The sequence below is a fragment of the Chryseobacterium jejuense genome (assembly GCF_017877355.1).
Classification (GTDB): domain Bacteria; phylum Bacteroidota; class Bacteroidia; order Flavobacteriales; family Weeksellaceae; genus Chryseobacterium; species Chryseobacterium jejuense_A.
In genome coordinates this window covers 1-57,671 of record NZ_JAGIPR010000011.1, presented here as the reverse complement: position 1 = coordinate 57,671, position 57,671 = coordinate 1, and the positions used below count along the sequence as shown (strand labels likewise).

Annotated in this window: 45 protein-coding genes and 2 tRNA genes (1 of these 47 running past the window's edge); 24 read left to right on the top strand and 23 right to left on the bottom strand. The window is 32.7% G+C overall.

Features of this window, described 5'->3' with window-relative positions:
• From J2772_RS19180 to J2772_RS19160, 5 genes are all read left to right on the top strand, one after another.
• Positions 1–1,514, top strand: partial view of a T9SS type A sorting domain-containing protein gene (locus J2772_RS19180; protein WP_209919549.1) — the 3' portion only. It extends 451 nt beyond the left edge of the window; the window shows 1,514 of its 1,965 coding nt (coding positions 452–1,965); its start codon lies beyond the left edge, outside the window; the stop codon is at positions 1,512–1,514.
• 5 nt (positions 1,515–1,519) lie between these two features.
• A complete protein-coding gene (locus J2772_RS19175) occupies positions 1,520–1,756 on the top strand; it encodes a signal peptidase (RefSeq protein ID WP_209919548.1) in 237 nt (78 codons plus the stop codon).
• Positions 1,757–1,817: 61 nt separating this feature from the next.
• Entirely contained in the window at positions 1,818–3,110 is a 1,293-nt protein-coding gene (locus J2772_RS19170; RefSeq protein ID WP_209919546.1) for a peroxiredoxin family protein, read from the top strand.
• Between the two features lie 44 nt (positions 3,111–3,154).
• Positions 3,155–3,228, top strand: a tRNA-Met gene (locus J2772_RS19165).
• A 243-nt stretch (positions 3,229–3,471) separates the two neighbouring features.
• Positions 3,472–3,545, top strand: a tRNA-Met gene (locus J2772_RS19160).
• A 93-nt stretch (positions 3,546–3,638) separates the two neighbouring features.
• Here J2772_RS19160 and J2772_RS19155 read toward each other — a convergent pair.
• From J2772_RS19155 to J2772_RS19095, 14 genes are all read right to left on the bottom strand, one after another.
• Positions 3,639–3,992, bottom strand: coding sequence for a DUF4280 domain-containing protein (locus J2772_RS19155; RefSeq protein WP_209919544.1), 354 nt, complete (start codon positions 3,990–3,992; stop codon positions 3,639–3,641).
• 5 nt (positions 3,993–3,997) lie between these two features.
• Positions 3,998–4,693: a hypothetical protein gene (locus tag J2772_RS19150; RefSeq protein ID WP_209919541.1), complete on the bottom strand. Its 696-nt coding sequence runs from the start codon at positions 4,691–4,693 to the stop codon at positions 3,998–4,000.
• A gap of 65 nt (positions 4,694–4,758) precedes the next feature.
• Entirely contained in the window at positions 4,759–8,010 is a 3,252-nt protein-coding gene (locus J2772_RS19145; RefSeq protein ID WP_209919539.1) for a phage baseplate assembly protein V, read from the bottom strand.
• Between the two features lie 114 nt (positions 8,011–8,124).
• Entirely contained in the window at positions 8,125–8,394 is a 270-nt protein-coding gene (locus J2772_RS19140) for a hypothetical protein (protein ID WP_209919537.1), read from the bottom strand.
• A gap of 231 nt (positions 8,395–8,625) precedes the next feature.
• A complete protein-coding gene (locus tag J2772_RS19135; RefSeq protein WP_209919535.1) occupies positions 8,626–9,924 on the bottom strand; it encodes an HlyD family secretion protein in 1,299 nt (432 codons plus the stop codon).
• A gap of 48 nt (positions 9,925–9,972) precedes the next feature.
• Complete coding sequence (locus tag J2772_RS19130; protein WP_209919533.1) at positions 9,973–10,167, bottom strand: bacteriocin-like protein; 195 nt, start codon at positions 10,165–10,167, stop codon at positions 9,973–9,975.
• Between the two features lie 70 nt (positions 10,168–10,237).
• On the bottom strand, positions 10,238–12,430 hold the full coding sequence (locus J2772_RS19125) for a peptidase domain-containing ABC transporter (RefSeq protein WP_209919531.1): 2,193 nt from the start codon (positions 12,428–12,430) through the stop codon (positions 10,238–10,240).
• An 82-nt stretch (positions 12,431–12,512) separates the two neighbouring features.
• The gene (locus J2772_RS24435) at positions 12,513–12,677 is read right to left on the bottom strand and encodes a bacteriocin-like protein (protein ID WP_164466599.1); all 165 of its coding nucleotides are present in this window, start codon (positions 12,675–12,677) and stop codon (positions 12,513–12,515) included.
• Between the two features lie 94 nt (positions 12,678–12,771).
• Positions 12,772–14,280 (bottom strand): vitamin K epoxide reductase family protein, encoded by a 1,509-nt coding sequence (locus J2772_RS19120; RefSeq protein ID WP_209919529.1) that lies wholly within the window; start codon positions 14,278–14,280, stop codon positions 12,772–12,774.
• Between the two features lie 312 nt (positions 14,281–14,592).
• Entirely contained in the window at positions 14,593–15,741 is a 1,149-nt protein-coding gene (gene gwsS / locus J2772_RS19115) for a grasp-with-spasm system SPASM domain peptide maturase (protein ID WP_317194519.1), read from the bottom strand.
• A 112-nt stretch (positions 15,742–15,853) separates the two neighbouring features.
• Positions 15,854–16,756: a grasp-with-spasm system ATP-grasp peptide maturase gene (gene gwsG / locus J2772_RS19110; RefSeq protein ID WP_209919527.1), complete on the bottom strand. Its 903-nt coding sequence runs from the start codon at positions 16,754–16,756 to the stop codon at positions 15,854–15,856.
• Positions 16,734–17,606, bottom strand: a complete 873-nt coding sequence (locus tag J2772_RS19105) for a hypothetical protein (protein WP_245365275.1) — start codon at positions 17,604–17,606, stop codon at positions 16,734–16,736. Before J2772_RS19105 ends, gwsG begins: the two co-directional genes overlap by 23 nt.
• A 70-nt stretch (positions 17,607–17,676) precedes the next feature.
• On the bottom strand, positions 17,677–17,880 hold the full coding sequence (locus J2772_RS19100; RefSeq protein ID WP_084220925.1) for a TIGR04139 family peptide modification target: 204 nt from the start codon (positions 17,878–17,880) through the stop codon (positions 17,677–17,679).
• 237 nt (positions 17,881–18,117) lie between these two features.
• The gene (locus J2772_RS19095) at positions 18,118–19,872 is read right to left on the bottom strand and encodes a helix-turn-helix domain-containing protein (protein WP_209919524.1); all 1,755 of its coding nucleotides are present in this window, start codon (positions 19,870–19,872) and stop codon (positions 18,118–18,120) included.
• 386 nt (positions 19,873–20,258) lie between these two features.
• Here J2772_RS19095 and J2772_RS19090 point away from each other — a divergent pair, with 386 nt between their 5' ends.
• The 3 genes from J2772_RS19090 (at position 20,259) to J2772_RS24310 (ending at position 22,837) form a co-directional block, all read left to right on the top strand.
• The gene (locus tag J2772_RS19090; protein ID WP_209919522.1) at positions 20,259–20,432 is read left to right on the top strand and encodes a hypothetical protein; all 174 of its coding nucleotides are present in this window, start codon (positions 20,259–20,261) and stop codon (positions 20,430–20,432) included.
• Entirely contained in the window at positions 20,429–22,600 is a 2,172-nt protein-coding gene (locus tag J2772_RS19085) for a prolyl oligopeptidase family serine peptidase (protein ID WP_209919520.1), read from the top strand. Before J2772_RS19090 ends, J2772_RS19085 begins: the two co-directional genes overlap by 4 nt.
• Positions 22,601–22,714: 114 nt before the next feature.
• Positions 22,715–22,837, top strand: a complete 123-nt coding sequence (locus J2772_RS24310; RefSeq protein WP_262899069.1) for a hypothetical protein — start codon at positions 22,715–22,717, stop codon at positions 22,835–22,837.
• A gap of 312 nt (positions 22,838–23,149) precedes the next feature.
• On the opposite strand, the gene J2772_RS19080 is transcribed toward J2772_RS24310, so the two are convergent.
• From J2772_RS19080 to J2772_RS19060, 5 genes are all read right to left on the bottom strand, one after another.
• Entirely contained in the window at positions 23,150–25,258 is a 2,109-nt protein-coding gene (locus J2772_RS19080) for a peptidase domain-containing ABC transporter (RefSeq protein WP_209919518.1), read from the bottom strand.
• Positions 25,245–25,775: a TlpA family protein disulfide reductase gene (locus J2772_RS19075; RefSeq protein WP_209919515.1), complete on the bottom strand. Its 531-nt coding sequence runs from the start codon at positions 25,773–25,775 to the stop codon at positions 25,245–25,247. The genes J2772_RS19080 and J2772_RS19075 overlap by 14 nt, the downstream gene beginning before the upstream one ends.
• Before the next feature lies 1 nt (position 25,776).
• Complete coding sequence (locus J2772_RS19070; RefSeq protein ID WP_209919512.1) at positions 25,777–26,421, bottom strand: hypothetical protein; 645 nt, start codon at positions 26,419–26,421, stop codon at positions 25,777–25,779.
• 588 nt (positions 26,422–27,009) lie between these two features.
• Entirely contained in the window at positions 27,010–27,153 is a 144-nt protein-coding gene (locus tag J2772_RS19065) for a hypothetical protein (RefSeq protein WP_209919510.1), read from the bottom strand.
• A 10-nt stretch (positions 27,154–27,163) separates the two neighbouring features.
• On the bottom strand, positions 27,164–27,325 hold the full coding sequence (locus J2772_RS19060) for a hypothetical protein (protein ID WP_209919509.1): 162 nt from the start codon (positions 27,323–27,325) through the stop codon (positions 27,164–27,166).
• A 335-nt stretch (positions 27,326–27,660) separates the two neighbouring features.
• Between J2772_RS19060 and J2772_RS19055 the strand changes: the two genes are divergently transcribed.
• The 6 genes from J2772_RS19055 (at position 27,661) to J2772_RS19030 (ending at position 37,456) form a co-directional block, all read left to right on the top strand.
• Complete coding sequence (locus tag J2772_RS19055; RefSeq protein WP_209919507.1) at positions 27,661–29,394, top strand: helix-turn-helix domain-containing protein; 1,734 nt, start codon at positions 27,661–27,663, stop codon at positions 29,392–29,394.
• 115 nt (positions 29,395–29,509) lie between these two features.
• Complete coding sequence (locus J2772_RS19050; RefSeq protein WP_209919504.1) at positions 29,510–29,671, top strand: hypothetical protein; 162 nt, start codon at positions 29,510–29,512, stop codon at positions 29,669–29,671.
• 9 nt (positions 29,672–29,680) lie between these two features.
• Positions 29,681–31,924: a CocE/NonD family hydrolase gene (locus J2772_RS19045; protein ID WP_209919502.1), complete on the top strand. Its 2,244-nt coding sequence runs from the start codon at positions 29,681–29,683 to the stop codon at positions 31,922–31,924.
• A gap of 303 nt (positions 31,925–32,227) precedes the next feature.
• Positions 32,228–34,405: a prolyl oligopeptidase family serine peptidase gene (locus J2772_RS19040; RefSeq protein WP_209919500.1), complete on the top strand. Its 2,178-nt coding sequence runs from the start codon at positions 32,228–32,230 to the stop codon at positions 34,403–34,405.
• On the top strand, positions 34,406–36,613 hold the full coding sequence (locus J2772_RS19035; protein ID WP_209919498.1) for a lantibiotic dehydratase family protein: 2,208 nt from the start codon (positions 34,406–34,408) through the stop codon (positions 36,611–36,613). It begins immediately after the preceding gene.
• A gap of 6 nt (positions 36,614–36,619) precedes the next feature.
• Entirely contained in the window at positions 36,620–37,456 is an 837-nt protein-coding gene (locus J2772_RS19030; protein WP_245365274.1) for a thiopeptide-type bacteriocin biosynthesis protein, read from the top strand.
• 507 nt (positions 37,457–37,963) lie between these two features.
• Here the strand turns inward: J2772_RS19030 and J2772_RS19025 are convergent.
• From J2772_RS19025 to J2772_RS19010, 4 genes are all read right to left on the bottom strand, one after another.
• Positions 37,964–38,920, bottom strand: coding sequence for a DUF3810 domain-containing protein (locus tag J2772_RS19025; protein ID WP_317194518.1), 957 nt, complete (start codon positions 38,918–38,920; stop codon positions 37,964–37,966).
• A 94-nt stretch (positions 38,921–39,014) separates the two neighbouring features.
• Positions 39,015–40,460, bottom strand: coding sequence for an MFS transporter (locus J2772_RS19020; protein ID WP_209919494.1), 1,446 nt, complete (start codon positions 40,458–40,460; stop codon positions 39,015–39,017).
• Between the two features lie 39 nt (positions 40,461–40,499).
• Entirely contained in the window at positions 40,500–41,228 is a 729-nt protein-coding gene (locus J2772_RS19015) for a lysophospholipid acyltransferase family protein (protein WP_209919492.1), read from the bottom strand.
• Between the two features lie 3 nt (positions 41,229–41,231).
• Positions 41,232–41,690, bottom strand: coding sequence for a GtrA family protein (locus tag J2772_RS19010; RefSeq protein ID WP_209919490.1), 459 nt, complete (start codon positions 41,688–41,690; stop codon positions 41,232–41,234).
• A gap of 365 nt (positions 41,691–42,055) precedes the next feature.
• On the opposite strand from J2772_RS19010, the gene J2772_RS19005 reads away from it, so the two are divergent.
• From J2772_RS19005 to J2772_RS18960, 10 genes are all read left to right on the top strand, one after another.
• Positions 42,056–42,319 (top strand): hypothetical protein, encoded by a 264-nt coding sequence (locus J2772_RS19005; protein ID WP_045492657.1) that lies wholly within the window; start codon positions 42,056–42,058, stop codon positions 42,317–42,319.
• A gap of 84 nt (positions 42,320–42,403) precedes the next feature.
• Positions 42,404–43,255, top strand: coding sequence for a BadF/BadG/BcrA/BcrD ATPase family protein (locus tag J2772_RS19000; RefSeq protein WP_209919488.1), 852 nt, complete (start codon positions 42,404–42,406; stop codon positions 43,253–43,255).
• Positions 43,256–43,270: 15 nt separating this feature from the next.
• The gene (locus tag J2772_RS18995; RefSeq protein ID WP_209919486.1) at positions 43,271–45,559 is read left to right on the top strand and encodes an NADP-dependent malic enzyme; all 2,289 of its coding nucleotides are present in this window, start codon (positions 43,271–43,273) and stop codon (positions 45,557–45,559) included.
• 568 nt (positions 45,560–46,127) lie between these two features.
• A complete protein-coding gene (locus J2772_RS18990) occupies positions 46,128–47,426 on the top strand; it encodes a carbohydrate porin (protein WP_209919484.1) in 1,299 nt (432 codons plus the stop codon).
• A 276-nt stretch (positions 47,427–47,702) separates the two neighbouring features.
• Positions 47,703–48,287 carry a Holliday junction branch migration protein RuvA gene (ruvA, locus tag J2772_RS18985; RefSeq protein ID WP_209919482.1) on the top strand — a complete coding sequence of 195 codons (585 nt, stop codon included), beginning with the start codon at positions 47,703–47,705 and terminating at the stop codon, positions 48,285–48,287.
• Positions 48,288–48,344: 57 nt separating this feature from the next.
• Positions 48,345–55,421 (top strand): cell surface protein SprA, encoded by a 7,077-nt coding sequence (sprA, locus tag J2772_RS18980; RefSeq protein WP_209919719.1) that lies wholly within the window; start codon positions 48,345–48,347, stop codon positions 55,419–55,421.
• 119 nt (positions 55,422–55,540) lie between these two features.
• A complete protein-coding gene (locus tag J2772_RS24215; RefSeq protein ID WP_245365272.1) occupies positions 55,541–56,377 on the top strand; it encodes a hypothetical protein in 837 nt (278 codons plus the stop codon).
• Between the two features lie 43 nt (positions 56,378–56,420).
• A complete protein-coding gene (locus J2772_RS24430; RefSeq protein ID WP_209919480.1) occupies positions 56,421–56,618 on the top strand; it encodes a T9SS type A sorting domain-containing protein in 198 nt (65 codons plus the stop codon).
• Between the two features lie 128 nt (positions 56,619–56,746).
• A complete protein-coding gene (gene gcvH / locus J2772_RS18965; RefSeq protein WP_045492676.1) occupies positions 56,747–57,124 on the top strand; it encodes a glycine cleavage system protein GcvH in 378 nt (125 codons plus the stop codon).
• A gap of 25 nt (positions 57,125–57,149) precedes the next feature.
• Positions 57,150–57,476, top strand: coding sequence for a VanZ family protein (locus J2772_RS18960; RefSeq protein WP_245365271.1), 327 nt, complete (start codon positions 57,150–57,152; stop codon positions 57,474–57,476).
• Positions 57,477–57,671 lie beyond the last annotated feature (195 nt).

The window sequence follows — 57,671 nt, the reverse complement described above, 5'->3', positions numbered from 1 at the left end:
TTAATAAATCTTTCAGCTCAACCAGATATTCCAAGAATGAAATCTTAAAATGGAACAACGCTACTGTTGTAAGTGACACACAAGCGCCTTGGAGCATGGCTACACAGCCTTTCGGGTACTATATGTTAGGGTCTAATAACAATAACCTTGACCTTAGTAATCCGCCTGCTGCTAATAATGGCGTTTATAACCTTTCAGGTAAAGCATTCACCAATCAGCCCATCGTTAATTTAGTTGATGCTGGTAATGGTGTGGCTTTCGGAGTAAATGGTACTAACATGAATTCTTATGGTGAGAAATATGAGTCTTATTTATTTGACCAATATGAATCTACAACAAGTTCTTGGACAGGTACATATGGTAAGAATATCTATGAATTTGGTAACCCCTTCTTAACAAATCTGGATTTGTCAAAAATCGGATATGTTGAGGGAGGTACAGTTACGGATGGAAATAACATCACCAATATCTGGGGTGTTCAATATTCGCCAGGTGCTGTACAATATGTTAACGGGGTAGGAAGTACATTTACTAATCCTTTGATTATGACTTATGATAGTAATGGTAGGCCAATGGGAGACATCAATAATGTTATGGTGAAACCTATGGGTGTTTTCATTATTAAATTAAGAGATAATACTCCACAGACATTAAACTTCAATACTCTTAGAAGATTTAGCAATACAGCCAGATTAGATGGTACAGATTATAATGTTACTGCTAAAAAATCATTCGGTAGTAATACTGGAACCTTGAAGCAATTGGGTGTAATTGGTTTAGATGCTAATGGTAAAGAAATGGGTAGAACTTACTATGTTGTTTCTGCAAATGCTACAACAGGACATCAAACATCTGTTGCTACTACAGGACAGGCTGCTGCTGGTGATAACATGTTTGTTACCTATGAAGAAAAATTAACAGGAGGTATTGATCCTAATTATAATGCACAGTATTCATTATATATTAATGAAGCTAATGAGAAAGACTACTTAGGAAAAGAGATCGTATTAAATAGTTTTGACTATAACGAGCCTAATCATGTTCAGCAAATTGTTTCATACAAATTTGAAGTAAGAGAAAATACTAACATGATTCCTGCAGGATCTCATCAGTTATCTTCAGGAACAGGATTCTATTATAAATCAGCTAACGGTAATGTAGAGGAGATAAAGCAGGGTGCAATTATTCCTGTAAACTCTAAAACTTATGGTTTATATTACGGAGCTCCTGATAAAGGTTCATTAGCAACTAAGGAAGATAAAACGATAACACTTTCCAGAACAATGGTTGTATATAACCCAGCAATTAGCAACTATATTGTTAGATTTGATAAAAACTGGAAAAAAGCAGATATTGAAGTTTATGATATGAGTGGTAAACTTATCATCTCTAAGAAAGCAGTAGATGCATCTAAAGATTTCGTAATTGAACTTGATGGTTCAGTGAGAAGCTCTTATGTTGTAAAAGTGGTTTCTGATAAAGGAGTAGTAGTTAACACCAAAATCTTAAAATAAATAATATGAAAACTATAAATAAACTAGTATCCGCTCTTTTGCTTTTTGTGGTATCATTTGCTTATGCAGAAGAAAATAATACAATCCCCCCGGCTCCAGATGCAGTAGCAAAGGCAGGTAGTGGAGGAGGTGGTCCAGGTGCACCAACATCGCCCATTGATATGTATCTATATTTGCTTGCTGTAGTAGCTATTGTATTCATTGCATTCTACACAAAAAAGTATAAAAGTATAAAAGCATAAAATTTTATTAAAATAATAAGAAACTCTCTGATTAGTCAGAGAGTTTTTTTATTTTTACTCTATGAAAAAGATTTATACACTATCTGCGGTTTTAGCTGCATTTGCACTGCAGGCTCAGTTTACTGTTACAGTTCAGACACCGTCAGATTTTAAAGATCAGGATGCCATTCTATATACACTAAACGGTTCAAAAGATATTATTGTTACCAAAGAACAAAGTAAGAATAATATATGGACGTTTAAATATCCAAATAATTATATGGGAATGATGAAGATTTACTTCCCTACCACTAATAACACTGTAAGCTTTATTTCTGAAAATAAGAACGTAAATATCAAACTTGATATTCAGAATAATAAAGTGAAGGATGTTACTTATCTGGATGAAGCCAATGAGCTAATGAGCAAACAACAGGAAGGTTCTCAAAAGAAAGAACTTATTCTTCCTGCATTAAGCCAGATTAAAGAATACTATAAAGATAACACAGACTTTGGAAAAGCTTTGAAAACAGAGATTGACAGGCTTTCCGGTACAACCACTTCCTTTGATGCTGCTAAACATCCGTTTATTAGTTATTATAATACCAATTACAGTAAGTTCCTGGGAAATCCGACAGATAGTACTAAAAAACCGGATCAGGAGGGAATTATTAATTTCCTTGACAAGTCTAATGATATGCTTGAAAGTTCATCCTTGCTGAGACCTGTATTAGTTGCTTATCTGAATTCTGGGGGGAATACGAATGTTACAGCTTCAGTAGATAAGCTTTTAGATCGTTTAAAGGTAGAAACTCCAAGAGGGCAGACCGTATTATCTGAGCTAATCGACATTTTTGATGTTTATCAGATGGATGATTTTAAAACTAAATACCTTGGATTGGCTAAAAATCTTAAATGTACCATTAATGATAGATTGGCTTCCACATTGAAATCCAATGCAAATATTGAAATGGGAGCAATATTCCCTAATAATAAGTTCCAATCGGCAACAAATACCACTGCGAAATCAATCCATGATGTGAAGGCTGATAAGAAGGTTATTGTCTTCTGGTCATCTACATGCTCACACTGCGAGACTGAACTTCCGAAGTTATTGGAAAAATACAACGATTTAAAAGCAAAAAATATTCAGGTTATTGCCCTGTCTTTAGATGTGGATAAAGATGCTTATTCTAAAAAAATTGCTGCATTTCCATGGATTAATGACTCGGAATTGAGAGGATGGAACAGTAGTTATGTAGATACATACAATGTTCATGCAACCCCGACGTATTTTATTTTAGATGCTAATAACAAGATAATCAATAAACCAGATCATGTTGGGAATGTTTTAGAATATTTTAAGTTAAAATAATTTTGGAGGTAAAAAATATTTTTCTATATTTGCACCACCAAAACGGCGAGGTAGCTCAGTTGGTTAGAGCGCAGGATTCATAACCCTGAGGTCACGGGTTCAATTCCCGTCTTCGCTACAAAAACCGCAATCATTAGTAAATGGTTGCGGTTTTCATTTTTATAAAATAGCTTTCATTTTTCAGAATAGCTTTCCCTTATAGTTGTTCGCTCCCCTTAGAAAATGTCATCTGAAGACTTCAGTTTTATTTTAATTACCGGCATATTTTATTCTGTATGTTTCATGTAAAAGATATTTTGAACTTTATTTTCGGCATAGGAATACAGATAAAAATATTTTTCTATATTTGCACCACCAAAACGGCGAGGTAGCTCAGTTGGTTAGAGCGCAGGATTCATAACCCTGAGGTCACGGGTTCAATTCCCGTCTTCGCTACAATAATAAACCGCAACTATTTGATTATCAATAGTTGCGGTTTTTAATTTGTACGGTAGATTATTTTTAACTTAAATTCAAAAGTAAAACATCTTAAGAAATGCCATGTTTTTCAGTATGTCCTTTGTTAGTAACTTCAATTTTTCCACCTGTTCCGCACATACAAAATGAATCCTCTGTAAGAATTTTGTAATTGTTAATAGTATCTTTCTCTGTAGTCTTTTGCCAAACTGTTGGAGCAGGAATACATGGTAAATATCCACCTGAAGTAGGTTTTAACTTGCATTGCCCAAAAGGTTTGATATTTACATTTACCTGTTTATCCTGTTCTGTAGCAATATGTTTTCCTTCAGCCGTAGAGAAGTTCTGACTGGTAACACTTAGGTTACTTGGTGTTGTTCCCTGGTTACAGGATATTTGGGCAGTATCAGTGATTTTTTGTGACATTAAAGTTATTTTTTCTCATATAACACTTCAGCAGAATCATTATGTTTTCCGTTTATACACGTAACTTTCAATACCTCTCCATTATTACCATCTATAATGATGATTATTCTTGCTCCAAATTTACCTTCATATTTTCCCCTATAATTAATAATATATAGTTTTTGAGAACCTCCGTCGTAATTTTTATCTATATGGGTATAATCAGAGAATAAATCAATTTCGTTCTTTTTACAGTAATCAATAATGTCATCTGCTGTTATGGTGTATCCTTTGTCCATATCTGTTTTTTTGATAAGTTTTCCAGAGTCATCATATTCATATTTAATTCCTATAGGGCCACCGCCGTTTCTAAAATTCACCCATTTATGTTGAATGATACCTTTAGTTGAAAATTCTTTATGGATAGTAAATAAAGAGTTTTTTGGCGTTGAGTCGCTAAAATAACCGCTTTCATTATCTCCGAAAATACTTACATCATTTCCGAATTTATCCGTATAAATCAAATTTTCTGATTCATCTTTATTTTTATTAAAGTATTTAATGTCAAAATGTTCAGTTTTATCATCGATTAATTTCTTGTAGTCGTATTGAGTATTCATTGTATTGTGCTTTATTGAGATTGGGGCTTTAGCTGTTTTTTTATCCTGCGAATTACAGGATGAAATAAATAATGTAAAGCAGATATAAAGTAGTTTTTTCATTGTTTAATAAATTTTTAGATTCCAGCATCTTCATTATCTAATTTATAAAAATATGAGATAGTATTCTATTCTTTTTCCGATCTACTTTGTAAGATTGCCCATTGCCAGTGATAGGTACTGATAACAGGTAGCCCTTGTAAATCGGAATAATCCATTATATTATCTGTAATGTACTGTTCAAAAGTAAATTTCGAGTCATTATCAAAGCTATGATATAGTCCCATTGAATGGAATACTTCATGTGCAATAGTACTATCATTAAACCCAGCTTTGAAAACGAGTATTGTTTTTGCCGCAGGATCATTCATAGTTCGACCAATTCCTGCAATATGTGGGTTCTCTTCATTTATGAAATATACTTTGTAGGTATTCTGATATTTTTTCTTTCCATACTGTTTATAAAGCTCTTCATTTAAGTAGTCGGATAAATTATCTCCTATGGAGTTTTCAATCCATTTATCACTTCCTCCTTGTGGGTTATTAATTATATTGGCAATTCTATTAAAATTCCTTTTTCTATTATGGACTTTTTTAGTAACTGGATCAATATCCACATGAAACTTTAAAGTGAGAGGGTTTTCAAAGAAAGGATTAATTAGGGCTTGATTCATATATTTTTTTAACTCAGCTTCCCTTCCCCTTGGTATACCTTTTCTTACGCCATTTCCAATATTAGTCCAAACTTGAATGAATACTACCTTTGCTTTAAATCTTTTCTTGTTTTGAGCAATGCGAAGTTTTCCTGCTAAAGATTTTTCTTCTGTTCCTTTAGAATCCTTATAAGTGGCAATAACTTTAATCGGCTGTTCGCTTTTAAGTTCTTTTAAGCAGGTTATTGTTATTTCTATTTCATGTTTTCCTACAGTAAGAGGAAGAGGTTTATTAGCTATGGTTAGTAATTTATCATTATATTCAAACTCTAACTTTTCAGGCTTTTTTTGAATATTTATAATAGTTCGTAGCGTGGCAGTGGTATTGCTGTAAGTTGATGTTAGTGTTGTTGGGATAACCTTTCCATTAGGTTGTTTGATGTTTTTTACAATGGTTTTAGGATATAAAGTTATCCACGGTACACAATAGTTTACCATCACTTTTTTTCCCTTTTTATTTTTAACACTATACGCATGAGGGTTAAAGTTTGACATTAAAGAGATAAAGTCATTTTTGTCATTGATAAAAAAACTTACGGGTGGTTTACCGTCTTCATTTTCATAAACCTGAAATAAAGCACCACTCGAATCCCTATATTTCCCAACTTCTTTTCCATAGTAAACATCGCCAGGGATTTTGGTATCTCCAACCCTGACCCAGTCAAAGCCATACCCTTTTCCTCCCCAATCATTTTTAGGTCTAAAGCTTACCAAGCATCTTTCATCTACATAAACAGGAACATATTTGTAATTCTGTGGTTTATTTGTTTGGTTATTTCCTTGTTTACCATGCATATCTACAATGCCCTTACTATTTACAACTGTACTTTGATCTGAATGCATAAACAACTTTTGAGTTCCTGCCACATTGGTTTCCTTTGCTTCAATTTTTATCTCATTTTCAGAATTAAATACAGCTTTACCTGCTTGTGTATGAAAAAACTCTGTAATATTTTGCAATAAGGTTGGAGTGTTGACAAGCATTTTTTGTAAAATAGTGAGTAATGCTGTATTTACGACACTCATTGTCAGGTTGTTTCCTACATTCATTTCCAAATTATTACCGGCTTCAAATATGATATTGTTAGGCGCATTTATCCTGATATTTCCCTCTCCATCCAAATGTATAAAATTGGTACTTCCATCTTCTGTACGAATGCTTCCCTGTCCTTCGGTGTCGTTTAAAATGAATTTATTTCCACTTCTTGTCTGAAAAGATTTTATGTGGTTATCCGTTCCACCGCCTAAACCTATCTTTCCATGAAACATACCACCCATTGCGAATGGAAAATCAGGATTGTGATATTCAAAACCTATCATCACCTGATCTCCAATTTCGGGAATGGCAACAAAACCTCTATTCTGACTTATCGTACCTGTACCTCCAGCGTCAGGACTCATCATTCTAATAAAATGAGTGTTATCATTTAACTGCCAATCGAATCTAACTTGTATTCTTCCTTGATTCAATGGATCAACATTGGATATAACAGTTGCAACCTGTGGCTCGGCTTTAGGCATCACAAAAACAGGTTTCGGCATAAAACCTGTTCCCTCTGCAATAGCTTCAAAACTTCCCGTATAATAGCCTCTTGTATCTACCTCGTGATTTACTTCTGTAATCATTAAAGTTGTAAAATGTGAAGTTTGATTACTGTCTGGCTTTCTCATTGCCAAATCTGCTACACAACCTATATAAAGGAAAGGAACTGTTGTTTTACCTGAAACAGTGAAAACTTCTACTGCCTTACTTCCTCTTGCACTTCTTTGAGAATCATCTACATCAAGGAACATATTAGGATTTAAAGGAGCAGGAGTCAATGAACGGGTTTTAAATATATTATTATTGAGTTCATAGGTTTCTGATGACAGCTCACCTAAATGCCTGATGTTTTTATCAATACCTAGCATTTTTGCATTACTACTGCTACTATACCCAAAGTATTCAGTTTTGGTATGTACAGCATTCAGTTCTATCTGTATATCACTAACATTACTATTATTAATAAGTTTGATAGATTTTTCATGAAATGGCAACTTACCAAAATGAAGTATCTCACCATCATAGTAAAACTGTTCCCCGTAAGCTTCTGCAATTCGGGCAAGATAGTTATAATGTGTTTCGCAATACTGTGCACTGTAATTGATATAACTATTGTTCTGGGTGTCTATTCTAAAATCAAAATCATTTGTACCCAATGCTTCTTTAATCACTCTGTCACCAATAATGGAAGTATTTACAGGTTGATTACCTCCAAAGCTTTGAGTATGTGGAGCAGAATCCATCAGAATTGTTGGGCTATTTCCTTTTAGCACAATATTTCCCAGACTCATTTCTTCCTGACTAAATGCAACTTTCATAATAACACCAATAAATGTTCGTTCTGGACTTTCATTTTCAGGATCTTTATATTTAAATGTTACGGTTAATCTTTTCCCGAAAAACTGTTTTGCCTGTTCAAGATTATGGTTTTGTGCTTCACCCAAAGAATCGTGTGATAGGGTGAGTTCAAAGTTATGATGTGTTTTTGCACTTTGTTGTAGACGGAAGTGTTTAAAGTGGCTGATAGGTTTTCCATCAATCACAATATCAAGCTTCACCACACGGTTAATACCTGCTATATGATTTTCTGATATTTTATCTGAATTTGAAGTGTTTTTTTTCATGAGGATTTGTGTGTTTTTTAATATATCACCAAATGTAGATAAAAATAGTGCCAAAATTGAGTTTTTTTGACACTGTTTTAAAAATTGTAGTAGAACTACGATTATCTAAAAAAACTATAGTTTCTCAGCAGTTGTAAAAAATTTATTTTCGCTATTGTAAAATTCAAGAATATTGTTATTTAATACAAAATATTCTCCTTGGCTTACATCTTCTTTATAATTATACCTCACTCCATTTTTAGAACTTATTTTTTCAACTTCATTATCCATAGATTCTCCATTCTTAAAAGTAGTTCTAATAAATGTTTTTCCGTTATTTCCGTAAATAATATATAAGGAAAATGTATAATTTTTTCCCGTCTTCGCTACAAAAACTGCAATCATTAGTAAATGGTTGCAGTTTTCATTTTTATAGAATAGCTTTCATTTTTCGAAATTGCTTTCGCTCATTGTTACTCATTCTCCTTAGAAAATTTCATCTGAAAATTTCAGTTACTCCTATTTACTGTTTTGTATTCCTAATGTAAAGATGTTTCAATAGGAAAAATATGGGCATAAAAAAGCCGTTTCCTTGAATTGAGAAACGGCCACATTTTATTTGTTGTAAAGCTTCTATTAAGCCTGATAGCCTAATAGCTTTCTGATCTGATAGAAGAATCTTTCAATAAGTCTTAGATCCTCAGTTACAATTTCTGCACTTCCTCTAAGCTCTTTATCAAATTTCAGATTTTTATTATAGCTTGTTTTTAATCCTTTTGGTAACACTACATCTACATAGTAATTTCCTTTATCATCAGGAATAAGTGATATGTTCTGAACTTTTCCTTCTACAATTCCATATTCCTGGAAACGGTAGTTATCCAGTTTGATTAATACTTTTTCCCCAGGAAGAATCTTTCCGGAGTTTACCGTAGGAACAGACATTCTGCCTACTAATTTCTCCTTATTCTTAGGAAGGATAGATATAATAGCTTCTCCTGCTTTTACGAACTGATTTTCGCCGAAAAACTGCTGGAAGCTGGCAACACCATCCGTAGATGAAATAACAAGGTAATTTTGCTCCCAAAGTTTTAGAGCCTTTCTTAGTTGTTCAAAAAGCTGTAAGGTTTGTGAAGAATAATTAATTTTGTCTTTCTCGGTATTAATTACTGTTCCGCTTTTGGTTTTGTTAAGATTGGAAATTCCTTCTTCAGCCTGCGAAATAGAAATATTGATATTTTCAAGATTCTGTTGAGCCTGAAGATATTTGATCTTTTCACTTTCAAGTTCCATGGCAGAGATCACTCCCTGATTGAATAGTTCCTGAGACCGTTGGAAATTTTTTCTTGTAAGATCATATTTGGCGGATTCCAGGTTTTTTTGCTGTTTTAAAGTGGAAATTCTTGCTTTGGACTCAGATAAACTGAGGTTCGTCGCCAGATTTTCAGGAGCATAAGGCTGTAATCTTGTAAAAAGCTCCTCATCCTGAAATGCTTTTGCAAAGCTGTTGTATTCTCCTTGCAATTCTCCTAATTTGAATCTGGAGGTTTGAGCAATAGGAAAAGAGCTAAGCTGATTAGGAGATATTGAGTCTACCAGTTTTTTTAGTGCTATAACATCTTTGTAATTGGCAGCAGACAACATCACCATCAATACATCATTCTTCTTTACTTCCTGATGATCTTTAATGAATATTTTTTCAATCTTGGAATTGATTCTTGCTTCTAATTTTTCCGGTGGATTCTGAGAGGTTACTATAATAGGAGCTGGTACAAATTCCGGATATTTTATAATGTAACTCATTGCAAAAATGAGCAGGATAATTACAAATATAACCGTGTTTCCCCAGCGAATCATCCAATTAGGTGGCTGGGTAAGGATATCTTGTACACTTTCTGAGCGGAGTTCAATATTGTCTAAAACGTCTTCTTTCATTGTTTTCTGAGGTAAAATTTTCTCCCAATATTTCAGGGGGAATATAATTTAAATACGTGGGCAAGTCCCGTCATACCATGATGGTGGTGAAGTGTCTGCGTCTGGTGGACATTCAAAATGATGCATACGACATGGCATCCAGCTACCAAGACACCATGATCCGCAACAGTTGTCATCCGGAATTATTACACCTCCACTGATAAAAACTAAATCTTTTCTGGAAAGTTTTTTTAGATTTTTCATAATTAATAGATGTTTTTAATTTCCTACTCTATAAGCTTTTCGGATTCCGCTATATGTTGATTCTCTTTGGTTAATTTCCTAATTCAAGCTGGTTTCTCACCAATCGGTAATATTCACCACGAAGATCTACCAATTCGGCATGGCTGCCTTCTTCTACCACTTTTCCTTTATCCAGTACAATAATCTTATCAGCATGTTTTACAGTAGAAAGCCTGTGAGCAATAACTACTGCTGTTTTACCTCTAAAGAATTGTTCAAGGTTTTCCATGATGATCTTTTCATTATTGGCATCCAATGCAGAGGTAGCTTCATCAAATAAAATATATTCGGGAGATTTATAAACAGCTCTCGCAATGAAAAGTCTTTGCTTTTGTCCGCCACTTACTCCAACTCCTTCATTTCCGATTTTTGTATTATAACTTAACGGGAGGCCTTCCACAAATTCTTTAATATTGGCTATTTCTACTGCACGTCTTAATTTCTTTTTATCAATATGATCTTCACCAACGGCAATATTATTAGCAATTGTATCATTGAATACATATCCTTCCTGCATTACAACTCCACAATGGTCTCTCCAGAAGCGAGGAGAAATGTTCTTCAGTGCAGTATTCCCGATTTTGATATCTCCATGGTCTGGCTCATAAAACTTCATCAGAAGTTTCAGTAAGGTTGTTTTTCCACTTCCACTGGCTCCAACAATTGCGGTAGTTTTCTGATACGGAATAGTAAGGTTCAGGTTTTCAAAAACCGGGACATCGGATCCGATGTATCTGAATGACATATCAGTAATCTCAATATCCTTTTGTGGAATTTCCATTGCATATTGTTCATCCTTATTTTCTTCATCTTCTTTGTCGTGAATTTCACCCAGTCTTTCAAGAGAAATTTTGGCATCCTGAGTTTGTTTAATGAAATCAATAAGCTGAAGAAGCGGGCTGTTAAGCTGTCCAATGATATATTGAACAGAAAGCATCATCCCTAAGGTTAAGTTGCCGCTTAATACCAACTTTGCAGACAGGAAACTTACCAGAATATCTTTCATCTGATTAATGAAGTTCCCTCCTACAGATTGCCATTGCTCTAAAGACAATGATTTTATTCTGATTTTAAATAATTTTACCTGCAGAAATTCCCAATCCCATCTTTTTTGCTTTTCAGCATTATGCATTTTGATTTCCTGCATTCCATTGATAAGCTCAATTACTTTACTCTGTTCCTGAGAAACCTGGGAAAATCTTTTGTAATCAAGTTCTTTTCTCTTTTTCAGGAAGAAACTGATCCACCCGATATAGGCTATTGCCCCTACAAGATAAACGATGAAAAGTCTGTAATCATAAAACAGAAGGACAATACTGAAGATAATCAGATTGACTAATGAAAACAGAGTGTTTAATGAAGAACTTGTAAGGAGCTGCTCTATTCTATGGTGGTCATTAATCCTTTGCATAATATCTCCGGTCATTCTGGTATCAAAGAAGCTGATAGGAAGCTTCATCAGTTTGATAAAGAAATCGGAAATAATCGAAATATTGATTCTGGCAGAAAGATGGAGAAGAATCCAGCTTCGGATGGTCTCAATACCCATTCTGCCGAAGAATAGCATAATCTGTGCAAGCAGGACAAGGTAAATAAAGTTAATATCCTGATTCTGTATTCCGACGTCTACAATACTCTGAGTAAGAAACGGGAAAACCAGGGATAGTAAACTTCCTGCAAGAAGTCCTACTGCAAGTTGAATAACAAGTGATTTGTATTTAAGAAGATATTTGGAAAGAAAAGAAAAGCTGGCTTTACTTTCTTCATTGTCAAATTCGGTTTGAAAGAAGGCCGGTGTTGTTTCCAGTATAAGGGCTATCCCTTCCTCAGTGTTTTCGCTGGCATTTTCCCCAATCCAGGCTTTGATGAATTCCTCCTGATTATAGGTAATCAGTCCGTAGCTGGGATCAGAGATGTATACCTTGTTATTTTTATCGACCTTATAAACAACCACAAAGTGATTTTTATTCCAGTGTACGATACATGGAAGTGGAACTTCTTCTACAAGGGTTTTAAAGTCGACCTGAACTCCCAATGAACGGAAACCCAAATTCTCTGCAGCATCACTTAAGCCAAGAAGGCTGCTTCCTTCACGGGTAGTTTCAGAAAGGGCACGGATTTGTTGCAGGGATATACTTTTACCGTAATATTTACTTACAATTCTAAGACATGTAGGTCCACAGTCTTTAGTGTCTGGTTGTTTATAAAAAGGAAATTTTCTCAAAACTAATAATCATTATAAAATGCCGTCATATTCTGACGACATTTTTGCTTTATTCAATATTATAATTCAATGAAATGGCAGGCTAGTAGTAGCACCATTTGTTACATGCATTTATAGCTCCCTCCTTAGGTGGATTAATCTTGGATTCGCAATAGCTCGCTTCGCTTTGAATTCTTGCACATTCCTGAGTAATGCCGCCTTTCAATATTCTTAGGCCTTCTCTTGAAAGTTTTTTTAGATTTTTCATAATAAATAGTTTTTGGTTTTCCTACTCTTTTATAGCTTTTCGGATACCGCTTTTATTTTTCCTAAGATAGTGAATTTTGAATCACTGGTTATGATTAAATTTCGTCGTCTTCTATTAACTCATCAACAAAAAATACGATATCTTCTCTGTCATATTTTTCCGGGAACTGATAGCCGTTAATTACAAGGATTGGCGTGAAGTTAAGTCCTGCATTATTGTTTTCCAGGGTCATTTGAGTCAATGAACTGAGGTTTTCTGATGTAGGAACTCCTCCGGACAGCATATTGATTTTGCTTTCATCCCTTGTTTCGAACCATTCTTCTACTGCATTCAGGAATTCATTTTCCGGTTTATTGTTGTAGATATAAGTTAGATCTGAAATTAATGCATTGTATTTTTCATTAGATCTTTCAGGAGTATAATTGAATCTCATTTGTAAGGAAACATCTTCAGGGTATTTCTTTAAAAGACTTTCTGCCAGTTTATGACCATCTTTACAGAAACCACAGTAAGGATTTGAAATAATGGAGATACGAAGCCTTGCATCCTTTTTTCCTACTGAAAATGTCTCAGTATCCTGAAATTCTATTTTATCTCTTTCTAATAACTGACTCTTGAATAGTTCATAATTCCTTTTGAACCTAAGATTTTTAGCATTGGTTTTTTGAAGTTCTTCTTTTTGCTCAAGCAGAGTATTGAAATACATTACTGCAGAAAAAATAATTGCCCATAAGATAACCGTAAGTAAAAGGGCAGCAACTCCAAAAGTAAGATTCTGGAAAAAGAAAGCGCTGATAACTAATTGCCCAACCAGGATAGAGATAATTAACAGACAAACTCTACAAAATGTTTTTTCAACAAAAGCCTGAATATAGAGAGAATAACCAATGGCAAGTATTGAAACGAAAGTAAATCCTTTTACAATATAAGCTGTAGCCGGTAAAAATAATCCTAATATGGCTAACCCTGTAAAGTAGATGAGTGAAAAGTCTGAAAACTTTAATCCTAAAATACTGGTTTTATCTTGTTTGATAATCCTGTCACATGAATTTGCTGTTTGAGTTGCAGGAGCAGCTCCACAAATACTTCCTATAACAGTAGATGTATTTCCAAATTTCTGGTTGAATAACTCCAATGAAATATAAACTCCGGCTAATGAAAGAAGGTTAAAGATCGCTTCAAGTAGTCCCTGATATATAAATGAGTAAATAAGAATAACTGCAAAAACAGCATATAAAATAGGCTTGAAATTAAAAGCAGTTTTATTTTCTATATTTTCTGTCTTTTCAAACAGCAGTACAAAGTCTGTAGAGTTTTTATAAAGTTCCTCTTTGCCTAATGTTTTTGCTTTTTCAGAATAGACCGAATAACTGCTTCCCGATTTTTTTACTAATGAGAATGCATTATCAACAATAGCAATAAATTCTTCAGGAAGTTCGTCCCAGTATTCTTTATCAAGTTGATAAGCATCATTTTTTACTCCCAAAAAGTTTAAGGTATCACTGAAAGCCAATGCTGACGGATAATTGGGATGAGAATTGAACTGGAAAATAAATTCCTGTTTATCAAGTTTTAGGTAGTTAATTAGTTTATCAAAAATCATATTAATATTTTCATCTAAAATACACAGATGTTTTAAATTAACAAAAATATTTTTCTTTTATTAGTGAGATATAAGGTGCTGTTGGTAGATTTGATTTGAATATCAATATTTTATTTTACAGGATTTGGCTTGAAAAGCATTTTTTATTTGGTATAAATATAAATCTGAAGTAAAAATATCAAATAGAAGTTTTCTTGTTGGTTTGGATTCCATTTTCCCACAGATGGATATATAAGGGTTTTCATGGTTAATGTTTACATTCATAATTAGCGCATCTGTGGGATTGGAATAACATATTCGTGTTCTACCTTTTTAATTGGGAATATTTTCCATGGTGTAATGTTTCATAGCCTTTTGCTTCAAAGGATTTTTACTCCAGTCTTCCCATATTCCTGTATAGGGGTCATATCCACATTTTAAAGGTTTTGAAATATCAAGGCCTTCTTTATTCTTGTGGGTTCTTGCTGTATAAGCGCGGCAATCGGTACATACATAGCGAAACTCGCAATCTTTACAAATTTCTATTTTGTCCTTAGTGAGGTTCCAATATTTTTTGAAATCACTTTCTATCAGAACTTCTTCAAGACTGGATTGATGAATATTTCCAAATTTTTCGGGCATTAAAGGGCAGTTTTTTATATTTCCATCTCTATCAATTCCAATTTTTTTGTGTAAACAAGAATTGTGATTGATTGCTTCAAGAACTTTGGGAAGATTGGTGTTGAAATATTTTAGATCTATTTTTCCGCAAGCGGATATTTTGATGTTTTCATGGTTAAAGTTGATACTAAATCTAAATATTTCTTTGGTCTTAAAAGGGACCTCGTTGCAATTGTAAAAAATGAAATTATAAATTCTTGTAGTTGATTGATTGAGGATTTGAAAAAACTCTTTATTTAAAGCATTATGAAATGGAGCGTATATTTCTATACCTTCTAAAACAGAGCCTTTAAACTTATTGTCGATATCCTGACATTCTTCAAGAGAAAGCTCCTTAGTAGAATAAATTACCAAATGTTTTACTCCTAAATTGTTTATAGAGTTCTTTATTTTATCGAGAATAATGACATTGTCAATTTCAATGAAAACATTTGAGACCTTGCTTACTTCTTGAAACTCATAGGACAATGGAAGAAAATTTCTATCCCAATCCTCATTCGTTATAAAACCGTATTCTTTTTCAAGCAAAAAGTCTATATATTCATGAATGATCTGTTTAGATTCATCATCATAATTTTTTAAGGTGTTTTCAATAGAATCATTTTTCAGCTCCTCAATAATATCATACAATTCCAAAGGATAAAGATCAGAGATCTTCCTCTGAAGATCAGAGATCAGGATTCTTCCGGCTCCTTTGGTGATTAAAATATTACTGAATAGGTTAAAATATCTCATAATAGTCTTGTCAATGCTTTTATTGGTCTTTCCCTCATAAGGTAATCGGTTTGATAGGTTTCGCACTCTACATAGTTTATGTTAATACTGTTTTTATCATTAGATTTTTTAGTGCCAAGCTTTTCAATAAATTTAAAGGTAAGAGGTAATTTATTTTTTTCTTCTTTAAATAGTTTTTTCATAAATATTGTGCTATTTCTTTGTCTAACGAGTAGTTGCAGATTTCTGATAGCCCTATGAACTGGCCCGTAGGATTAACTTCCAAAAAGTAGAACGTGTCTCCACTTTTTATAAAATCTATCGAACCACAGCTTAAGTCCAGCGACTGCATGAGCTGATGTGTTTTTTCTTCAATATTTTCAGGAAGCTGATATCGTACCTTTCTATTTGGTTTTTTATAATTATATTTTCTGAAATCGGTTTTAGTTTGCTCATCATTTTGAGAAAAAATAGCTGTAGACCACATTTTACCATCCAGATAAAAGCTTCTTATTTCAAAATCTTTTTCAATTTTTTCCTGAAAAAATGTGATGAAAAAATCGTCTTTTTCTTTTTCTTGTACTACCGAAGTGTAAATGATGCCATTTAAACTTTTATCAACAGAATCTAATATTACATTTTCTGTAATAGGCTTTGTAATGGTTTCGTTGATAATGACTTCATCAGTGTTTTCTGCTAAAAAATATTCCGGAACGTTTAATCCTGCTTTTTTTGCCTGTTCCAGGACCAGAAGTTTATTGACGTGATTGTTGCTTTGTTTATTAATGCTTTTTTTTAATTCTAAAGTTTTTATCACGTAGTCTTCCAGCCAATGTTGATGTTCATCCATATGGAGGTTGGCAGCATTATTATCATAGGATGAGCGCTTGAATTTTAATCCTCCTCTTCTGTACCAAGTACTTACAATCTCATCCAGAAAAAATCTGTTTCTGTTACTTACCAGATAAATTCTCTTTTTATCTGTTTTAATTTCAAAGAACTCATCTTCATGTGCACGAATAAATTTCTTTCCTATTGCTGAAAGATATTTGATGACTTTTGTAGTCGTGGAGTCTCCGTTATTCGATATGATGAGTATCATCCTGTTTCAGTTTTTTAAAAAAATCTCTTCTTATTTTAGCGCTGTGTTTCATGCTTGGGATTCCCAGACTTTTCCGGTTACGATTGATCTGTGCACTGTCTTTTACAGGAATCATATTAAAGCCATAGAGTGTGATTTTTTTATGGGATCCTAAATAGGTATCATCCATCCTTGCATAATCACGAGGAGAAAAGTCTCCTGATTTTACATATTCCAGTAATTTTTCTTTAATAAAAGGATAGTCTTTTTTAGACTCAACCATATGAGTGATAAAGGTTGGCATAGGAAACCATCCTATTTTTTGAGGTGTTGGAAATCCATGATTTTTAAAGGTCCATATAAGAAGTTTTGCGTTTTTCTCCACATTCTTTCTTGTCAATGCTGTATCAAGAGGGCGTCCTGCCTGATCTCGTATCAAAGCAATCCTGAAAGAATCAACCAGCTTTTTATCTAGTCCTTGTTTCCATTCTGTTATTTTTTGTTCTACAGATGTATTGTCTATCCCATATTTATTAAAAAGAGGCATATACTTTTTATATTCGTCACCATAAGGAGCTATCAGAGATATTAATTGATAAAGACTTTTTTTTCCACCAAAGTCTTCATGATACTGATCGGCTAGGGTAATATAAGTTGCATATTCTTCAATCCGATCCTGATTTTTAGGATCATATTCTTTGAAAATTTCCCTATACTCTTTTACAGCTAGTTTAGGATTATTGGCTAATCTGTATATGCTGTCGATCTCGTTTACTTTATTATAATAAGTAATATAGTTCTTTTTACAAGATGTAAGGAATAATAAAATGACAAGAGATAGGCTGTATTTTATTGATAGTGAATTTTTCATGAATATTCAATTTAATAATATGGATAAAAAAGGAGGGAAATATCCCCTCCCTTTTTCTTTGTTCATATACTTAGCAAACTTCTAGTCTCCCAATATAATCACCTCCATTAGATGTATAATGATCGGCTTCGTAGCATCCTGGTGTTGTAACTGCTGCACTAGATTCGATAGCATAAGATTTTAAACTACCATTAACTGATTTTAAATCGTCTCTTTTAAGTTTTTTGTTTTCTAAAGAAGAAAAACCTTTCTTCATTCCTGTTAACTTTTTCATTGTTAAAATTTTTTTTGAATTAATATTTGCTTGTCATATATCCCTGACATGGGAAGGTGCTGATCAGCATTTATATTTATGTTTTGTACTGTACACATACAAAAAAATAAATTTTGTGTTTTTACCTGTAGCAAACATACAGAACTGCAAATCGTAAAAAAAGTCTTGAGGTTTTAGATTTATAAATTTACATATATGAATTTATAAAAATATAAAAATTAATTTCTTGTAAATTAATTAGTTATGGTTATTTTGAGAATCGTTTAAATTATCAATTTCTTTAATGTACATAGAGAGTGTAGTACCTGTTTTTTTCTTAAAAGCTAAAGAAAATGCCTGTTCATTATTGTATCCTAACTCCTCAGCAATGACAGATAATTTGTAGGAACGGAATTTTTTATCTTTCACTAATCTATTTAAAGCAAAGTCAATTCTAAGATCATTAAGGTAACTCGCAAAGTTTTTTCCTTTATGAGTATTGATTATTTCTGATAAATAGGCAGTGTTTGTTTTTATATTTTTTGCTAAGCTGGCTAAGGTAACACCCTTGTTTAAGAAAAGCTCCCTGGATTCAAATATTCTCAATTCTTGTAATATAAATTGAGTAACTTCTTCGGATATGACTTTAGAGGTTTTATCATTTTGTTCACTTTGTTCAGGAATCGCTAAATGAATTATTTCAATATCATTAGCTTCTTTTTTTTCATCAGTATTGCCCTCTTCAATATTTCTTTTTTCAACCAGACTGATTAAATCCTGAGCAATTTTTCTCTGCTCTTTTTCTGTTTTCTTGGATTTATAGTATAGATATATAATAAATAGGAGTATTAATAAAAGTACACCCACAGAAATATAAAGTACTTTTTTTCTGATTTCTAATTTCTCGATGATATCTTCTTTTTCCTGCAAAAGATTGGGGGTGTCATACTTCTTAGGTAATTCGGTAGATAAATATTGAATCTGTTCATCGAGTTTTTTGTCAACTATAAGAAAACGGTCAATATAATAAAGTTGCTTTTGTTGATTATTATTTGCCTTGTAATAGTCTATAAGATAAGTATAGACTTCACGAAGATCAGGAAAGGTGATATTGTATTTTTGTACATTGGAATCAAGCTTAATATAGCTTTCTATAACCTTTTCCTCGTTCTTTATTCCCTGATAAGCTTTACCCAAATTATAAAGGGCATAATTAGCATTGATATTTTCATTATTGTTGGCGAAATAAGTATAGGCGTTCGATAACTTTATTATGGCAGTATCATATGCTTTCAATTTAAGATCATAAGTTCCGGCTAAATAAGAATATAGATCAGGATCATATTTATTCTTACCAGTGAAAATAGCCTTTTGTCCTTCTTTAATTAAAATATTGGCAGAATCTAATTTGTTAATCTCAAGATAACAGCTTATCAGAGCTATACGCATTTGATTGTGTTGATAATCATCTGTGATTTTATTTCCATTATATAGATAATATCTGAATGTTTTAGCTGCTTCTGTGTTCTTGCCTATGTAGCTATTGATGTAAGCAATATTCATATTAGCATAGGCCGTTTGCTTTTCGTCGTGTTGCTCTTTTGCGTATTTAAGTCCGAGAATATAATTATCCAATGCAGCTTTTAAATTATCCTGCTTATAATATAGATTTCCCTTGGTCAAATAGGTTCTGGCAGGGTATAGATTTCCTTTTATATTTTTTGTGATGATCGTTAAACTATCAAGATATTTTAGAGCAGTCGGATACTCTTCATAAAAATGTACCAGGATATAGCCTTCTGCTATTTCGAGTGTGTTTTTTTCTTTTTTAGCCTTTTGTAGATAATATGTGGCTATCTGCTTGGCATCTGAAGTTTTATTATAATCATAATAATCATAAAACTTATTCTTTAGTTCCGAATAAGTAAATTCATATAAATTATCAAATTTATTATTTTGAGCATCTGCTAAATTGCTGGATAATAATAGTATAATCAGGACTATATATTTCATTTTTTTGTAAATACAAAACAAATTTACATTTTTATTTAAGAATGTCCGTTTTCTGAAATAATGATCATATTGAGCCGTGTTTTTGTGAAATAATAACGCGTAATTATTATTAAATCAGTTGGTTGTGTTTTGTTGGAATCTCTTGGGTATAGAAGTTCGTATGATATGATATTAAATCGGTAATCAGATTATTATTTAAATATTTTTGAAATGGAAGTCTTCATCGTTTATCAATAATAAATCTCATGTTGGTGTTTGTAAGTGGTTGGTATTTATTGTTTTGGGTGTATTTTTCATGATGTGAATTTATAAATTTATAGTATGTTTTTATTGTAAATTTGAAAAATATTCTTTTATTTGTGTTTATAATTTTACACATAATTTTAATGAAAAAAATAATCAAACAAGAAAAAAAATTATCGTTAAAAAAATTACAGATAATGAAAATTAGCGATATGAAAACAATTAATGGTGGCTATGGCAATCAGATAGCAAATTTTAACACCGGAGAGGAACCACCAACACAGATTCCACCAAATACAATCATTGTGAGACCATGAAGCAAATAATTTTTATCATTATTTGTGTTTTTTATATCTCTTTGAATGCTCAAAAAAACAATCCAGCTCCATCCGTTCCTGTAACGGATGAATATTTTGGAACCCAGATCGTAGATGAATATAGGAATTTAGAGGATTTAGATAATCCTTTAACAAAAGAATGGATGAAAACTCAAACAGAGTATACCAATTCTATTCTTAATCAGATTCCTAAAAGACGCTATTATTTAGAAAAAAGGTTAGAGTTTGATGAAAAACAGGGGTATTCTACATCTGATTTAAAAATTACAAATAATGATAAGTATTTTTATTTGAAGAGAAGAGGAGATGAAAAAGTAGCTAAACTTTATTATCGGAAAGGATTTTTAGGAAAAGAAGAACTCCTTTATGATCCTGCTAATTTCAAAAGCTCTGATGCAAACCATGAGTTTGTTATTAATTATATTAGCCCTAATTCCATTGGGGATAAAGTGGCTATTGCAATGGCTGAAAAAGGGAAAGAATTGGCAGAGGTTATTATTATGGATGTAAAGACCAAATACATTCACCCTGAAATTATTACCAGTACAACTCCTGCTAATATAGGAGGAATAAAGTGGCTGGACGATAGTTCTGGATTTTTTTATACATACTTCCCTGTTAATGATTCCAAATCTCCCAATTTTTATAAAAACACACAAGCCATTTTATATAAAATTGGAACAAACCCAAAGGAGTTAACCCATGTTTTTTCTGCTAATCATAACCATGAACTAAAAATAGATGAAAAAAAATCTCCTATTATACTAGATTCTAATGATAAGTATTATGTAGGGATGTTGGTTGATAATAATTACTACAGACAAACGTTTATAATTTCCAAACAAGATTTACTGCAGGGTAAAAAAACATGGAAACCTCTTTATAATAAAGAAGATAAAGTTAGGTCTCTACAACTTGTGGGTAATGATGTATTTTTTTTATCTCAATATAATTCTCAAAATTACACCTTTTGTAAAACCAATGTTGAAAAACCTAATTTTAGAAACCCTGAAATTTTAATTCCGGAAAAGAAAGATGAAGTTATTGGGCAATATAAGCCCACTAAAGATGGTATTTATTACACAACAATCAAAAACGGAGTAGAGGCGAAGCTATACCTATATAAAGATGGTAAAGATATTGCAATTAAGCTCCCTTACCCATCAGGAGCTATCAACCTACAAGGAAAAGGAGAGGGGTTTTCAGATATTTGGATAAGTTGCTCCGGATGGGCAAATCAGGAACAGCGTTTTAGATATGACCTAAAAACAAATTCTTTTTTTGCTGAAAACATCGCTCCTATTGTAGAATATCCCGATTTTAAAGATATTGAAGTTAAAGAAATCACTGTGAAATCAAGAGATGGTGAAGAAATTCCATTATCCCTCATATACAATAAAAATGTAAAGCGAAATGGTGATAATCCTGTATTGATAGATTCCTATGGTTCTTTTGGAGTATCTTACAATCCATACTTTGCCCGTATTTACCTATTATGGGTAAATCAAGGAGGTGTTATGGCTATTGCTCATGTAAGAGGTGGTGGAGAAAAAGGAGAACGTTGGCGTTTGGGAGGGTATAAAGAAACAAAACCCAATACATGGAGGGATTTGATAGACTGCACAGAATATTTAATAAAAGAAAAATATACATCAAAAGATAAAGTGGCGATTTGGGGAGCGAGTGCAGGCGGAATCACAGTAGGAAGAGCAATAACAGAAAGACCAGATCTATTTAAAGCTGCCATTTTAGAATTGCCAATAACCAATACATTAAGAGATATACTTACCATTAGTAGTAATGTGGATGAATATGGAACATTAAAAGACCCTAAAGAATTTAAAGGTCTATTAGAAATGGATGCTTATCATCATATTAAAAAAGGGGTACAATATCCTGCAACATTTATAACAGGAGGAATTAATGATCCAAGAGTACTTGCTTGGGAACCTGTAAAATTTGCGGCTAAATTAATGGCAAATACTGCATCAAAAAATCCGGTTTTACTTAAAATAGATTATGAGGGTGGGCATGGAAATAATACAACAGTTGCTCATGGGCATTCAAACCTCTCAGATATATTTGCTTTTGCCTTCTGGCAACTAGGGCATCCTGACTATCAGCCAAAAGGAAATGAAAAAAAATAAAAATCTTGTTGAAAATACCATTGAAGGATAAAATGAAATCAATTATCAGATTTAATCATCCAATCAATATAATACAGCTTAAGCAGTTATCAATCTCTGTGAGAAAATAAGAAAATGAAGAAGTTAATATTTATTATTGTTGGTATTTTCTGTATTTCAAATATAAACGTTCAAAAAACAAATCTAGCTCCACCTGTTCCCGTAACAGATGGGGAATTTGGAAGAGAATTGAACTAGAAAATAAACTCCTGTTTATCAAGTTTTAGGTAGTTAATTAGTGTATCAAAATCATATTAATATTTCATCTAAAATACACAGATGTTTTAAATTAATAAAAATATTTTTCTTTTATTAGTGAGATATAATCGATAGTTGGTAGATATAGTTTGAATATCAATATTTTATTTTACAGGATTTGAGTTGAAAAATATTTTCCTATTATATTTTTTTGTGCTAGCTTTAGTACCTTGGTAAAAAAAATCAGGCCCCTATATTAAATAGGTAGGCCTGATAAAACATTCAGATTTAGAGAATGTGTAATTGATATATTTAATTAGTTATTAGTTCAGAGATCTTTGTATGATTAATAATCAAAATTTCATCAGATATTTCTTTTAAGTTTTCCAAGTGGTGGCTGATTATAAGAATTGTTTTGTCAGATTTTAGTTTTTGTATTAACTCATAAATGAATTTTCTATTTTCTTTATCCAAAGAGGAAGTAGGTTCATCTAAAATTAAAAATTGAGGGTTGTGATATAAGGCTCGCATCCAGCCAAGTAATTGTTTTTGACCTCCAGATAAATTAATTCCTTCTTCGCCGACCAGTGTTAAAAAACCATGAGGTAAGGAATTTATAAATTTATCAAACCCTAACAACATTATCTGATGTAATTGAGATTCATTTATCTGCTCACTAAGAGTAATGTTTTCCAATAGGTTTCCATTAAATAATTGAATATTTTGTGGTACAATACTTACTAAATTTCGCCAGTTAATTATTGAGATATCTTTTAAATTTATATCTTTATTTATTATTACCTCTCCATTTTCTGGGAGATAGTTTTTTTGTAAAATTTCAGTTAATGTGGTTTTTCCACAGCCACTTTTTCCTAATAAACATGTTATATGTCCTTTTTTAAGAGTAAACGATATTTGATTAAAAAGCCTACTTCTACCATTGAATCTAAAATCAATATTGTTCAAGTCAATAGATTTAATTGATTCAATTTCAATTCCTTCTGTTTTTTCTTGTTCCAATGAAGAATATTCAAACATCCTGTCAAAAGCTACTTTTGCCTCCTGTATCGGGATCGTAACCAAAGCCAAGTTAGTGGTTGAAGCTAGTAATGAACTTGAAATTCCGATAATGGCCATTAGTTCTCCAATTTTGAGGGTGTTGTTTAAAACATTGTATGATGAGAACCCTAAAATAATGAGAAGAAAAATAACCATAACTAATCCAGAATAGAATGAGATCGTTAGGTTAAGTTTTCCAAGTTCAAAGATTTTTGTTTGAAAGAAACCAAAAATAACATCATTTTTCTTTCCAAATAAATGTTGCTTTGAAAAGCTTTTGATCACATCTATTCCTTTTATATTGTCAATATAGTTTGATTCATTAATACTATAAGATTGCATTACATTTCTTTGGGCCTCGACAATTTTTTTATTGAAACTAAAGATAATATAGAAGACAACTGGGGTAATCATAATACAAACCAATGCAAGTTTCCACGAATAAAAAAATAAGAAGCCAAGTGATACTAGAATACCTAAAATATCAACAACACTATTTGTAATTAATTGCTTTATGACAGTTTGAATTCTTTGGGTATCATTGAGCCTTGCTACAAAATCACCAATTTTTCGAGTGTCAAAAAATATTTTTGGAAGGTGAAGGAGTGTGTGATAAAATCTTTTATTAATTCTCTCATTAAATGATTTATTTTGTTTAATAATATATAATTCTCTTAAAGCTTGAAGACCAACTCTTGCAAAAAGCAAAAAACCAAGAAAAGATATGCTTAATAATAGGAGTCCATTTTTTTTCTTTGGTAAAATATCATCTATCAATTTTTGCGAAAAAATAGACATAGACATTCCTAATAGTGTAAAAACCAATCCAAGGAAAATAATGATGTAAATAGTCTCCTGATCTTCTTTAATAAGATTTTTTATCCATTTTTTTTTCTTTTCCTGAGTTTCTGCTATTCTCTTAAATTGTGTATTAGGTTTAAGGGTCAAACAAGTTTTAGATAGCCATACTTCTTCTAAATATTCTTTTGTCCAGTATTCTAATCCTTTTGCAGGGTCTCCGATATAAAATTGATTATTTCCAGAGTCATTGTAAGAATAGCAAATAACATAATGTTCAAATTTTTGATCTATAATAACATGTAAAATTACAGGCTCCCTATGTTTGATGAGAGCATCAATATCAGCTTCACAACCTTCAGCATCAAAACCAATTTCACGGACACATTGATATAGTCCCAACAGGGTAGTTCCGGTTTTTCCTGTACCACTTTTTTCTCTGAGGGTTTCCAGTGAAATGTTTCCTCCATAATATTTGACCAAAGATTGAAGGCAGCCAACACCACAATCTGTATGGTCTTTTTGAAGGGAGAAAGTATTTTGTATAAGTTTATTTTCTTTCATTTGTTGATTCTAATAATAGTTTTTCCAGTTTTGTAGCTCCGGAATACCTTTTTATAAGATGGTTGTTTTCGTCATAGACCAAGAAATAAGGAAGACTATTCATCCCTAATTTTTGATAAAATTGAGCCATTGCGTCATGACACAAACGTATATTACTTTGTTTATCTAAACCATATTCATGAGCAAATTGCTTTATTTCTTTTAAAGGTTCACTGGCTACCCAAATCCATTGGATATTTCGATATTGGTTGTGTGTTTTAGATAATTCTTCTGCTTCTGCCTGACAATAATGACATGTTGGACTGAAATAAATGATCACTTTAGTCTGGTCATTAACCAGATCCTGTGACTTCAATAAGGTATTGTCTATTGTTTGAAGACTGAACACAGGAATGTTTTTTAGCGCATTTATCTTCTCTTTCTTTTGCTGGAAACTTAGAAAAAGATAGATCATAACTCCAATGAGTACAATAGGAATAGTAATGATGGATATTTTTAAAAATTTTCTGTTTTTCATTTTAAAGCTGCATATTTAATATCATAAATGAAACTACACCTGTCCAAAATAATAGTCCGAAACCGTAAGTAAGTGCTGTTAATCCAAAAGATTTTGGAAAACCTATTTTTTTATCTGAAAGTTCCCAGATTCCCCAAGCCAGAATTCCCCAATAGAATAATTCAAATAAATTCACTAATTGTAAAGGATAAGCAAGCCATTTTTCTGTAGATATATATTCTTTTATATTCAATAGAGATATAGGATAATAGGTTTGGAGATTTTCCAGTGTATAATCTGTATCAATCCAATAGAAATTAACAAACTTATAAAGCCCTGCTATAATAAAAACAGATTCTGCAATCAAAACGAGGGTTATTAAATCTGAAAATTTTATGTACTCTAAACCGGGCAAATCCAATAGCTTAATAAAATTAAGACAAAAAGCAACTAACAAAATTTTAATTCCTGTAAGTAAAGGAAGTAGTGTGTAGCTTACCCACCACCATTTTTTTTGACTTTCCATATAGTTTTGTACTGCTTCATTAGGATAGTCTTTTGCAAGAAAATCAAATATTTTTGAACTGGTTGTTATATAGGTTTTGTCTAAGTAGGTGAGTAAAAAATAGCATAAAATGACACCTACGAAAAGCATAAAGTTTTTCATAATTAAAATAAAAATGTGGATATATTTACAGTATTATATTAATAAGAATGAAAAGAGAGATAGGTGATTTGTTATGATTTATCTCTTTATCTTCATAATAAGTGAAATGTATTATTTATGTAGAGAATTTAATAAATAATAATATGGATTAAAAGATTTTTCTTTTTTAACGGAATCAATATTTACGCAATTTTAGATATGATTGTAAGTATTGTTTGAATTGTAAGGTTAATAAAGAGAGGTTTTTAGGCCTCTCTTTTGAACCAATTGAATAATAGTAATTCCTTTTTATAAATTATAAATTATAAATTATAAATTAGTTTACATTTTGTAAAGAAAAAAACCTAAAAAGAATATTGTAAGTCCACAAATAAATGAAAATATTATATTTTTAAAGGTTATATTTTTACTTAAATTTAAAACTAAAAGGCATGATATTCCAATAATAAAAGAAACTGTATAAATCTTAAAAGATATTGCTGATATATGATATGCTATATATAAAATTGGAATATATAATAAAATAATTAAACTCCTTTTTTCATTAATTTTTATTGAATTTATCATAACATTATAATTTATTTATTTTTACCAAGATGCAACCCAACAGGACCATGCAAGATTGTATCCAAAAATTGGGTTAATTGCAGTGGCTATAAGGGCTCCGTTCCAACAGTCTTTAGGTGAACCGCCTGTGACAGACTCCATATTTTTACTCTCTAACTTTTTCATAATATTAATTTTACATTGCATAGAGATAACAACCAATAGCCCAGATTGAAGCTCCTACTGCAACCGCAGGAATGAAAGCTCCAACTCCTCCAGCAACCATAGCTGTTAGATTACATTGATGGATACTACCACCTTCTAAATTTTCCATTTGTGAAACATTTAACTTTTTCATTTTGTTTGATTTTAAATTTAATATTTTTTTTTGTCATATAATCCCTGACATGGGATTTTTTGCTGATCAGCTTATATTTAGACTTTGTACTGTACACATACAAAAAATAAATCATTGTGCTTTTACCTGAGACAAAGATGCATGTGCTTTTTTGCTAATACAACAAAAGTATGTCGAAATTGATCAAATTTAAGGCTTTAACTATACGTAATTGACCAAATTCGATAAAACAAATACGGAACAATGTGTTGATTTGCAATTGATTAAATGTAATAAATGACTTATCAATAGAGAATAAGTATTAGAATTTGTATTTTTGTGATAGTAAATACACTATGCAAAAAAAAGCTTTCTTATTTATTTTTTTCCTTTGTCAAAATTTATTCTTTTCACAGAGTATGGAAGGTTTTCATATACCAGACTCTTTAAGAAAAAAAAGCTTTGAACAATTGATCAACGATTACAATAAAGTTCTCAGAATAGATAATGAGGCAGCGGAAATATATGCAAATGTCATTCTTAGTAAGGCAAAAAAAGAAAAGAATAATGATCAGATATATGATGGTTATTATAAATTAGCTCATGCAAAAGGATTGAATTCCGAAAATGGACATCCTTATGCAGACTCTTTAATAAAAATAACACAAAAAGCTAATACAAAAGAATACCCTGCAAAAGCATATATTATCAAAGGAATTTTACTGAATAATGAATTTAAATATAGAGAAGCATTAAATCAATATATAAAAGCACAAAGTTTATCTAAAAATAAAAATTTAGACCAGTTTTACTACATAAAAAAACTAGTTGGCGTTTTAAAGACTGCTACTGATGAAAATGATGAAGCACTCCCTCTTTTTTTAGAATATTACCAATATGAAAAGAAAAAAATGCAAGCCAATGATAAAGACATTAAAAGTTATATAGGTTCAATTTTTTCTGTATCAAATTCTTATAGTAAAAATAAAAAATATCAGGAAAGCAAACTTTATAATAAAATAGGTATTGCCGAATGTAAAAAATATAATGAATATAGCCAATATGTTTATTTTATTATGTCTGAAGGTATTGCAGAATACTATCTGAAAAATTATGTTATTGCGTATACACATTTAATAGGAATAGAAAAAGACCTTTTAAAAAATAAAAACTATGCGAATTTATCAATTTTATACTATTATTTAGGAAAAATTAATTATAGACTTAATAAAGAAAACGAAGCAATACAATATTTTATAAAATCTGACTCATTATCATTCAAATCTAATGATTTTGTACCAATAGTAAGAGATCAATATGAAATTTTAATTGATTATTATAAAAAGAAAGGAGATGAAAAAAAGCAATTAAAATTCATTAATAAACTCTTTTATGCAGACAGTATTATTAACAATAGTAAGCAATACTTATCCAAAGAAATTTATAAAAAGTATGATACTCCTATTCTACTAGAGAAGAAAGAAAAAATAATATCTGATTTGAATAATAGAAATTCAATATTATATTGGTTTTTAGGAGCTGGCATTTTAGTTATTTTTTCCTTAATATATGTATATAAAAGAAGAATTAAAGAATACCAAAAGCAAGCAGATCTATTAATTAAAAAGTCAACATCTTCTATAATTTTATCTACTCCATCCACTGAACCCCAAAAACTAAAGTTTTCTTTAGAAGAAAAAACTAAAGGTTTATTACCAGATGATAAATTACAGGATCTCAAAACAAAATTAGAGCACTTTGAAAAAAGTAAAAAATTTCTGCGAAAAAATATTACTACAGATAATCTAGCAAAAGATTTAGGAACAAATCGTGATTACCTATCAAAATCTGTAAATGAATTGAAAGGAAAGAATTTTTCACAATATTTGAACGAACTGAGAATTAATTATATTATACAAGAATTAAAGGATAATGAGAAGTTAAGAAAGCATACTATTTTATCAATTGCTAACGATATAGGATATAATAACTCCGAATCTTTTGCAAATGCTTTTAAGAAGATCACCGGTACTTTACCTTCTTATTATATTAAATTATTACAAGAACAAGTCGAAAAGCAAAATGATTGATAAAGAGTATTTTGTAAAATTTTGTATAAGAAATTGATCAATTTCGATATCATTGTTTTTGATGAACGAAACAAAGCTATTTAATTTGTAATCTTAAATATAAATTTTAATACAAATGAAAAAACAACAAAAAACAGAAAAAAAAATGTCATTAAAAAAATTACAGTTGGTTAAAATTACAAATGGTTTGAATTCTATTAAAGGGGGAAGTGCTGCTCATGTAGGAGATGATAATCAAACAATTGTAGAACAGACGCTTGGTGGTAATAACGGATAACCTTTTTGAATGAAAAAAATCTTCTTTATATATTTTATCTTTTGTTTGCAGTTTGTTTTGTGCCAAAAAATAAACTTAAAACAAATTGATATTAAAGACGTGTCAAATACAGAAAATATTGTAAAATATTTAGCCAATCAACTTAAAGATAGATATATCGAAAAAAAAGATAAGGGTATTTATTATGATGATCTTTTCAGAATAAATATTATTAATGAAAATTATAATTTATCACTTTTACAGCTAGACTCTTTTAGAAATATTACAATGATAAATAATTCTATAGCAGCTAGCGCAATGGGAAGTCAATTTGAAATTTATATTAATACTGTTAAACGAGCGCCTAATAAGAATAATTTTGATAAAATATATGAAGAAGAATTCAAAAAAAAGTATGAAAAGTTACCTTTAAAATCAAAAATTATTCTATCCCAATATTTTATTTATGATCCAATATCCTTAAAAAGAGATATTAATGAAATAATTACGAATAATATAAAACAGGATAGTATTGACATGTCAGATGCTATAAAATTATGTAGAAAATACAATATATATGATGTAGGAAATAAAACATTCAAATTAGGAGCACAGTTACTAAAAAATTTAGAAAAAGAGGTATTTACAATATATGATAGTATAAAAGTTACTACAAAAGACAATGGAATTCTTACATTAAGTGTTGTATTAAATAATAAAGCTCCAAAACCTCAAAGCACAATACTTATAAATACAATATATTCAGATCCAAAAAATATTAATGATGCTAAGAAGTTAGCTTCGGATAATTATATTGGAGTCATTTTAAATACTAGAGGAAAATATTTAAGCAATAATAGGATAGAACCTTTTGAACATGAAGTTGAAGATATCAATGAAGCGATCAATTGGATTATAAAGCAGCCTTGGAGTAACGGAAAAGTTGGAATGATTGGTGGAAGCTACTTAGGATTCAGTCAATGGGCAGCTACAAAAAAACTCCATCCGGCGTTAAAAACGATAATACCACAGGCTGCGGTAGGAATAGGTACAGAAGATTTTCCTATGAATAATAATATATTTACATCTTATGCCATACGTTGGTTAAATTATGTAGTGAATTCAAAAATGACTGATTATGCAGATTTTAGTGATGTGAAAAAATGGAACTCCACATACAAACAATGGTATATCACTGGGAAGCCATTTAGACAACTTGATTCTATAAGTGGAAAATCTAATATCATTTTCCAAAGATGGCTTAATCATCCAAGCTTTGACAGTTACTGGAAAAATATGATTCCTTATAAAAAAGATTTTTCTAAAATTAATATTCCAATATTAACTATTACAGGATATTTTGATGCAGACCAATTGGGTGCATTATATTATCTCAAAAATCATTATAAATACAATACAAGTGCTGATCACTATCTAATAATTGGCCCTTATGATCATTCTGGTGCACAAGGATATATAAAGAGCGAACTAAAAGGATATACAATTGATTCTGTTGCAAATATAGATTTTAATAAGATTTGGATTGAATGGTTTGATTATATTTTAAAAGATGGTAAAAAACCTTCTTTCTTGAAGAATAAGATTAATTATCAGGTTATGGGTACTAATCAATGGAAAAATGTAAATTCAGTAGAAAACCTTAATAAAAATAAATTAAAATTTTATTTGGAAAATAATGGTTTATTATCAGATGTAAAAATAAACGCTAAAAGTTTTTCATCACTAAAAGTAGATCTCAAAGACAGATCTGATGTGGATGAATTATTAAATTTAAAGAATGATGTAGTTGAAAATAAAATATACACTAAGAATAGTCTAATATTCACAACTAGCACATTTGATAAATCTTTTGAATTTTCAGGTAATTTTTCTGGAAAATTTAGATTTTCAATCAATAAAAAGGACGTAGATGTTTATGTATATTTATATGAGCTCATGCCCAACGGAAAATATTTTTTATTATCAACTTATTTAGAAAGGGCTAGTTATAATAAAAATAATGAAAAACGAAATTTACTTACCCCTAATAAAAAGGAAACAATATCAATATCAAATAATAAATTTATAAGTAAAAAAGTAGAAAAAGGGAGCAAGCTTGTTGCAGTAGTTGGTCTAGTGAAAAGTCCATATTATCAGATAAATTATGGTACGGGGAAAGACGTAAGTGATGAAACTATTCTTGATGGAAAAGAACCACTGGAAATTAAATTTTATAATGATAGTTATATAGATGTTCCTGTTATTCAGGAATAGTTAATCAAAAAAAACACCAATTCTAGATTCAATTAAAGGAGGCAACGGTGAGAATAATAGTTTTAACGAAGAAGAAACCATCCTGATTACCAGTTGCCAAAAGAAAACACAAAAAAGTAATGCCTTGTTTTCCTGATCAGTTTTTGACGAATATGTTGTATATATTCCTTTATTTTGTAAATAGAATATAGTTAATCAATTAGTGATATGAAAGTAATTAATAGGGAGATGCAATTAGACGGTTATACCGACTCACTATTAAACCTAAAATATAAAATGGTGGACTGAAAATGAATTTGTAAAATGAAAATAAAAATATTTGTTATTATCTGTTTATTATCTATTCTCATTAACGCTCAAAAAACAAATTTAGCTCCCTCAAAACCTGTTACTGATAGGTATTTTGAAACTAATATTGTTGATGAATACAGAAATCTGGAAAATGTAGAAGATGTTCAAACTCTTAATTGGATGAAGTCCCAGACTGCTTACACCAATTCTGTTCTTGATCTGATTCCTAAAAAGAATTATTATTTAGAGAAAAGACTGGAGATTGATAAAAGGCAAGGTAATTCTGTATCTAATTTAAAAATATCAGGTAGTAATAAATATTTCTATTTAAAGAAAAACGGGGATGAAAAAGTAGATAAATTGTATTATCGGGATGGATTTTCTGGTAAGGAAAAATTGCTTTATGATCCCGCTAATTATAAAAGTTCAGAACTCAATCATAATTTTGTTATCAATTATATAAGTCCAAGTTGGGACGGTAGTAAAATTGCTATTTCAATGTCTGAAAAAGGAAATGAATTGGCAGATGTAATTATTATGGATGTTAAAACAAAATATATTCATCCTGAAATTATTACTAATGGTGCTCCTGCTTCCTTTGATGGAATAAGATGGACAGATGATAACAGTGGTTTTTTCTATGTGGCATTTTCAGTGACAGATTCTAAGTCTAAAAATTTCTATAGAAATACTCGGACCGTTTTATATAAAATAGGTACAAACCCTAATTCTATTCGTGAGGTTTTTTCTGCCAAAAATAACCCTAATCTAAATATAACTGAGGATCAGTTTCCTATGATTTTGAACTTTGACTTAGATCAGGATTATTATCTAGGAATGGTAGTAGATTATCAAACTTACAGAAAAACATATATCATTAAGAAAAAAGATTTATTGGAAGGTAAGAACAATTGGAAGGCTTTATCTGATCCAAGTGATAAAGCAAAGAATTTAGACATACGAAAAGACCAGATTATCTTTCTATCAAGCTATAATTCCCCTTTTGTTAAGCTTTGTAAAACCAATATTAATAACCCTGATTTCAAAAATGCAGAGGTTTTAGTCCCTGAAAAGAAGGATGAAATCATTAAAAGTTATCGAGTAACCAAAGATGGTATTTATTATACTACTACCCGAAATGGAGTAGAAGCTAAATTATATTTATATAAAGATGGAAAAGATAATCCTATCCAAATTCCTTATCCATCTGGAAACATTGGATTAGAAAATAAAGGTGAAAAGTTTTCTGATATATGGATAACATGTTCTGGTTGGGCAAATGATGAACAACGTTTTAGCTATGATGTAAAAACAAATACTTTCAAACCAGAGAATCTTGCTCCTGTTGCAGGATATCCTGAATTTAAAAATATTGTAGTTAAAGAAATTACTATAAAAGCAAGGGATGGTGAAGAAGTTCCAGTTTCCTTAATTTATAATAAAGACATCATAAGAAATAGCCAAAACCCACTATTAATTGACAGCTATGGATCTTATGGAATATCCAGTACTCCTTTTTTTGCAAAAACTTATTTATTATGGGTAAATGAAGGAGGTATGGTTGCTATTGCCCATGTAAGAGGAGGAAGTGAAAAAGGAGAGCAATGGCGTTTAGCAGGCTTTAAAGGAACAAAACCTAATACATGGAGGGATTTAATAGACTGTACAGAATATTTAATCAATGAAAAATATACCTCAAAAGAGAAAGTGGCTATTTGGGGAGCCAGTGCTGGAGGAATTACTGTAGGCCGGGCAATGACTGAAAGACCTGATCTTTTTAAAGCTGTTATTGCGGAAGTAGGAGCATTGAATATGGTTAGAGATGAAGCAGCAGTTAATAGCCAGCCAAAAGAATTCGGTTCTGTAAAAGATCCTGAAGAATTTAAAGGGTTGTTAGAGATGGACGCTTATCATCATATTAAGAAAGGGACAAAATACCCTGCTACTTTTATCACTGCAGGAATGAATGATCAGAGAGTAACTCCATGGATGCCTACAAAATTTGCAGCTAAATTAATAGCAGATAATACTTCTGATAGTCCCATCCTATTGAAAATTGATTTTGAAGGAGGGCATGCTGGTAATGTACCCATAGCACAACGATATGCTAACATCGGAGATATGTTTGAATTTGCATTATGGCAATTAGGACATCCTGACTATCAACCCAAGACAGAAATAAAAAAGTAAATGTCTCGTTTTCCCTATCAATTTTTCGATGAATATATTGTTCGTACTCCTTTATTTTCAAGCAAAAAATTTCTTGAAGTAATAAATAAAGACGAAATTTCAGATGAAGAATTAAAAAATAAATTTGCTGATCATTCAGAATTTCTGGAAGCCATTTATTTGGCTTCACCTGATTTGCACGAGGAAATTACCAGATGGCTTCACGCAGAAAAATCACTTTCACAAAAAGAACACCAAAAATTAAAACATACTTTATTAAAATATTATAGCCGAATGAGTACCCGTTGTACTCCATTCGGCTTATTTTCTGGAGTTGGGCTGGGAAAATTTAATGAAGATTATAAAAATAGAGCATCACATGAAGATAATTTATACGCAGACTATTTAGTTAGGGATACGAAATTGGATATGTATTTTCTGGTATCTCTGGTTCAATACTTTGTAAAAACGCTGGAAATAAGAAATAAGCTTTTATTTTATCCTAATAATACGATTTATAGAGTAGGAACAAAAATCCGATATATAGAATATCAATATTTAGGTGGGAAAAGGGATTATATTATCTCATCGGCCCCGCTTTCTGATGAATTACAAGATGTATTACAATTTTCAAAACAAGGAAAGACGATACATGAACTTACAGAGATTCTGATTACGGAAGAAATAACCCAAGAAGATGCATCAGAATTTATAGATGAGCTAATCGATAATCAGGTTCTCACAAGCGAAATTGAGCCTAATGTTTCAGGAAGAGACTTTTTAGATACTATAATTTCTGTTTTACAAAGACTTAAAGTAAATGAAGCCAATATTTTAATTTCTATAAAAAATAAACTGGATAAATTAGATCAAAATATTGGTAATTCCATTTCAAACTATGCTGACATCGAGAAACTCATTGCATCTTTTGAGATAGAATATGAGCAAAAATATTTGTTTCAAACCGACTTATATCATAAAGATAAAGCTTCCTTATCTCCCTATTGGAAAAAAGAGCTTAAAACAGCCTTTAGCTTTTTGAATAAAATAACTTTACCTTCAAAAGATATCCGTTTAGAAAAATTTAAAAAGGACTTTAATGTACGATTTGAAGGTCAGGAACTACCCTTGCAGTATGTTCTTGATTCCGAAATCGGTCTTGGTTACAAGCAAAGTACCTCAGTAAGGGGAATTCATCCTTATTTAGATGACTTAATACTTCCAAATTCTGAAAAAAATAACAATCTAAGTATTGAACTTAACCCGGTTCAAAAGGTTCTTAATGATAAATTACAGGATGCATTATTAGAAAACCAGTATAAAATAGAGTTATCGGATGATGATTTTGAAGGATTAGATGAGAAATGGGACGATCTACCCGATACGATTTCTTTTATGACGGAGATTATTTCAGACAATGGTAAAGAAAAATTATTCTTAAATGGGTGTACAGGAAGTAGTGCAGCAACACTATTAGGGAGATTTTGTTCTGAGAAATCTGAAATCCATAAGTTAACAAAAACTATTGCTGATAAAGAACAAACACTGAATCCCGAGTGCATTTTAGCAGAAGTGATTCACTTGCCTGAAGCAAGAATAGGGAATGTGGTTAGAAGGCCTACAATAAGACCTTACGAAATTCCTTATATGGCGCAGTCTGTTGTGCCGGAAGAAAGTCAAATAGCTGTGGATGATCTTCATATCTCACTGAAAAATAATAGAATTGTTTTACGATCTAAAAGGCTTAATAAAGAAATACGACCTTATTTGACGAATGCCCATAATTATTTTCATAATACCCTGCCGGTTTATCACTTTCTTTCTGACCTTTATTCCCGGGAAATAAGAAATGGATTACATTTTAATTGGGGTGGGCTAAAAGATATTTACAAGTTTTTTCCAAGAGTAGAATATAAAAATATCGTCTTTTCAAAAGCTTCCTGGAAGATCTTTGATAAAGATATTGCTTTTTTAGAAGAGTTAATCTTAGACAAAGATTGCTTTTTGTCTGGATTGGAAAACTGGAGAATTAAAAGAAAAATTCCTGCATGGATACAATGGGTAGAATCGGATAATACTTTAACACTGAACCTTGAAAATTATGATATGGCCATGCTTTTTATTCACACCATTAAAAAGAAAAAAACAATCATGATAGAAGAGTTCTTGTTTAATGAGAATGACAGTTTTAAGCATGAATTTGTTTTTCCAATGTATAAATTAAAATAAATATTGATGAAAAGAAAGTTTATTCCGGGAAGCGAGTGGTTGTATGTTAAAATTTATACAGGAGTAAAAACAGCGGATATTATTTTGGAGGAAGCTATAATACCTTTATTGCAGCAACTTCGGGAGGAAAGCTTAATAAAAAAATGGTTTTTTATCCGGTATAATGATCCGCGGGTTCATCTTCGGCTCCGTTTTGAACTTTCAGACCTTAAGCATTTTACTAAGGTTCTTTCATTAGTAAATGCTTATTTGCAGGAATATAGAGATTCCGGGGAAATATCGGAATTTATAATAGACATTTATCAGCGGGAAATTGAGCGGTATGGAGAAGCAACTATGGAAGTTGCTGAGTTTTTATTTTGGAAGAGCAGCGAGAGTATACTTGATGACTACCTTCATTTTGATGATGAAGAAAAGATAATGGTAACGCTTTTTTATGTTGATAAAACATTAGAATATTTAGATGTTTCACTCCATGAAAGATTAGATTGGATAAAAGATAATAATATTGCTTTCAAACAGGAGTTCAATGCAGATAAAAAGCTGAACAATCAGTTAGATAAAAAATATAGAACATTTATTATTAATTATCTGGAGTTTGTTGAGTCAGAGGATTATATTCCGTTCAGGGCTGCTATTCTAGATAATATTCAAGAATCTAAAGAAGTCCTGCAACACATAAAACATGATTCAACTTCTATTCAGAGCTTTTTTTCCAGTGTGTTTCATATGCATATCAATAGAATGTTTGTTTCAAATCAACGACTGTTTGAAATGATTATTTATGATTATTTGTTCAGATACTATAAGACACTTGTTTTTAAAAGTAGCGGAACTCTATAGTATTGGTAAATTCTACTGTATCATCTCAATCCATATACCATTATTTGAATGATTATTTTTGATTCAAACTAAATTTCAATCTCTTATAAAAGTACCTTTAAAATTTTGTGAACCATAAGGAGTGGAATAGTAGAGATATTTTAAATTTTTAGAAGAATAACTCTAATTTTGCTCTTGTTTAAAATACAAGATAAATGGAATATTTTATGTTTAAACAAACATTTGATTTTGTATATTTTTCGCAGTTTAAGTATAATTTGTTTATTATTTTAATAGTATATGCGAGGCTTGATTGTGATTCATATTAATGTGTGTCAAACTCAAAAAAACTTAAAAAATCATAAAGTTTTCATAAAGTTTAAAAAAAGGAAAGAAATGTTTTTGTATTTATGAAATATGTCGTACTTTTACATCGCCTTGAATGAGGGAACAAGTCAAGGTAATAAATTTTTTTTCATCATTTGTGTTTTTAGAATCGTATCGCCTGATACGATTCTTTTTTTATGTCTATTTTTCGTAGTTGAGAAGGAGGTCTATAAAATAGGAATAAGTCACTGAACCCTCCTGTTGATTGCTCTTCAGGAACAGATTATTAGTGAACCCAAAGAAGTTATCCAGCCAGCCCTGATGTCTGAATGCGAATCTTTTTTCATAAGCACGATCTCTTTTCATTCCGGGAGAATAATTTCGGATAACAGATTTTACAAATTCAGGATCTTCTTCAACAATATATCGTAAAAGACTTTTTAAGGTAAAATATTCGGTGCTGTATCGTAAGTCTTGATTACTGGAATGAATTCCCATTAGATACCCAATAAAATTAGCCTCTTGTTCTCTGGCAAAACCAAGCTGATGAGAACTTTCATGAGCTGTTGTAAAAGGGATGTAGGTGTGTGGTAATTCTGCGTTATATTGTGCTTCTGCCGTAAAAGGATTGTAGTATCCCAATATGCCGGTAAAGTTCATTACTTTTTTAAATAAGCTAGGTTTAATAGCAAGAACCTGAGTCGCCTTTTTATCCGAAATATAGTGTGGAAGTTGGGCTTGTTGGAATAGGATTTCCTGTTGCACAGCTTTCAGATTAGTAACAATGAAGATACCATTATGGTCTTCATGTACTGATGCACGGGTGAGTTTACATTTTTCCAGATACTGTAAGGCTAGTTTCTTCGCTTTACTTATTTCAGGAGCATCCTGTCTGGAGAGTTTTTTAATGATTGGAGTCTGGAAATACAACATTCCCCAGAATATCTGATAGGTAAAGTAAAAGATGTTTCCAATAATGAGGATTCTTAATAGGGAAGTATTCCTGCTTTTCTTCTTGCATAAAGCAATAAGGCTGTATAAAAGAACAATTCCCAGTAATAGATAGATAATGTCTCCTACTGAAAAAGGAAGCCAGCTAAAGGCCGTCTGATGAAGTTTTTTCTGGAGTTCAAAGAATTTCTCAAAAAAAGAAATCATCAGTAAGGATTTTGAGAAACCATAAAACAAAAGAAATTGGGCAAGTAATACACCTGCCCAATTTCTCTTCTTTTTATATATTGTCTTTGGTATATTAATGACCATTGCCTTTAGAAATTTTATCCAGATCAATGCCTTGGGCTTTCAGGATGCCGCTCACACGGATCGCATAGAATGCAAGATAAGCAAAACAAATAACCCCTACGATATAACTGAAGTGAATATTCGTAATATCTGCGATATATCCTTGTATCATACTCACAATTCCTCCTCCCATGATCATCATAATAAGGAATCCAGAGCCCTGATTAGTGTGTTTTCCAAGTCCGTTGATTGCCAGTGCAAAGATACATGGCCATAAAGTAGAACAGAAAAGCCCTACGCTGGTAAATGCATATACAGATACCATTCCGGTAGTAAACATACCAATTAGCAGTGCCGCAATTCCTGCTACAGAGAAAATTAAAAGCATTCTTGCCGGGTTTCCCTTGCTTAAGATATCACAGATGATCATTGCAATAATGATGAATCCATATACATAGAACGGGGAAAGATCATGGTTCGCAATAGCATTTACAAATAAAAATACACCGAACGCCAAATAAGGAGCTAAGAATCTCAAGATCTTTTTGAAACCGGCAGTCACGTCAAATGCTTCTACAGCACCTGTCCAACGGCCAATCATTAATGATGCCCAGTATAATGAAATATAAGGAGCTACTTCTTTTGTTTCAAATCCCAGATTTTTTTCCATATAAGCAGGAAGGTTACTTGCTGTAGAGACTTCAACCCCTACATAAACAAAGATAGCAATCATTCCCATTACCAATTGAGGATACTGGAATACGGAAGTTCTATGTTCTCCCAGGGTTGTGTCGTCAGTATTCTCGGTGTTCGTTGGCGTTACCGCAGGAAGCGAAGAAAATTTAAGCATTAAAGCTACAAGAACAAAAGCTGCCCCTAATATAAGATAAGGGATTTTCACACTTTCTACACTCGCTTCCGTATTAGCTGCACTAGCAGATCCAAAAATGGCAAATGAAACAATAAGAGGTCCAATAGTAGTCCCTAAGTTATTGACACCTCCCGCCAGTGTTAATCTTTGTGATCCTGTTTCTGTAGGACCTACCTCAATAGCTAAAGGGTTGGCAACAATCTGCTGAAGAGAAAATCCTAAACCTACAATAAATAATCCTGAGATCATTAATGGGAAAGAATGCATATTGGCAGCAGGGTAAAACAGCAGGGTTCCCAATGCAGAAATCAAAAGTCCTACAATAAGGCCGTTTTTATACCCTATTTTGTTGATCAAATCCTGTTTCAGGCTCTTTGATATAATCATATAAATTAAAGAACCTACAGTGTACGCTACATAAAAGCATATCTGGACCAGCATACTTTCTGTTTGAGATAAATTGAAGGCTTTTTGAAAAACTGGGATCAGAATATCATTACTGGCTGCTACAAATCCCCAAAAGAAGAATACAGTAACCAACGGAATGAATTGAGCCCAATTGGTTTGTTTAGAATAATTTGACATATTTATTATAGATTTCGCAAACAAATATAACTAATTCTTTTAAATAGAATGCTCCATCAAGGTTTTTTTAATCACTTGGTAAGCTTCTGATTTTAAGGTTTTTGGAGAATCAGTAGGTTCTATAATTCCATTGAAATAGACTTTTACTCTTCCTGGATAGCCTTTAGAACTGTCAAAAGGAAACATTTCCTTAAGCCCGATAAAGGTATAAACAGCAATAGGAGAGTTGTGTTTTGAGGATAGCATAAATGCACCGTCTTTAAAATCATCCAGAATAATAGAGGTATCATCCGGAACACCACCTTCAGGGAAAATGGCAATACTGTTACCTTCCTCCATTTTTTCAGCACATCTGCGGTATACATCAGCACGGCTTTTAGCACTTGTTCTGTCTACCATTACACATATCCTTTGATAAATGGTTCCGAAAATAGGAATCTTAACCAGTTCCTTTTTTCCTACAAAACAAATCGGGTGGTGCGGAAAAAGAATGCAGGTGAGCATGATGTCCATAATCGAAGTATGGTTCGAGATGAAAACATACTCTTTAGTTTTGTCCTTTTCCTGTTCAGAAAGCTTGATGAGATCATATCGGAAACCCATACCGTAAAACATGCCAAAACACCAAAAACGGACGAATTTATAAGCGTATTTATAATGCTTTTTACTAAAAGATAAAATATAAACGGGGATCCCAAGAGTGGTTGTTAGAACAAATGCTAATAACAAGAGCCAGAATCTCCAGAGATAATTTAAAATTTTTGCCACAGTTTAACCGTTAAAAATTACTTTCTTTTTTACCGAATAATTAAGAATGGAAACCAGCAGGATTGCTGCAATCTTGCTTATCATTTCCGGACTCAAGGTATAAAAAATTAAATTGATATTATCTTTAAAGATGAAACTGTAAAATATCTGGAAGAAGCCAAGGCTTAATAAAGTGGAGATGAATGAAACTCCCATGAAATAAGCAAACTCCCTTTTCTTAGAGTGTTTTCCTCTTTCAAAAACAAACCAGATGCTCAGGAAATAGTTGCTGATAATTCCGCAGCTGGTAGAAAAAATGTTGCTTAAAGGATAATGTATACCATGAAAGTTAGTTTCTTGAGCAAAGAAGTGAGGCAGGTAAGTACTGAATATTTTGAAGCTGCCAATCTCAACAATAGCACTTAGTCCTCCGGCAATAATGAAGAACAAAACCTGTTTCTGGCGTATGAGTATTTCTTTCATTTAATTAATATAAAAAACTGAAAATATATCTTTTATTGTATTGGAAACTAGAATGTTTTATAAGAGAAACAATCAGTTGTCCTTGCAATCCTATGTATTCATAATGCTTTTCAATTATTTCAAATCAGGATTCTTTACAATATGAATATGCAAATTTATAACTATATGTTAAACACTGAAAAAAGTTGTTAAAATATTTTTTTAAATAAAAATTATTTCTAATTTTAATAACCGGAATGATGTTACTATAACCTGATAATAAATTCATTTTCAAATTCTTGTGATAATGGTTTTTCCTATCTTGTAATGCGCAGTTGAAAGCATACTACTCTAATTTTTTATGACCAATTGATAATAATATTTGTATGAAACGTCAAAACAAATACAGAAAATTCCAGCTTCAACAGAAAAATATTGAAGCACTGGAAAAAGAAAACTCCCGCTTCAAACGAGTGTATTCTGAATATGAAAATATGTCCAATGAACTTTGGAATCTTGAAAACTCCAATGGTGAACCTGTCCCTGATGATTTCATTAATGCTATGGTGCTGCAGGCATCCTATCTTGAAGATGAAATTGAAGACTGGCTTCTGCAATTCAATGAAAAGAAAACTAAGATTCAACATTAATGATTTTAGACAGCTTCCAGATTGTTTTAAAGGCTAATTGAAGATAAATTCATAATTTAGCACCCTTAAATTAAAATCTAAAATATGGTTGCTATTGTAGATAGTGGTTCTACTAAATCGGATTGGGTAATTCTTGATGACTTCAAAAAGGTTTTTCTTAAAACTGAAACCATCGGATTCAATCCAAATTTTATCAACAGAGAACTTATCACTCCTGAAATTCAGAAGAACAGCAACCTGATGTTGGTAAAGAATTCAATCACTAAAGTCTTTTTTTATGGCTCAGGATGTGGCGTGGAAAAAAACCGCGAAATCATAGAAGCTGAGATAAAAAAAGTATTTGGAAAAGCTGAAATTATTGTTAAAGAAGATCTCATGGCTGCTGCCTATGCTGCCTATAAAGGAAAACCTGCAATTGTTTGTATTTTAGGTACAGGATCAAACTCATGTTATTTTGATGGAGAAAATCTTAAGATTGAATTACCGTCACTTGGATTTCTGATAGGAGACGAGGGTAGTGGTAGTGCAATCGGAAAGCAGTTAGTGCGCAGATATTTCATGAAAAAACTTCCTGCAGATCTTCATAATGAATTTGAGGCAGATTATAACCTTACCATAGAAGATGCATTGAAAAATATGTATCATGCTCCAAGACCAAATGCTTATTTGGCTGATTTCAATAAATTTGTTGTCGAAAGAAAAGATCACCCTTATTTTATGAATATGGTTTCCGAAGAGATGAAAAGTTTCTTCGAATATCAGGTGATGCCTTATCAGGAAGCTTATAATGCTGAAATCAATTTTATTGGCTCCATAGCTTATTATTATGAAAATATTTTACGCGCTGTAGCTGAAGAACTTAATTTAAATGTGGGACATGTAGTTCAGAAACCAATTGAAAGCTTAGTAGATTACCACATTAAATATATACTCTAACAAAAAATAAAACGTATGTCAAGTAACAACAATCGCGACGAAAAGAATTTTAGTCAGGCCGCGTTAGATTATCATAAAGCAGAACCCAAAGGGAAAATTGAAGTTATACCATCCAAGCCACACTCGTCTCAAAGAGATTTATCATTGGCTTATTCTCCCGGAGTAGCGGTTCCTTGTATGGAAATCCACGATAAGCCGGAAACAGTCTATGATTACACAGGAAAAGGAAACCTTGTAGCTGTAATTTCTAACGGTACTGCTGTACTTGGATTAGGAGATATTGGTGCAGAAGCATCAAAACCGGTAATGGAAGGGAAAGGACTTTTGTTCAAGATTTTCGCTGATATCAACGTTTTTGATATTGAGATTGATGAAAAAGACCCGGATAAATTTATTGAAATCGTAAAAGGAATTGCTCCTACCTTTGGAGGAATTAACCTTGAAGATATTAAAGCTCCTGAAGCATTCTATATTGAACAAAGATTAAAAGAGGAATTGAATATTCCTTTGATGCACGATGATCAGCACGGAACAGCAATTATTTCTGCTGCGGCATTAATCAACTCATTACAGATTGCCAATAAAGATATTGATAAAGTGAAAATGGTAGTGAATGGGGCCGGAGCAGCTGCCATTGCTTGTACCAAACTTTATATTTCATTAGGACTGAAAAAAGAAAATGTTCTGATGTGTGACAGTAAAGGGGTAATTAACCATAAGAGAGAAAACCTTACTCCTGAAAAATTAGATTTTATTGCTCAGACAGATATTGAAACATTGGAAGATGCTGTAAAAGGCGCTGATGTTTTTGTAGGATTATCCAAAGGAAATGTGATGACTCCTGAAATGTTGTTAAGTATGGGTGAGAATCCTATTGTATTTGCCTTAGCGAATCCGGATCCTGAAATTGCTTATGATCTGGCTCTTTCAACCCGTAAAGACGTTATTATGGCGACAGGAAGAAGTGATTTTCCTAACCAGGTAAACAATGTATTAGGATTCCCTTATATCTTCCGTGGTGCATTAGACGTTCAGGCTACAGGAATTAATGAAGACATGAAGCTTGCAGCAGTACATGCAATTGCTGACCTTGCAAAAGAACCGGTACCGGAAGCCGTTATTCTTGCTTATAACGTTCAGAATTTGCAGTTTGGAAGAGAATATTTCATTCCAAAGCCATTTGATAACAGATTGATTACAAAAGTATCAAGTGCTGTTGCAAAAGCTGCTATTGAAAGTGGTGTAGCAAGAAAAACTATTACTGACTTTGAAGAGTATGAGCACCAGCTTCTAGACAGAATGGGCAGAGACGAAAGATTGGTAAGAATGATGCAGAGTCGTGCAAAATCCAATCCGAAGAGAATTACCCTTGGAAATGCTGAAGAATATAATGTATTAAAAGCTGCTCAGATTCTTTATGAAGAAGGAATTGCTTACCCAAGTCTTTTAGGTGATAAACAATACATCAAGGAACAGATGGAACGTTACGGGATCAACCTGGATATTCCAATCATTGATCCAAGTGATGATGACCAGAAAGAAAACAGAAAGAAATACAGAGAAACGCTTTGGAAACTTCGTCAGAGAAAAGGAATGAACGAGTACAAAGCTAAGAGATATGTTCGTCAGAGAGATTATTTTGGCCCTTTAATGCTGAAGCATGGAGATACCGATGGTCTTATCGTAGGATTCTCTAAAAATTATACTTCCGTATTACGTCCTGTTTTAGAAGTGATTGAAAAAGACAAAGGAGTAGATAAAGTTGCAGCAATGATGATGATTCTGTCTGAAAAGAAACCTATCTTCTTCGCAGATACATCTATCAATCAAAATCCTACGGCTGAAGATCTTGTGAATATTGCTAAAATGGCAGAATTTACAGTAAAATCTTTTGCTATTGAGCCTAGAATTGCAATGCTTGGATTCGAAAACTTTGCTGCCATCTCTGAAACCTCTAAAAAAGTAGCAAAAGCGGTAAGTATTCTTCATGAGAAATATCCTAAGATGATTGTTGATGGTGAAATTCAGCCGGATTTTGCAATGAACGCAGATCACCTGAGTGATTATCCTTTCTCAAAATTGGGAACAACACCAGCCAACACATTCATCTTCCCGAATCTTGAAAGCGCCAATCTTTCTTACAAAATTCTAAGAGGAATGAAAGTAGCACAAGTGATTGGGCCAATCCTTATGGGATTAAAACAACCGGTACACGTTCTTCAGATGCGTTCAAGCGTAGATGAGATCGTAAACCTTGCAACTATTGCCGTTCTTGATGCGCAGAGAAGAGAAAAGAAATCATAAATGAAAATATAAAATTCGGTTTCCAGTACCGAGAGTAAACCAGACGAGTATCCGTCTGGTTTTTTGTTTTGTAAATGATAAGATCAGATTTCCGGGAAAAGAAAAGTTGTAAACTTATTTGTTTTCAGTGTTTTAAGGATGTGGATGGGTTAATAATTTACTTTTTCTATGATTTTAGTTTGAATTATATATTGATTTTACGGCGTAAAAATGTAAAAAATATAATAATATTTAGTTTTTAATGAATGATTGTTGTTTTTTTTTAACGTGATGAGATTATTTAATATATTTGATAAAAGCACAAGACTTACTAAAAACACAACATACAAATGCATGAAAAAATAAAAAGATATCCAGATGGATAATACCTTTCGTTATAAATGTATGGATAGTAGACATGATGATGTTCCTTATTCAAAAAGGAAATTTTAAAATGTTTTGTTATTCAGACTTCTATAATTCCTGTAACATTTTTTGAATTTTTATGAAGTAACAGATGTCCTCATTCTGTTAAGAGTTTGTATTGTTTTTAGTGGGTTCCCCTTAGAACACATCTATTAGAAACACTATGAAAAGAAAAATATTTGCCACATCGGGATGCCTGCTACTTCTCATGATGGGATCTCAGCATTCTGCACAAAAAATTAATTTTAAATCCCATGAGTTGTCTTCCAACGGTTACCTAAGAACAGGATTCGGTTGGTCAGATGGAGGCCAGATGGTCAATTTTATCACTCCTGATAATATGCATAAATTTAGAATGGGGAATGAAGCCAATCATTATGCGGAACTTCAGTTTAATTACCGATACAAAAATAAAGATTCTGTAAATCTGTATGAGGTTACTTATATGATGGCAAAGTTTATTCCCTTTGGAAGTGATCATTATAAACAGTTTCCAGAGACGACCCAGCTTTATGGTAAGATAAACAAAGTCGTAAAAAATGCCAATATATGGGTTGGAAAAAGATATTATGATCGCAGAAATGTAGAAATGCTTGATTATTTTTGGATCAATTCCGCTCAAAATTCTCAAATAGGTATAGGGCTGGAAAATTATCAGATCGAAAATTCAGGGAATATGAATCTTGCATTCATGAGATTTAAATATGGAAATAATGATTCTCATTCCTATGTAACAGACTTCAGATACCTGGATATTCCAGTTTCAGGGCATTCTAAGGTTAATCTTTTAGGACAATATAGCGTTAAAACTGAAGATGATATCACTAATATCCCCAAATCTACAGGATACGCAGTGGGTGGATGGTGGACTTACTCTAAAAAAACGATCAGTAATACTTCTACACTCATATTCAGAAAAGGAAGTTCAATCACAGAAAGTACCTATTCAGGAAAGACAATATCAGAAAATATAGGGAATAAAATAATGTATAATCTTGATAAAGCCAGTTCTATTGATGTGATCAATAATTTTGTTTATGATGACCAGAGAAGACATGCCATACAGGCATCACTCACATATCAATACAGCGATTTTGGAGGAGGTAATATAGTTGAAAATGAGATAATTATTGATAATAAGGTGTCGAAAAATTTGTTTAGCGTAGGCTTTCGTTATCTATATTATATCAACAAGCATTTTAATCTGGCATTAGAAGCAGGAAATGATTATATGAAAAATAATAGATCAGGAGTAGAAGGGAGTTTGCAAAAAGTTACATTTTCCCCTCAGGTTTCCTGGGATTATGGCTACTATTCCAGACCGGTTTTAAGGCCATTTATTACCTATGCACACTGGTCTGACAGTTTTGTAGGAAATACCGGAGTATCCGATTTTAATACCCGACTTATTAATAAAAATAATGGGATATCATTTGGACTTCAGCTTGAAGTATGGTGGTAAACCTGTTTTTTTGCATTGTGCTATGTTGGTAAATAGAGTAGGGAACTATATAAAAAATCTAATTATAAAATTAAAAAGACTCCGTTTAAGCAGTTTTTTTGATCATATGTAAATACTAAGAAAAATGACTTTAATATTATCGCTTTATGAGATCTTCTATTGTTCTTATAAATTGATTGAATATTGCTTCAAAATTTAAGTTAAAAATCATTCGTACGTGAAATGAAAATATTAATTAGTTTAAATTGCTATATTTGGGAGTTTTAAAAATTAATAATGATATTTTCTTTACAAGGCACTGTTCAAGAACTTACGCCTACTTACGCGGTAATTAATGTGCAAGGAATTGGTTACTACGTGGGAATCAGTTTAATGACCTCACAAACGTTGGTTTTGAGCCAGCCAACCTTTTTATTTATTCAGCAGATCATTCGTGAAGATGCCCATCTTCTCTTTGGATTTAATACTCGTTCTGAAAAAGAAATGTTTAATCTGTTAATAAGTGTTAATGGTGTGGGAGCGGTTTCTGCTCTTATTCTATTATCAACATTGAGCCTTGACGAGATCGCTTCTGCAGTACTTTCGAAGAATAGTGCGCTTATCCAGAAAGCTAAAGGTATTGGTGCAAAAACAGCTGAAAGAATTATCGTTGATCTTAAAGATAAAGTACAGAAATTCAGTGGTGCAGCTGATAATATTTCTGTGCTGGTGGATAATAAAATCAAGGAAGAATCGTTATCTGCATTAGAAGTTTTGGGAATTCCTAAGCGGATGAGCGAAAAGATTGCAGACAGAATATTGAAGCAAAATCCAGACATCTCGGTTGAAGAATTGGTTAAACAAATTTTAAAAAACATTTAACATTTGGTGGCGAATAATAAACATTTTAAAATATTTTTGTTCCTGTCGTTCCTGTTTATGTCTGTAAGTGCCTTTGCACAACAGGCAAAAGATACAACGATCATACGAAAGCAATATGAAGTAGCAGACCCCACGAGATATGAGGCCTATTTCGATATAAAAACTGGGATGTACTATGTATATCCCAAAATTGGAAACACAATTACCGGTCCTCCTACTGCCATGTCTCCGGAAGAGTATAAAGAATATGTACTCGCCCTCCAGACCAGAGCATACTATAAGGAAAAATCGGAGAAATATAATCTCCTTTTTAGAAAAGACAAAAGTGATGCCAGAAAGAAAGGGCTCATCCCTTCAGTAATGATCAACAACAAATTATTTGAAACCCTGTTCGGGGGCAATAAAATTGAGATCATTCCTTCCGGATACGCATCCATTGACTTCGCAGGACTTTACCAGAAAATAGATAACCCGCTGATCCTACCACAGAACAGGACCAGCTTTACTTTTGATATAGACCAGAGAATCCAGCTTGGATTACTCGGGAAAGTAGGGGAAAACCTTCAGCTAAAAGCCAATTATGATACCCAAAGTGGTTTTGCCTTTGAAAACAGAATGAACCTTGTATGGCAGGCAAAAGGAAGCTGGAAAGATCTTCAGCAGAAAGGTCTTGGAAATGTCGATAAACCTAATGAAGGTGGTGAAGATAAAATCATTAAAAGAGTAGAATTCGGTAATGTAAATATGCCGCTTTCCACAAGCTTAATCCGTGGTTCACAATCATTGTTTGGGGTGAAAACAGAATTCCAGCTAGGAAAAACATTTGGAACCGTTGTTCTTTCCCAACAACAGGGTGAAGCCAGAAATATTGTAGTACAGGGTGGTGGGGTAATGAATAACTTTAAAGTCAATGTAACGGAATATGAAGAGAACCAACATTACTTTTTAGGTCACTACTTCCTGGATAAATATGATAATGCTTTAGTTAATTATCCACAGGTCAATTCCAAGATTAATATTACCAGGCTTGAGGTTTGGGTTCTGGATCAGGGAAACAGTAATTTAGCTTATCAGAAAGGAATCATAGGGATCAGAGATCTCGGTGAAGGCGGTACTGCTGGAGGCGTATTACCGGATAACTCCGTGAGTGGATTATATGACGAAATCTCAGCAAAGGCAGGGACAAGAGAAGCCGGTAAGGATTATAATGGAGTTTATCAGGGGCAATCATTTGCCGGATCACCTCCTTATGTAAACGGTGAGCATTTTATCTTTAATAGTAAAGCAAGAAAGCTGAATTCTAATGAATATACATTCCAGCCACAATTAGGATATATTTCATTGAACCAGAAACTTAATGATCAGCAGCTTCTTGCGGTATCCTATTCATATACGGTAAGTGGAAGCAGTAAAGTATACAAAGTAGGGGAGTTTTCAGAAGAAAGCCCGGTTTTGATTACGAAGGTATTGAAAGTAAACAACAGTGTAGATGTATCTTCTCCGATGTGGAAGCTGATGATGAAGAATATTTATTCTTTAGATGCAGGCCAGGTTTCTCCTGATGGGTTTATCCTTAACGTATATTATAAAGACCAGAAAACCGGAGGTAAGGTAAATTACCTTCCGGATACATCTGTTAAAGATGTAAATCTATTGAAATTGCTGAATTGGGACCGTCTTAACATGAATGGTGATATCCAGAGTAATAAAGATGGAACTAGAGGAGACGGTATTTTTGATTTTGTACCTGGAGTTACAATCAGACCGGAAACCGGCAGGATTATCTTTACCAAAGTACAGCCTTTCGGGGATTATATGCAACAGGTATTAGGAACTAATGATCCTCAATATGTTTTCCATGACCTGTACGATCAGATAAAGCCTACAGGAGGGCAATCCATTGTTCCTCAACGTTACACCATCGAAGGTCGTTACAAAGGGGTTCAGGGACAAGGTATTTCCCTTGGAGCAGTAAATGTGCCTCAGGGATCTGTGAAAGTTTCTGCAAATGGAGTACAGCTTTCCGAAGGGGTAGACTATACTGTAGACTATATGCTTGGTACAGTTACGATCATCAATGAGAACGTAAAACAGTCTGGACAGGCTATTAATATCTCATTGGAAAACCAGCTTACTTTCAATACCCAAAGAAAAAGATTCCTGGGATTAAACTTGGAAAGAAGATTCAATGAACACTTTATTTTAGGAGGTACGGTTATTAATTATTCAGAATCTCCGCTTACCCAAAAGGTAAACTTTGGGCAGGAAGCTGTTAACAATACAATGGCGGGGATTAATATGATGTATAATAATCAGGCGCCTTATCTTACACGATTTACAGATAAGCTTCCATTGATAAAGACTGAAGCTCCATCCAATATTAACTTCAAGATGGAAGCTGCATACCTTCTTCCAGGATTGAATAATGCAACGAATAACCAGTCTTATATTGACGATTTTGAGCAGACAACCTCTAAAATATCTTTAAAAGAACCTGCAGCCTGGAGTCTAGCATCAAGACCGGAAAAAAATACAGAACCCCCTTTCAATATCCCGCCAACAAGTGATGATATTACAAGCGGTTATGGAAGAGGATTATTATCATGGTATTATATTGACCCAAGATTCTGGGGTGTTGGAGGGAAAGCCCCTGGAGGAATTACTCCACAGTCAGTTTCCAACCATGCATCAAGAAGGGTAATGCTTTCCGAAATTTATAATAGTAGAGACTTTGTAGCGGGAGATCAAACCTTTACCAATACTTTTGATATCTCTTTCTACCCTAAAGAAAAAGGACCTTATAATGTTAATCCGGGAACAGAGCCAGCTCTCAGCAGATGGGGGGGGATTATGAGACCAATCAGTGTTCCTAACTTTGTAAGTTCAAACATTGAATACGTTGAATTTTGGATGATGGATCCTTACGCTGATGGTAATACACTTGGAAGCAATCCGAAATTATTATTACACTTAGGGAACGTATCTGAAGATATTCTTAAAGATGGGAAAATGTTGTATGAAAATGGTATTCCTGCACCAGGAACGGCATCTGCTACAACAACTTCCAATTGGGGAGTACAGCCAAAACAACCGCCAATTCTATATGCATTCTCTACTGAAGGAGATGGAAGAAAAGCACAGGATGTTGGATATGATGGTTTAAGTTCAGATCAGGAGGCAATGAGATTTGGAAATACCTTTGTGAATCCGGTAACCAATATTGTTGACCCTGCTGTGGATGACTTTGTATTTTATTTGTCAGATAAATTTACAGGCAGCCAGGCCGCTTCATTGGTTGAACGTTATAAATACTTCAGAAACCCGGATGGAAACTCTGAAGCAAATTCACTGAGTGTATCTTCACAGACTCCGGATGCTGAAGATATTAACAGAGACTATAACCTGGATCAGATAGAAAGCTATAATGAATATCCAATAAAATTAGATCAGGCCAGCCTTTCATTAGGTGGAGATAATAATATCGTTGATGTTAAAACAGTAAAAGCAGATTTCCTGAATGGGCAGTCTGCAGATGTGAAATGGTACCTGTTCAGAATTCCGGTTTCCAAGTTTGATAAAACACAGGGAGCTCATAGTGAAACAGTACTTAATAATGTGAGGTTTGCAAGATTAATGCTTACAGGATTTGAAAACACGTCTACTTTGAGATTCGGTACCATGGACCTTGTAAGATCAGACTGGAGAAAATACCCTAAGAGTCTTGCCACTTATTCAAATGTAGCATTAGACCCAGCTCAGAATGAAGGAGTAACAATAGATTCAGAAATAGGAAAACTTGAGGTGGGTAGTGTGAATATAGAAGAGAATGCTCTTAACCAGCCACCTTATGTATTGCCTCCTGGAATTGACAGACAGGTTTTAAGTGGAAATGCCGGGGCACAAAGACAGAATGAGGCTTCCTTATATATGAAAGCCAACGAGTTGACGCCTGGTAAAGCACAAGGGGTATTCAAAAATACTAGTCTTGATATGAGAAGATACAAAAAGCTAAAACTTTTTGTGCATGCTCATGACCCATTCAACAGAGATGTTAATGTAGGTAAAATGGATAAAAGAACTAAATTCTTTATTCGTTTCGGAAACGATGCTACAGATAACTACTATGAATATGAAGCATCTTTGAAGCTGACTTCAACTTCGGCATCAGCTCCTATGGAAATCTGGCCAATGGAAAATGAAGTGAATCTTGATATTCAGAATTTTGTTGATGCCAAGATCCGAAGAGATAAAATGTATGCTGATAAAATTATGCAACGATTTCTGGACCCGAACTTTGAAGAAGGAGATAATTATAAAAGAATATATGTCAAAGGGCGTCCAAGTTTAGGAAACGTAACCACTATCATGATTGGTGTTAAAAATGGCACTTCTAGAGAAGATCCAGGAACATCTATGGACAGAATTTTATGGGTTAACGAAATCCGTCTTTCTGAGATTGAAAATGATGGCGGGTACGCAGGAAATGCAAGTTTAAATTTCAATTTAGGAGATTTTGCAACCGTTAATACCAATGCATCATATACCTCAGTAGGATTTGGAAATATTGATTCTAAACCGGCAGAAAGAAATCAGTCTACCCAATCGGCATTCAGTATCAATACAGCGATTAATGTAGATAAACTTTTACCGGAAAAAACAGGGATAAAAATTCCACTGAACTATTCTTACTCGCAAACAATAGAAGATCCAAAGTATAATCCTCTGGATACCGACGTTGAATTTAGTAAGGCTCCCAACAGAGAGCAGCTGAAAAAAGTGGCAAGAACGTATACACAGCAAAGAAGTATCGGAGTTGTTAATATGCGTAAAGAAAGAGTGAATCAGAATAAAAAGCCTAAGTTTTATGATATCGAAAACGTTTCAATAACTGCGGTCTATAATGATGATTATTTCAGAGATATTTATACCAAGAGAAATTACAGACAGTATCTGAGAGGGTATATTGATTATAACTATACTTTCAAACCATGGGTGATAAAACCTTTCAATAAAATGATTAGTGATACTGCAAAATCTACTAAATATCTGAGATGGGTAAAAGAATTCAACATTAATCCTATTCCAACAAGACTATCTTTCAGAACAGAGATTGACAGAAACTACAACGAACTAGAGTTTAGAAACATTGAAGCTATTTTAGGAGGGAATACAGCTGGAGATATGAATGCGATCAGAAATAGAAACTTCTACTTCGGATGGCAATATGGTTTAGGATTCAACTTTACAAAATCATTAAAGCTGGAAATCAACTCTGCAACGAGAACACTTAATGATAACCTCGATGTAAATACGATGAATAATAAAGCAATTTTCGGGAATGTATTCAGAGCAGGTAGACCGGTATTGTATAATCACAGAGCTCAGCTGAACTATAAACTGCCATTCCAGTATTTGCCTTATCTGGACTTTATTGATGCGGAAGTAGGATACGGATTTACGTATAATTGGAATGCAAGAAGTACCGCATTATACGGAATGGTGAATCCGGACAATAATAAAGTGGAAAGCTTAGGTTCTATTGGCCAGAATACCAATGTTATTCAGGCTACTGCAACAGCAGATATTCCTAAATTCTTCGGACAGTTTAATTATTTCAAAAATATTAATACCAAACTTCAGAAGCGTAAGCAGGAAATGGATTCCCTGAACAATGTATATACAAAACAATGGGAAAAGAACCGATACAGATATAAGAAGTATAAATTCAAAAATAAGCTTACCCCACTTCAAAGTGCAGCGTTTTTCCTTACTTCATTCAAGCAGTTGGATGTAAGTTATACAGAAAATAACGGTACAGTGCTTCCGGGGTTATTATCAGCTCCTAACTGGTATGGTTCCGGACAAACATTGGGTGGTCCTACCATTGGATTCCTGTTAGGATCTCAGGCAGATATCAGAAGAACCGTCATGGAAAATGGCTGGGTAAGTGACTCTAATTATATGACTGATGCCTATGTAAGAATGTCAACCAAAGAATTGAGGGCAAACTTGCAGGTAATGCCGATGAATGATTTCAGAATTGACCTGAATGTATTGCATAATTTCAATAGCAATTTCACACACTCTGGCTTTAATTATGTCAATGGAGGTATTCCTAATCCTGATTTTACATTTGCAACGGATATGGTGACCTATTCAAATTCAACGATGCTTCTGAACTCATCATTTAAAGATGGTGCAGCAATATATCAGGCAATCAGAGAAAATGCAATACAGCTTTCACAACAGTTAGGAGGTCCAAATGCAGAAATAGGAAATGATGGTTTTGCGAAACATTATAGTATTGCGAATGCTTATGTGCTGATTCCTGCTTTCAGAGCAGCTCTTGAAGGGAAATCTGTTTCTCCGATAGGTAACCCTAAAAAAGCTGGAATGCCGTTGCCAAACTGGAGGATTACCTATTCAGGGTTAAAGAACATTCCAATAATTAGCGGGCAGTTCACCAAGTTTGATATTTTACATGGTTATACAGCAACCTATACAGCAACAGGAATTCAAAGTAATATTGATTACCATAGTAACCCGGGAGGATATTATCAGACAGTAGATAACGCAGGTAATATTAAGCTGAATGATGGAGATAAGATTAACCCTTATACTTTCGCTCAGGTAGGTTATGTAGAATCTTTCTCACCACTTCTTGGGATAGATGTTACCATGAGAAATAATATGCAGTTCGGATTACAGTACAACAAAAACCGAATGATGGTATTAGGATTGGTAAACCATACGCTAACCGAGGATTCCAATACGGAATATGTCGTAAGACTAGGATACATTGTCCGTAACTTCAGGTTAGGTACAGCCAACGTCAGAGGAAGAGGAACCAGAGGAAAAGGAAGTGACCTTAATATCAGAGGAGATATTTCATTAAGAGATAGTAGAACTTCCATTATGAATATCCTGTTGAATGATTCACAGATTACAGGAGGGCAGAGACTTCTTAATATTAAGCTTTCGGCAGACTATAATGTCTCAGAAAACTTAAACCTGAGAGTCTTCTACGAACAGATGACCTCGAAGTATAAGATCTCAACAGCCTTCCCGCTGTCTACGATTAGAGCAGGGATCTCTGCAACATTTACATTCGGGGATTCCGGCGGCGGATTCTAGAAATAACATAAATTTTATAATAAAGCCTCTTTCTGAAAAGAAAGAGGCTTTAATTTTATTTAATAATCCACGGTATTTTGAATTAATTGTTATCTTCGCGGAAAAATTTTGAATAAGAAATGAAAAAGCAATTATTCGCTTTTGTAATGATGTCATCTCTGCTATCAGCACAACAAGAATTTACTGAACTGAAGATTAAAAACTATTCTCCGACTGTTGTTTTACAGAGAAATACTGACACAGGAGGATTCACGCAAGGTATACAATCTAGATTGTTGGATGGTACTAATAATTGGTTTTTTGGAAATTTAGGGACTCAATATTGGTTAGTTTCAAAAGGGAATCATGAAAATCCTATGTTAACTATAAGTGAAAATGGAAATGTTGGTGTGGGAACAATAAATCCTCAAGTCAAATTTGATGTTGCAGGAGGGATCAATATTGCTGGTGGATTCCCTATCCAGCTGGTGGGGAATGTTTCAGCCCATGGTTTGAAATATAAAAGGAATAATAGTGATAACTCTTTATTGGATGGTCCTTTTCTTTATGGCTGGACAGGTGGAGGTTTAGGAATTAAGAAAGATGATAATGAATTCAATGTTTTGAGCTGGAAAGAAAATGGTAATGTTGCTATCCAAGGTAAGTTAGAAGCAAAAGAAGTTAAAGTTACCTTAACGCCAACAGCCGATTTTGTATTTGATGAAAACTATGAGCTACCCAAGTTAGAAGCCATTGAAAAGCATATCAAAGAAAAGAAACACCTTCCGGAAATAGCTTCTGCAAAAGAAATGGAAAAAGAAGGTGTGAATGTGGGTGAATTCCAGATTAAGTTATTGCAGAAAATAGAAGAGCTAACTCTCTATACAATAGAGCAGAACAAACAACTTAAGAAACTTCAGGAGAATAATGATAAGTTGATAAAAGAAGTCAATGAATTAAAATCTAACAAGAAGTGATTTTATAACGGAAAAAGTGAACCTTTGCCTACAGATATGACATGTGAATATTGACTTTAACGGGAAAAAGTTCAAAATATTAGACGTTTATTCATTAGATGGTAAGAAGATCATAACAAAAGATCTCTCATCCTTGAATGCTGTTCAGGTTAACTTATCTCAGTATCCTGCCGGGATTTATATGGTAACCCTTATAGATTCAGCTGGAAAGAACTATCCAAATAAGATTATAAAAAAATAATTATTTGAACTAAATCGCTGCATTTGCAGCGATTTTTTTATTTACAGCCAAAATTTAATGAAGATGCCTATTAAGGCTTTGAACCTTTTATAATTTTGAATACATTTGTAGAAAATAAAAATTTAAAAATGAACACACCATCAGAATTAAAGTACACTAAAGATCACGAATGGATCAAGATTGAGGGTAATGTAGCTACAATCGGTATTACAGACTTTGCTCAGGGAGAACTTGGAGACATCGTTTATGTAGACGTAGATACAGTAGATGATGACCTTAATGGCGGAGACGTTTTTGGAAGTGTAGAAGCAGTAAAAACTGTTTCAGACTTATTCTTGCCTATCTCAGGAAAGGTGATCGAATTCAATTCAGAATTAGAAGACCAACCGGAATTGTTAAATACAGATCCTTATGGAAACGGATGGATTATCAAGTTAGAACTTGCTGATGGAGCAGATCAGTCAGAATTACTTTCTGCAGAAGATTACCAAGCGATCATTGGATAAAATTTCAAAAATATTTAGTAAGATATTGCCCATTTATTGGGCATTTCTTACTTATATGCTTCTCAAACCAGGAGAAGAGAATCATGAATACTGGTTTATGTTCAGCGGTATCGATAAAGTGTTGCACGTAAGCATTTTTGCAGCTTTAGGATTTTCTTTCATTGCTGCATTTCCTAAAATTAAATTCTTTTACTTTTTTCAGATCATCCTTATATATGGCTTCCTCACAGAGATCCTGCAGGAAGAAATGGGATTGGGAAGATCCATGGAAACATTGGACATTGTTGCAGATACGGTGGGTTGTCTCATAGGATACTCTGTATATAAGCTTTTTATCAGGCGTTTTTTCTAATTCCATCATTTGAAAAACACTCTTACTTAAATCAGGACTCCAGCACCTTGCCGTTTCCTTACCTTCTTTTACTTTTTCTTACTTTCCAGCACCCAGGCTTTCAAACTCTCGAAATTTATCAGGAGCTTGATCCCGCTATCCACTCATACTCCTCGCGCCAAAGCTAAGGCTTACGCGTGCTGCGGGGTAACCGTT

What these genes read in the sequence shown, in the direction of transcription:
- J2772_RS19175 (WP_209919548.1), top strand. Translation starts at nt 1,520, where the DNA reads ATGAAAACTATAAATAAACTAGTATCCGCTCTTTTGCTTTTTGTGGTA.
- J2772_RS19170 (WP_209919546.1), top strand. Translation starts at nt 1,818, where the DNA reads ATGAAAAAGATTTATACACTATCTGCGGTTTTAGCTGCATTTGCACTG.
- J2772_RS19155 (WP_209919544.1), bottom strand. Translation starts at nt 3,992, where the DNA reads ATGTCACAAAAAATCACTGATACTGCCCAAATATCCTGTAACCAGGGA.
- J2772_RS19150 (WP_209919541.1), bottom strand. Translation starts at nt 4,693, where the DNA reads ATGAAAAAACTACTTTATATCTGCTTTACATTATTTATTTCATCCTGT.
- J2772_RS19145 (WP_209919539.1), bottom strand. Translation starts at nt 8,010, where the DNA reads ATGAAAAAAAACACTTCAAATTCAGATAAAATATCAGAAAATCATATA.
- J2772_RS19140 (WP_209919537.1), bottom strand. Translation starts at nt 8,394, where the DNA reads ATGATTGCAGTTTTTGTAGCGAAGACGGGAAAAAATTATACATTTTCC.
- J2772_RS19135 (WP_209919535.1), bottom strand. Translation starts at nt 9,924, where the DNA reads ATGAAAGAAGACGTTTTAGACAATATTGAACTCCGCTCAGAAAGTGTA.
- J2772_RS19130 (WP_209919533.1), bottom strand. Translation starts at nt 10,167, where the DNA reads ATGAAAAATCTAAAAAAACTTTCCAGAAAAGATTTAGTTTTTATCAGT.
- J2772_RS24435 (WP_164466599.1), bottom strand. Translation starts at nt 12,677, where the DNA reads ATGAAAAATCTAAAAAAACTTTCAAGAGAAGGCCTAAGAATATTGAAA.
- J2772_RS19120 (WP_209919529.1), bottom strand. Translation starts at nt 14,280, where the DNA reads ATGATTTTTGATAAACTAATTAACTACCTAAAACTTGATAAACAGGAA.
- gwsG (WP_209919527.1), bottom strand. Translation starts at nt 16,756, where the DNA reads ATGATACTCATCATATCGAATAACGGAGACTCCACGACTACAAAAGTC.
- J2772_RS19105 (WP_245365275.1), bottom strand. Translation starts at nt 17,606, where the DNA reads ATGAAAAATTCACTATCAATAAAATACAGCCTATCTCTTGTCATTTTA.
- J2772_RS19100 (WP_084220925.1), bottom strand. Translation starts at nt 17,880, where the DNA reads ATGAAAAAGTTAACAGGAATGAAGAAAGGTTTTTCTTCTTTAGAAAAC.
- J2772_RS19095 (WP_209919524.1), bottom strand. Translation starts at nt 19,872, where the DNA reads ATGAAATATATAGTCCTGATTATACTATTATTATCCAGCAATTTAGCA.
- J2772_RS19090 (WP_209919522.1), top strand. Translation starts at nt 20,259, where the DNA reads ATGAAAAAAATAATCAAACAAGAAAAAAAATTATCGTTAAAAAAATTA.
- J2772_RS19085 (WP_209919520.1), top strand. Translation starts at nt 20,429, where the DNA reads ATGAAGCAAATAATTTTTATCATTATTTGTGTTTTTTATATCTCTTTG.
- J2772_RS24310 (WP_262899069.1), top strand. Translation starts at nt 22,715, where the DNA reads ATGAAGAAGTTAATATTTATTATTGTTGGTATTTTCTGTATTTCAAAT.
- J2772_RS19080 (WP_209919518.1), bottom strand. Translation starts at nt 25,258, where the DNA reads ATGAAAGAAAATAAACTTATACAAAATACTTTCTCCCTTCAAAAAGAC.
- J2772_RS19075 (WP_209919515.1), bottom strand. Translation starts at nt 25,775, where the DNA reads ATGAAAAACAGAAAATTTTTAAAAATATCCATCATTACTATTCCTATT.
- J2772_RS19070 (WP_209919512.1), bottom strand. Translation starts at nt 26,421, where the DNA reads ATGAAAAACTTTATGCTTTTCGTAGGTGTCATTTTATGCTATTTTTTA.
- J2772_RS19065 (WP_209919510.1), bottom strand. Translation starts at nt 27,153, where the DNA reads ATGAAAAAGTTAGAGAGTAAAAATATGGAGTCTGTCACAGGCGGTTCA.
- J2772_RS19060 (WP_209919509.1), bottom strand. Translation starts at nt 27,325, where the DNA reads ATGAAAAAGTTAAATGTTTCACAAATGGAAAATTTAGAAGGTGGTAGT.
- J2772_RS19055 (WP_209919507.1), top strand. Translation starts at nt 27,661, where the DNA reads ATGCAAAAAAAAGCTTTCTTATTTATTTTTTTCCTTTGTCAAAATTTA.
- J2772_RS19050 (WP_209919504.1), top strand. Translation starts at nt 29,510, where the DNA reads ATGAAAAAACAACAAAAAACAGAAAAAAAAATGTCATTAAAAAAATTA.
- J2772_RS19045 (WP_209919502.1), top strand. Translation starts at nt 29,681, where the DNA reads ATGAAAAAAATCTTCTTTATATATTTTATCTTTTGTTTGCAGTTTGTT.
- J2772_RS19040 (WP_209919500.1), top strand. Translation starts at nt 32,228, where the DNA reads ATGAAAATAAAAATATTTGTTATTATCTGTTTATTATCTATTCTCATT.
- J2772_RS19035 (WP_209919498.1), top strand. Translation starts at nt 34,406, where the DNA reads ATGTCTCGTTTTCCCTATCAATTTTTCGATGAATATATTGTTCGTACT.
- J2772_RS19030 (WP_245365274.1), top strand. Translation starts at nt 36,620, where the DNA reads ATGAAAAGAAAGTTTATTCCGGGAAGCGAGTGGTTGTATGTTAAAATT.
- J2772_RS19025 (WP_317194518.1), bottom strand. Translation starts at nt 38,920, where the DNA reads ATGATTTCTTTTTTTGAGAAATTCTTTGAACTCCAGAAAAAACTTCAT.
- J2772_RS19020 (WP_209919494.1), bottom strand. Translation starts at nt 40,460, where the DNA reads ATGTCAAATTATTCTAAACAAACCAATTGGGCTCAATTCATTCCGTTG.
- J2772_RS19010 (WP_209919490.1), bottom strand. Translation starts at nt 41,690, where the DNA reads ATGAAAGAAATACTCATACGCCAGAAACAGGTTTTGTTCTTCATTATT.
- J2772_RS19005 (WP_045492657.1), top strand. Translation starts at nt 42,056, where the DNA reads ATGAAACGTCAAAACAAATACAGAAAATTCCAGCTTCAACAGAAAAAT.
- J2772_RS19000 (WP_209919488.1), top strand. Translation starts at nt 42,404, where the DNA reads ATGGTTGCTATTGTAGATAGTGGTTCTACTAAATCGGATTGGGTAATT.
- J2772_RS18995 (WP_209919486.1), top strand. Translation starts at nt 43,271, where the DNA reads ATGTCAAGTAACAACAATCGCGACGAAAAGAATTTTAGTCAGGCCGCG.
- J2772_RS18990 (WP_209919484.1), top strand. Translation starts at nt 46,128, where the DNA reads ATGAAAAGAAAAATATTTGCCACATCGGGATGCCTGCTACTTCTCATG.
- ruvA (WP_209919482.1), top strand. Translation starts at nt 47,703, where the DNA reads ATGATATTTTCTTTACAAGGCACTGTTCAAGAACTTACGCCTACTTAC.
- sprA (WP_209919719.1), top strand. Translation starts at nt 48,345, where the DNA reads ATGTCTGTAAGTGCCTTTGCACAACAGGCAAAAGATACAACGATCATA.
- J2772_RS24215 (WP_245365272.1), top strand. Translation starts at nt 55,541, where the DNA reads ATGAAAAAGCAATTATTCGCTTTTGTAATGATGTCATCTCTGCTATCA.
- gcvH (WP_045492676.1), top strand. Translation starts at nt 56,747, where the DNA reads ATGAACACACCATCAGAATTAAAGTACACTAAAGATCACGAATGGATC.